General features: G+C 59.9%; 57 protein-coding genes, 2 tRNA genes and 1 pseudogene (1 of these 60 running past the window's edge). 28 read left to right on the top strand and 32 right to left on the bottom strand.

The window, feature by feature from the left end; genetic code table 11:
- The coding region (locus tag M3N55_RS05380; RefSeq protein ID WP_283163887.1) for a type I restriction-modification enzyme R subunit C-terminal domain-containing protein at positions 1-533 on the top strand (533 nt) is incomplete at its 5' end.
- Between the two features lie 368 nt (positions 534-901).
- Here the strand turns inward: M3N55_RS05380 and M3N55_RS05385 are convergent.
- The 4 genes from M3N55_RS05385 to M3N55_RS05400 all read right to left on the bottom strand — a co-directional run bounded on the left by M3N55_RS05385 (position 902) and on the right by M3N55_RS05400 (position 3,932).
- Positions 902-991 (bottom strand) — tRNA-Ser (locus M3N55_RS05385).
- 63 nt (positions 992-1,054) lie between these two features.
- Positions 1,055-1,936: a LysR family transcriptional regulator gene (locus M3N55_RS05390; protein WP_249057166.1), complete on the bottom strand. Its 882-nt coding sequence runs from the start codon at positions 1,934-1,936 to the stop codon at positions 1,055-1,057.
- A complete protein-coding gene (gene nagZ / locus M3N55_RS05395) occupies positions 1,933-2,940 on the bottom strand; it encodes a beta-N-acetylhexosaminidase (protein WP_249057168.1) in 1,008 nt (335 codons plus the stop codon). Before nagZ ends, M3N55_RS05390 begins: the two co-directional genes overlap by 4 nt.
- Positions 2,937-3,932, bottom strand: a complete 996-nt coding sequence (locus M3N55_RS05400; protein ID WP_249057170.1) for an SPOR domain-containing protein — start codon at positions 3,930-3,932, stop codon at positions 2,937-2,939. The genes nagZ and M3N55_RS05400 overlap by 4 nt, the downstream gene beginning before the upstream one ends.
- Before the next feature lie 95 nt (positions 3,933-4,027).
- On the opposite strand from M3N55_RS05400, the gene M3N55_RS05405 reads away from it, so the two are divergent.
- On the top strand, positions 4,028-4,363 hold the full coding sequence (locus M3N55_RS05405; protein WP_249057172.1) for a hypothetical protein: 336 nt from the start codon (positions 4,028-4,030) through the stop codon (positions 4,361-4,363).
- A 4-nt stretch (positions 4,364-4,367) separates the two neighbouring features.
- Here the strand turns inward: M3N55_RS05405 and argS are convergent, their stop codons facing one another.
- Positions 4,368-6,098, bottom strand: a complete 1,731-nt coding sequence (gene argS, locus M3N55_RS05410; protein WP_249057174.1) for an arginine--tRNA ligase — start codon at positions 6,096-6,098, stop codon at positions 4,368-4,370.
- 121 nt (positions 6,099-6,219) lie between these two features.
- Here argS and M3N55_RS05415 point away from each other — a divergent pair, with 121 nt between their 5' ends.
- The 3 genes from M3N55_RS05415 (at position 6,220) to clpX (ending at position 9,332) form a co-directional block, all read left to right on the top strand.
- Complete coding sequence (locus tag M3N55_RS05415; RefSeq protein ID WP_249057175.1) at positions 6,220-7,182, top strand: Gfo/Idh/MocA family protein; 963 nt, start codon at positions 6,220-6,222, stop codon at positions 7,180-7,182.
- 121 nt (positions 7,183-7,303) lie between these two features.
- Positions 7,304-7,927 (top strand): ATP-dependent Clp endopeptidase proteolytic subunit ClpP, encoded by a 624-nt coding sequence (gene clpP / locus M3N55_RS05420; protein WP_249057176.1) that lies wholly within the window; start codon positions 7,304-7,306, stop codon positions 7,925-7,927.
- A gap of 142 nt (positions 7,928-8,069) precedes the next feature.
- Positions 8,070-9,332 carry an ATP-dependent Clp protease ATP-binding subunit ClpX gene (gene clpX, locus M3N55_RS05425; protein ID WP_249057178.1) on the top strand — a complete coding sequence of 421 codons (1,263 nt, stop codon included), beginning with the start codon at positions 8,070-8,072 and terminating at the stop codon, positions 9,330-9,332.
- 73 nt (positions 9,333-9,405) lie between these two features.
- On the opposite strand, the gene M3N55_RS05430 is transcribed toward clpX, so the two are convergent.
- From M3N55_RS05430 to M3N55_RS05440, 3 genes are read right to left on the bottom strand one after another with little or no spacing between them, the layout of a single operon-like run.
- Positions 9,406-10,395 (bottom strand): methyltetrahydrofolate cobalamin methyltransferase, encoded by a 990-nt coding sequence (locus M3N55_RS05430; protein WP_249057181.1) that lies wholly within the window; start codon positions 10,393-10,395, stop codon positions 9,406-9,408.
- A 21-nt stretch (positions 10,396-10,416) separates the two neighbouring features.
- Positions 10,417-11,331 (bottom strand): methylenetetrahydrofolate reductase, encoded by a 915-nt coding sequence (locus tag M3N55_RS05435; RefSeq protein WP_249057183.1) that lies wholly within the window; start codon positions 11,329-11,331, stop codon positions 10,417-10,419.
- Between the two features lie 39 nt (positions 11,332-11,370).
- Positions 11,371-11,667, bottom strand: coding sequence for a virulence factor (locus M3N55_RS05440; RefSeq protein WP_249057185.1), 297 nt, complete (start codon positions 11,665-11,667; stop codon positions 11,371-11,373).
- A 162-nt stretch (positions 11,668-11,829) separates the two neighbouring features.
- On the opposite strand from M3N55_RS05440, the gene M3N55_RS05445 reads away from it, so the two are divergent.
- From M3N55_RS05445 to M3N55_RS05455, 3 genes are all read left to right on the top strand, one after another.
- A complete protein-coding gene (locus M3N55_RS05445; RefSeq protein ID WP_249057187.1) occupies positions 11,830-12,972 on the top strand; it encodes a Ppx/GppA phosphatase family protein in 1,143 nt (380 codons plus the stop codon).
- A 10-nt stretch (positions 12,973-12,982) separates the two neighbouring features.
- The gene (locus M3N55_RS05450) at positions 12,983-13,699 is read left to right on the top strand and encodes an RlmE family RNA methyltransferase (RefSeq protein WP_249057189.1); all 717 of its coding nucleotides are present in this window, start codon (positions 12,983-12,985) and stop codon (positions 13,697-13,699) included.
- 72 nt (positions 13,700-13,771) lie between these two features.
- On the top strand, positions 13,772-14,539 hold the full coding sequence (locus tag M3N55_RS05455; protein WP_249057191.1) for an alpha/beta hydrolase: 768 nt from the start codon (positions 13,772-13,774) through the stop codon (positions 14,537-14,539).
- Here the strand turns inward: M3N55_RS05455 and M3N55_RS05460 are convergent.
- Together M3N55_RS05460 and M3N55_RS05465 are read right to left on the bottom strand one after the other, a co-directional pair.
- The gene (locus M3N55_RS05460) at positions 14,531-14,917 is read right to left on the bottom strand and encodes a cell division protein ZapA (protein ID WP_249057193.1); all 387 of its coding nucleotides are present in this window, start codon (positions 14,915-14,917) and stop codon (positions 14,531-14,533) included. The genes M3N55_RS05455 and M3N55_RS05460 overlap by 9 nt on opposite strands.
- Entirely contained in the window at positions 14,910-15,410 is a 501-nt protein-coding gene (locus M3N55_RS05465) for a hypothetical protein (protein ID WP_249057195.1), read from the bottom strand. The genes M3N55_RS05460 and M3N55_RS05465 overlap by 8 nt, the downstream gene beginning before the upstream one ends.
- A 228-nt stretch (positions 15,411-15,638) precedes the next feature.
- Here M3N55_RS05465 and tkt point away from each other — a divergent pair, with 228 nt between their 5' ends.
- Complete coding sequence (gene tkt / locus M3N55_RS05470; protein WP_249057197.1) at positions 15,639-17,657, top strand: transketolase; 2,019 nt, start codon at positions 15,639-15,641, stop codon at positions 17,655-17,657.
- Positions 17,658-17,758: 101 nt separating this feature from the next.
- On the opposite strand, the gene ispG is transcribed toward tkt, so the two are convergent.
- The 4 genes from ispG to M3N55_RS05490 form a co-directional block, all read right to left on the bottom strand.
- Positions 17,759-18,886: a flavodoxin-dependent (E)-4-hydroxy-3-methylbut-2-enyl-diphosphate synthase gene (gene ispG / locus M3N55_RS05475; RefSeq protein ID WP_249057199.1), complete on the bottom strand. Its 1,128-nt coding sequence runs from the start codon at positions 18,884-18,886 to the stop codon at positions 17,759-17,761.
- Between the two features lie 102 nt (positions 18,887-18,988).
- Positions 18,989-20,200 (bottom strand): helix-turn-helix domain-containing protein, encoded by a 1,212-nt coding sequence (locus M3N55_RS05480; protein WP_249057201.1) that lies wholly within the window; start codon positions 20,198-20,200, stop codon positions 18,989-18,991.
- Positions 20,201-20,324: 124 nt separating this feature from the next.
- On the bottom strand, positions 20,325-21,548 hold the full coding sequence (gene hemA / locus M3N55_RS05485) for a 5-aminolevulinate synthase (protein ID WP_249057202.1): 1,224 nt from the start codon (positions 21,546-21,548) through the stop codon (positions 20,325-20,327).
- 171 nt (positions 21,549-21,719) lie between these two features.
- Positions 21,720-22,112, bottom strand: coding sequence for a hypothetical protein (locus tag M3N55_RS05490; RefSeq protein WP_249057204.1), 393 nt, complete (start codon positions 22,110-22,112; stop codon positions 21,720-21,722).
- 118 nt (positions 22,113-22,230) lie between these two features.
- Between M3N55_RS05490 and M3N55_RS05495 the strand changes: the two genes are divergently transcribed.
- The 6 genes from M3N55_RS05495 (at position 22,231) to M3N55_RS05520 (ending at position 27,802) form a co-directional block, all read left to right on the top strand.
- Complete coding sequence (locus M3N55_RS05495) at positions 22,231-23,616, top strand: dipeptidase (RefSeq protein WP_249057206.1); 1,386 nt, start codon at positions 22,231-22,233, stop codon at positions 23,614-23,616.
- A 17-nt stretch (positions 23,617-23,633) separates the two neighbouring features.
- Positions 23,634-24,812 carry a cytochrome P450 gene (locus M3N55_RS05500; RefSeq protein ID WP_249057570.1) on the top strand — a complete coding sequence of 393 codons (1,179 nt, stop codon included), beginning with the start codon at positions 23,634-23,636 and terminating at the stop codon, positions 24,810-24,812.
- Positions 24,813-24,884: 72 nt separating this feature from the next.
- A complete protein-coding gene (gene cobS, locus M3N55_RS05505; protein ID WP_249057209.1) occupies positions 24,885-25,856 on the top strand; it encodes a cobaltochelatase subunit CobS in 972 nt (323 codons plus the stop codon).
- On the top strand, positions 25,853-26,290 hold the full coding sequence (locus M3N55_RS05510; protein ID WP_249057211.1) for a thermonuclease family protein: 438 nt from the start codon (positions 25,853-25,855) through the stop codon (positions 26,288-26,290). The genes cobS and M3N55_RS05510 overlap by 4 nt, the downstream gene beginning before the upstream one ends.
- Positions 26,291-26,463: 173 nt before the next feature.
- Positions 26,464-26,778, top strand: a complete 315-nt coding sequence (locus M3N55_RS05515; protein WP_249057212.1) for a hypothetical protein — start codon at positions 26,464-26,466, stop codon at positions 26,776-26,778.
- A 109-nt stretch (positions 26,779-26,887) separates the two neighbouring features.
- Entirely contained in the window at positions 26,888-27,802 is a 915-nt protein-coding gene (locus tag M3N55_RS05520; protein WP_249057215.1) for a transferrin-binding protein-like solute binding protein, read from the top strand.
- Between the two features lie 57 nt (positions 27,803-27,859).
- On the opposite strand, the gene M3N55_RS05525 is transcribed toward M3N55_RS05520, so the two are convergent.
- Positions 27,860-28,468, bottom strand: a complete 609-nt coding sequence (locus tag M3N55_RS05525) for an NADPH-dependent FMN reductase (RefSeq protein ID WP_249057217.1) — start codon at positions 28,466-28,468, stop codon at positions 27,860-27,862.
- Positions 28,469-28,638: 170 nt separating this feature from the next.
- Between M3N55_RS05525 and cobT the strand changes: the two genes are divergently transcribed.
- From cobT to mobA, 3 genes are read left to right on the top strand one after another with little or no spacing between them, the layout of a single operon-like run.
- The gene (gene cobT, locus M3N55_RS05530) at positions 28,639-30,513 is read left to right on the top strand and encodes a cobaltochelatase subunit CobT (RefSeq protein ID WP_249057219.1); all 1,875 of its coding nucleotides are present in this window, start codon (positions 28,639-28,641) and stop codon (positions 30,511-30,513) included.
- Between the two features lie 35 nt (positions 30,514-30,548).
- Entirely contained in the window at positions 30,549-31,082 is a 534-nt protein-coding gene (locus M3N55_RS05535) for a DUF2478 domain-containing protein (protein ID WP_249057221.1), read from the top strand.
- The gene (mobA, locus tag M3N55_RS05540) at positions 31,079-31,702 is read left to right on the top strand and encodes a molybdenum cofactor guanylyltransferase MobA (RefSeq protein WP_249057223.1); all 624 of its coding nucleotides are present in this window, start codon (positions 31,079-31,081) and stop codon (positions 31,700-31,702) included. The genes M3N55_RS05535 and mobA overlap by 4 nt, the downstream gene beginning before the upstream one ends.
- A gap of 12 nt (positions 31,703-31,714) precedes the next feature.
- Here mobA and xth read toward each other — a convergent pair whose 3' ends face one another.
- The 7 genes from xth to M3N55_RS05575 form a co-directional block, all read right to left on the bottom strand.
- The gene (xth, locus tag M3N55_RS05545; protein WP_249057225.1) at positions 31,715-32,524 is read right to left on the bottom strand and encodes an exodeoxyribonuclease III; all 810 of its coding nucleotides are present in this window, start codon (positions 32,522-32,524) and stop codon (positions 31,715-31,717) included.
- A 59-nt stretch (positions 32,525-32,583) separates the two neighbouring features.
- Positions 32,584-34,563, bottom strand: a complete 1,980-nt coding sequence (locus tag M3N55_RS05550) for a protein meaA (RefSeq protein ID WP_249057227.1) — start codon at positions 34,561-34,563, stop codon at positions 32,584-32,586.
- A gap of 107 nt (positions 34,564-34,670) precedes the next feature.
- Positions 34,671-35,405 (bottom strand): SDR family NAD(P)-dependent oxidoreductase, encoded by a 735-nt coding sequence (locus tag M3N55_RS05555; RefSeq protein WP_249057228.1) that lies wholly within the window; start codon positions 35,403-35,405, stop codon positions 34,671-34,673.
- Positions 35,402-35,962 (bottom strand): DUF3833 domain-containing protein, encoded by a 561-nt coding sequence (locus tag M3N55_RS05560; protein ID WP_249057230.1) that lies wholly within the window; start codon positions 35,960-35,962, stop codon positions 35,402-35,404. Before M3N55_RS05560 ends, M3N55_RS05555 begins: the two co-directional genes overlap by 4 nt.
- 3 nt (positions 35,963-35,965) lie before the next feature.
- A complete protein-coding gene (locus M3N55_RS05565) occupies positions 35,966-37,219 on the bottom strand; it encodes an MFS transporter (protein ID WP_428982610.1) in 1,254 nt (417 codons plus the stop codon).
- Positions 37,216-37,986 carry a DUF1365 domain-containing protein gene (locus M3N55_RS05570; RefSeq protein WP_249057233.1) on the bottom strand — a complete coding sequence of 257 codons (771 nt, stop codon included), beginning with the start codon at positions 37,984-37,986 and terminating at the stop codon, positions 37,216-37,218. Before M3N55_RS05570 ends, M3N55_RS05565 begins: the two co-directional genes overlap by 4 nt.
- Positions 37,983-39,284 (bottom strand): NAD(P)/FAD-dependent oxidoreductase, encoded by a 1,302-nt coding sequence (locus M3N55_RS05575; RefSeq protein WP_249057234.1) that lies wholly within the window; start codon positions 39,282-39,284, stop codon positions 37,983-37,985. The genes M3N55_RS05570 and M3N55_RS05575 overlap by 4 nt, the downstream gene beginning before the upstream one ends.
- 147 nt (positions 39,285-39,431) lie before the next feature.
- Between M3N55_RS05575 and M3N55_RS05580 the strand changes: the two genes are divergently transcribed.
- The 3 genes from M3N55_RS05580 (at position 39,432) to M3N55_RS05590 (ending at position 41,141) form a co-directional block, all read left to right on the top strand.
- A complete protein-coding gene (locus tag M3N55_RS05580) occupies positions 39,432-40,082 on the top strand; it encodes a sigma-70 family RNA polymerase sigma factor (protein WP_428982611.1) in 651 nt (216 codons plus the stop codon).
- A gap of 6 nt (positions 40,083-40,088) precedes the next feature.
- Entirely contained in the window at positions 40,089-40,733 is a 645-nt protein-coding gene (locus M3N55_RS05585) for a ChrR family anti-sigma-E factor (protein WP_249057236.1), read from the top strand.
- 69 nt (positions 40,734-40,802) lie between these two features.
- Positions 40,803-41,141 (top strand): carboxymuconolactone decarboxylase family protein, encoded by a 339-nt coding sequence (locus M3N55_RS05590; protein WP_249057238.1) that lies wholly within the window; start codon positions 40,803-40,805, stop codon positions 41,139-41,141.
- A 107-nt stretch (positions 41,142-41,248) separates the two neighbouring features.
- Here the strand turns inward: M3N55_RS05590 and M3N55_RS05595 are convergent, their stop codons facing one another.
- From M3N55_RS05595 to M3N55_RS05610, 4 genes are all read right to left on the bottom strand, one after another.
- Entirely contained in the window at positions 41,249-42,823 is a 1,575-nt protein-coding gene (locus M3N55_RS05595; protein ID WP_249057240.1) for a gamma-glutamyltransferase family protein, read from the bottom strand.
- A gap of 120 nt (positions 42,824-42,943) precedes the next feature.
- The gene (locus tag M3N55_RS05600; protein WP_249057241.1) at positions 42,944-44,047 is read right to left on the bottom strand and encodes a site-specific DNA-methyltransferase; all 1,104 of its coding nucleotides are present in this window, start codon (positions 44,045-44,047) and stop codon (positions 42,944-42,946) included.
- Positions 44,048-44,153: 106 nt separating this feature from the next.
- Complete coding sequence (gene rnhB / locus M3N55_RS05605) at positions 44,154-44,789, bottom strand: ribonuclease HII (RefSeq protein WP_249057243.1); 636 nt, start codon at positions 44,787-44,789, stop codon at positions 44,154-44,156.
- Positions 44,790-44,827: 38 nt separating this feature from the next.
- On the bottom strand, positions 44,828-45,226 hold the full coding sequence (locus M3N55_RS05610) for a hypothetical protein (protein WP_249057244.1): 399 nt from the start codon (positions 45,224-45,226) through the stop codon (positions 44,828-44,830).
- A 145-nt stretch (positions 45,227-45,371) separates the two neighbouring features.
- On the opposite strand from M3N55_RS05610, the gene M3N55_RS05615 reads away from it, so the two are divergent.
- Entirely contained in the window at positions 45,372-45,665 is a 294-nt protein-coding gene (locus M3N55_RS05615) for a hypothetical protein (protein WP_249057246.1), read from the top strand.
- Positions 45,637-46,341 carry a winged helix-turn-helix domain-containing protein gene (locus M3N55_RS05620; protein ID WP_249057248.1) on the top strand — a complete coding sequence of 235 codons (705 nt, stop codon included), beginning with the start codon at positions 45,637-45,639 and terminating at the stop codon, positions 46,339-46,341. The genes M3N55_RS05615 and M3N55_RS05620 overlap by 29 nt, the downstream gene beginning before the upstream one ends.
- On the opposite strand, the gene M3N55_RS05625 is transcribed toward M3N55_RS05620, so the two are convergent.
- A complete protein-coding gene (locus tag M3N55_RS05625; protein ID WP_249057250.1) occupies positions 46,338-46,511 on the bottom strand; it encodes a thioredoxin domain-containing protein in 174 nt (57 codons plus the stop codon). The two genes, M3N55_RS05620 and M3N55_RS05625, sit on opposite strands and share 4 nt — an antisense overlap.
- 81 nt (positions 46,512-46,592) lie before the next feature.
- On the opposite strand from M3N55_RS05625, the gene M3N55_RS05630 reads away from it, so the two are divergent.
- The 3 genes from M3N55_RS05630 (at position 46,593) to M3N55_RS16840 (ending at position 50,124) form a co-directional block, all read left to right on the top strand.
- The gene (locus tag M3N55_RS05630; RefSeq protein ID WP_249057251.1) at positions 46,593-48,038 is read left to right on the top strand and encodes an aldehyde dehydrogenase family protein; all 1,446 of its coding nucleotides are present in this window, start codon (positions 46,593-46,595) and stop codon (positions 48,036-48,038) included.
- Positions 48,039-48,120: 82 nt separating this feature from the next.
- Positions 48,121-49,506, top strand: coding sequence for an MATE family efflux transporter (locus tag M3N55_RS05635; RefSeq protein ID WP_249057253.1), 1,386 nt, complete (start codon positions 48,121-48,123; stop codon positions 49,504-49,506).
- A gap of 327 nt (positions 49,507-49,833) precedes the next feature.
- Entirely contained in the window at positions 49,834-50,124 is a 291-nt protein-coding gene (locus M3N55_RS16840; protein ID WP_428982619.1) for a hypothetical protein, read from the top strand.
- A 16-nt stretch (positions 50,125-50,140) separates the two neighbouring features.
- On the opposite strand, the pseudogene M3N55_RS05640 reads toward M3N55_RS16840, so the two are convergent.
- Positions 50,141-50,394 (bottom strand): annotated as a pseudogene (locus M3N55_RS05640) (IS3 family transposase); the annotation flags it as partial.
- 376 nt (positions 50,395-50,770) lie between these two features.
- On the opposite strand from M3N55_RS05640, the gene M3N55_RS05645 reads away from it, so the two are divergent.
- Positions 50,771-51,397 (top strand): hypothetical protein, encoded by a 627-nt coding sequence (locus M3N55_RS05645; protein ID WP_249057256.1) that lies wholly within the window; start codon positions 50,771-50,773, stop codon positions 51,395-51,397.
- Between the two features lie 658 nt (positions 51,398-52,055).
- On the opposite strand, the gene M3N55_RS05650 is transcribed toward M3N55_RS05645, so the two are convergent.
- Positions 52,056-52,262, bottom strand: a complete 207-nt coding sequence (locus tag M3N55_RS05650) for a hypothetical protein (protein WP_249057258.1) — start codon at positions 52,260-52,262, stop codon at positions 52,056-52,058.
- Positions 52,263-52,626: 364 nt separating this feature from the next.
- Here M3N55_RS05650 and M3N55_RS05655 point away from each other — a divergent pair, with 364 nt between their 5' ends.
- Positions 52,627-53,196, top strand: a complete 570-nt coding sequence (locus M3N55_RS05655; RefSeq protein ID WP_249057260.1) for a hypothetical protein — start codon at positions 52,627-52,629, stop codon at positions 53,194-53,196.
- A gap of 526 nt (positions 53,197-53,722) precedes the next feature.
- Here the strand turns inward: M3N55_RS05655 and M3N55_RS05660 are convergent.
- The 3 genes from M3N55_RS05660 to M3N55_RS05670 form a co-directional block, all read right to left on the bottom strand.
- Positions 53,723-54,334 carry a response regulator gene (locus tag M3N55_RS05660; protein WP_249057261.1) on the bottom strand — a complete coding sequence of 204 codons (612 nt, stop codon included), beginning with the start codon at positions 54,332-54,334 and terminating at the stop codon, positions 53,723-53,725.
- A gap of 1,520 nt (positions 54,335-55,854) precedes the next feature.
- Positions 55,855-55,931: transfer RNA gene (locus M3N55_RS05665), tRNA-Arg, on the bottom strand.
- A gap of 46 nt (positions 55,932-55,977) precedes the next feature.
- Positions 55,978-55,994, bottom strand: partial view of a cysteine desulfurase gene (locus tag M3N55_RS05670; RefSeq protein WP_249057263.1) — the 3' portion only. It continues 1,204 nt past the right edge of the window; 17 of the gene's 1,221 nt are visible here — the last part of the coding sequence; the start codon falls outside the window, past its right edge; the stop codon is at positions 55,978-55,980.

Below are 55,994 nucleotides of genomic sequence, written 5' to 3' on the forward strand. Positions count from 1 at the left end.
CGAAATGTCCGGGAATGGTTTGCCGCCCGCAACCATTTCGCCATAATGTTCGAGGATCGCTTCAATGCGTAACCGTATCTGAAACCCGCATGGGCCAGACCAGATACACAAAGTTCATGACACTCCCTTGCGATCCCGACAGCCGAGAGACGTTCCTGAAACAGCTTTCAGACCGTGGCTATGACACTGACCGCCTGAACGACATTCGCAGACTGGTCGATGCACCCGACAGCGATCTCTTCGACGTGCTGGGTTATGTGATGTTCACAAACGATCCAAAGACACGCCATGACCGCGCGGATGCAGTCAAACACAGCGGACTGGCAAACTTGCAAGAGGATATGAAGGCGCTTCTGATCATCATCCTCGACGCATACGAGCGGCACGGCGAACACGAGCTAGCTTCAACAAAGCTAGGGCAGTTCTTAACTGCACGATATGGCAGCGTCGGCGAGGCGAAGAATCGACTAGGTGGCCTGCCCGAGATCAAGGACGCGTTTCATAGGATGCAGGCGCAGCTTTACTCAAGATGACAGCCCGATATTTCGACATGCAGCTTGCCGGAAGGCTCTGAGAAAGCCATGTTTTGGATCAATTTGGACAACACAGTATCGCTGCAATATCTTTTCCGGGAAACGTGCCATAGATTGACCTGTCAGCCTGTCTCAGCGTGCATGCCATAGCCTTAGAGATCAAATCGGTGCGCACTGAATAGGTAGATTTTTGCGCCAAGTGCTTTGAGACAATCAATTTGAACCCGGACGTGATGACGATAGGCGCTTTTTTTGACGGCATTCCCAAAGGTAAAAATTCAAGCCCGCCCAAGCGTTTTCAGGATGTGGGGCTTTATGTGGGGCAAGCCCAACAAAACCCAGATTTATCCAATGAAATCAATGGGCAATGGCGGAGACGAAGGGATTCGAACCCTCGAGACCCTTCCGGGCCTACTCCCTTAGCAGGGGAGCGCCTTCGACCACTCGGCCACATCTCCGTCGCTCCGTTTAAAGATACCGGTGCGGGGCCGCAACCGGAAAATCGGGGTTTTCGGGACTGGCTAGAGGCTTTCATCCGCAAGCGCAGCAAATCGTGCCTTCAGGGCGGTGGTTGCGGCTTGCACCTTGGGGCTGCGGTGCAGGTCCACATGGGTGACAAGCCACAGTTCAGCACTCCAGTCCGGGCGCGGCGGCATGACCTGTACCAGCGCATCGCTTTGCAGGCTGGCAGGCGCAAAGCCCAACCCCAGCCCGGCCCGCATCGCCGCCAGCAATGTCGTGCGGTCGTTGCTGTGCAGGCCGACATGGCGGGCATGCTGTTCCATCCAGCGATCGAACGGAGCGCGGGCATGGCCCGGCTCGACCGTGACGACATCATGATCGGCAAGATCAGCTTCGGTGCGTGGCATGCCCCGCCGTTCCAGATAGGCGGGCGCGGCAAACAAGGCCACGGGCAGCGCCCCCAGCGGCTGGACGACATTGTCGGGTTCGGTTGGTCGCGCACCAGCGCGCAAGGCCAGATGGGCCTCGCCATATTCCAGCCGAGCAAGCCGTTCTTCCACGCGCAAACACGGCACCAGTTGCGGGTTATCGGCGCGAAGCTGGCTAAGCACCGGCAGCACGATGTCGCAGAGTTCGGGCACGGTCGTGACGCATAAGTCACCTTCGATGCCGCTTTGCAGCATGTCCAGCCGCGCCGCGAGCTTGTCGAAACGGGCTTCGGCCTCTGCTGCACCGTCGGTCAGCATCCGCCCCGCTTCGGTCAGCGCGTAGCCTTTGGCGTGACGCTGGAACAGTTTCACGCCCAGCCGATCTTCCAGCCCGTCAATATGGCGGATGACCGTGGCGTGATGCACCCCAAGCCGTTGCGCCGCGCCGCTTACGGTGCCCGCGCGGGCGACCTGAAGAGCCGTGCGCAATTCGTCCCAGGGTTCAAGGCTCATGCCTGTGGCTCCATCAGAAGAGTGTCGTATTCAGCGGCCAGCTCGGAGAGGTCGACCGCCATGGCAGGGCCGCGTGACGCCAAGGCCCGATCGCAGCGGTCCCGCGCGGGGCCCGCCAGCACCGGGCAAGCCTCTGCGACCTGCTGCATCTGCTCCAGCACCCCATTGCAATGCAGAACCAAGTCGCAGCCAGCCGCAAGCGCGGCGCGCGCCCGTGTTGACAGGGTTCCCGATAACGCCTCCATCGAGAGATCGTCCGTCATAAGCGCACCATCAAAACCAATCTCATCGCGGATTACGCGGATCATTTTGGCCGATGTGGTGGCGGGTTGCGCGGGGTCGAACGCGGTGAACACGATATGCGCACTCATGGCCAAGGGCAGGTCAGACAGCGCCGCGAAGGCCGCGAAATCCTGCTGGCGCAGTGTTTCTGCGCAGGCTGTCACCATGGGTAGATCCTGATGGCTGTCCAGCGTCGCGCGTCCATGCCCTGGCATGTGTTTCAAAACCGGCAACACGCCACCATCGCACAGACCATCCGCCATGGCGCGGGCGAGGAGCACGACCTGTTCAAGTGTCTCTGCATAGCAGCGGTTTCGCAGGATCGCATGGGTTTCAGGCCGCGCGATATCCGCAAGCGGGGCGCAATTCACGTCAATACCAACGGCGCGCAAATCTGCGGCCATCAGCCGTCCGCGCAGATACATCGCGCGCGCCGGATCACGCGCCAACAGACTTTGGTCCAGCGCGGGCAGCCAGTCGCGCCAGTTCGGCGGCCCCATGCGTTGCACGCGCCCGCCTTCCTGGTCGATCAGGATTGGCAGATCACGCCCAAGGCACTCGCGCCAATCTGTCGTGAGCGCCCGAAGCTGCGCGGGTGTGTCGATATTGCGGGCAAACAGGATCGCGCCCCAAGGTTGCGCGTCAGACAGGAATCGTTTCTCTGCCGCAGTCAAACGCAGCCCCGCGCAACCGAAGATCACAGCGCGCGGGGCAGCGGTCATCGGATCATCACCGGAATACAATCCATCCTCTGGTCAATGAGCGCCGCACAGAAATGGCGCGCGTCACGCTCATCATTGAAGCCATGCGCCCGCAGCCGGTAGAACACGGACCCGCCGCTATGCGCGGCTTCGATCACCCGGCCCCGGTCATCCAGCAAAGGGTCGAACCTTTGCGACAGACGGTCCCAAGCGCTGCGCGCTTCATCCGCGCTGTCATAGGTGCCAAGCTGGACAAGCCGTGTCCCCGGACCAATGCTGGCAGGGTCGATATCGACACCGCCCCCTCGCGAGAGATCCGCAGCCACCGAATTCGCGATTACGGCGGCAAGGTCGGTATCTGCCGCCGTGGATGCGGTGGGCTGGCTTGGACGTTGCGCCGCAAACTGCACGCCACGCGGGTTCGGGCGGGGCGACCGGGTTACGGCCAGCCGGTTCGGACTGACAATTCCCAGCGGGGCCGCATCTGCCACATCCGGGGTTCCGGCCAGCGGCAGGCCAACCTCTATCAGTCGGTCTTCGCCACCCGATGGCATAGATTGGTTGCGTGCCGGACTGGTCACATCGCGGTCCAGATTAAGCGGTGGCGGCGCCAGAACGATCTCGTCAGGAAGTGTCGACGGCCCATCTGCGGCCAGTTCTGTAACCGACAAGCCCTGATGTGCCGCTTGTGACCCGCCCGGATTATCCGGGGTTACGCGCAGCGGCCCTTCAAGCGCGCGCACAACCGGCACGCCCGACACATCGCGCTGCATCATCTGAAAGGCCCAGACACCGCCGCTTACCAGCAATACAAGCGACAGAACCGCGCCCAAGCCTTGCGCCACGCCGGCGGCGGTGACGGGCTGTGCGACGGTGGCAGGGAATTGCGCATGTCCACCATGCGGGGGCGCAGCTGCAAAGCCAGAATAGTGGGTATCATGCGGTCGGGCCTGTTGGCGCTGGCCTAACCCATAAGGGTCAGGTTCGGCCAAGCTCTGCGCGCCCCCATACATGTGATGGGCTTCGTTATACGGGTCATGCGCGTCGTTGTGATAGCCAGCAGTCGCTCCAAAAGAAGCCTGAGCCCCCAGAGCCCCCAGAGCCCCTCGTGGCGCATAGCCTTGATAAGACACATCCCGCTCTTGCGGCCATTGATGTTGCGGCCAAGCGCCTTCCGCATTCGGTGGCGCCGGCGGATTTTCTCGATGACCCCAAGCATCCGGCGTCGGCCCATCATGGAACCGAGCGCCATGTGCAGGATAATATCTGCTTTCACCCATACCTGCCTCATGCAGGGCAAGGTTTCACCCATGCCCTTCCTGCTAAATCATGTTGGCAAGATGTCTGCTCGACATTGCCGGATTTCGCGCATTTTTGCGCTTATATGCTTTGCGTCCTTGCACGATACCATGCAAAGGCCGACACGTCCCGCGAAAAATACTGACTTTTCAGCGCATCTCATCCATCGCGGCAACCCCAAGGATAGCCAGACCGTTGGCAATGACAACACCTGTCGCCCGCACCAGTGCGGTTTTCGCGGCGGTTGTGGCCAGATCGCTCTCTTGCACGAAGCGCAGGTCGGGCGTGTCATTGCCACGATTCCACAAAGAGTGAAATTCAGCAGCCAGTTCCGACAGATAGCCTGCCACACGATGCGGCTCATACACACGGGCGGCCAGTTCCACGATGCGCGGCCATTCGGCCAGCTTGCGAATCAGGCCCAATTCGGCGTCATGGGTCAGGGTGGACAGGTCTGGCTTGGTCTGTGCCGCGCCCATATCCGCCGCTTTGCGCAACACCGACTGCACCCGTGCGCTGGCATATTGCACATACCAGACCGGGTTTTCGCGCGATTGCTCCAGAACCTTGGCAAAGTCAAAATCAAGGCTGGCGTCGTTTTTGCGGGTCAGCATCACGAAACGGGTCACATCAGCGCCCACTTCATCCACCACATCCCGCAGGGTCACGAAAGTGCCCGCGCGTTTCGACATCTTGAACGGCTCGCCGTTCTTATACAGTTTCACCAACTGGATCAGCCGAATTTCCAACGGCACGCGGTTATCCGACAGCGCCGCCACGGCAGCTTTCATGCGCTTCACATAACCGCCATGATCGGCCCCAAAAATGTCGATCAGCAGATCAAACCCGCGATCTACCTTGTTGGAATGATAAGCAATATCGGGCGCGAAATAGGTCCAGCCGCCATCCGATTTCATAATCGGGCGGTCCACGTCGTCGCCATGCGCGGTGGATTTGAACAGCACCTGCTCGCGCGGCTCCCAGTCTTCCGGCGTCTTGCCCTTGGGCGGTTCCAGCACGCCGCGATAGATCAGACCCTTCTCGCGCAGCCGGTCAATGGCGCGCTCAATCTCTCCTGTGCCGTAAAGCGCTTTCTCGGATGAATACACATCCATCCGCACGCCCAGCGCGGCCAGATCCTCGCGGATCATTCCCATCATCCGCTCGGTCGCAAAATTGCGGATGGTTTCCAGCCAGACGGATTCGGGCTGGTCCAGAAATTGCGCGCCGAATTCGGCTTTCAGCGCCTCGCCCACCTCGATCAGGTATTCACCGGGGTAAAGCCCCTCGGCAATCTCGGGCGAGCGGCCATGCGCTTCGCGGTAGCGTTCATAAGCAGATCGCGCCAGCACATCGACCTGCGCGCCACCGTCGTTGATGTAATATTCGCGCGTCACGTCATAGCCCGCAAAGGCCAGCAGGTTCGACAGCGCATCGCCCACCACCGCGCCGCGCGTGTGGCCCACATGCATGGGGCCGGTCGGGTTGGCCGAGACGAATTCCACGTTTACTTTGGTGCCCTGCCCCATGGATGAGCGCCCAAAGGCATCACCTTGGTCCAGCACATCGCCCAGCACGCTCGCCCAGACGGCATTCGCCAGCCGCAGGTTCAGGAACCCCGGCCCGGCCACCTCGGCGCTGGCAATGCGCGGATCGGTCAGCAGATGTGCGGCCAAACTTTCGGCAATGTCGCGCGGCTTCAGGCCCGCAGGCTTGGCCAGCACCATAGCGGCATTCGTCGCCATGTCGCCATGCGCGGGGTCGCGCGGGGGCTCTACCGTCACATTGGCGAAATCCAAGCCTTCAGGCAGCGTGCCTTGGGCGGTCAGGGCGTGCAAAGCGTCCAGAACACAAGCGCGAAATTCGGTGAACAGGTTCATCTGGGACCATCCTTCATATTGCGCCATGCCCTAGCCCCCGGCCGCGCAAGCGTCAATGGTCTGCGCCCTTGCACCCCCAAGGATGCCCGATATGGTAGCGCCAACAGCACGGGAGACACATATGCGTTGGGGAATACTGGGGGCCGCGAAAATTGCCCGGACCGATCTGGCACCGGCCATGCAACTGGCGCGGGGAACGGAACTGGTTGCCATAGCCACGCGCAATGCGGCCAAGGCTGCACCGTTTCAAGCGCTTACACCCGGTCTGCGCGTGCATGAAAACTATGACGCTTTGTTGGCCGACCCGGATGTGGACGCGGTTTATATCCCGCTGCCCAATGACCTGCATGTGGAATGGTCAATCCGCGCCGCCCAAGCTGGCAAACATGTGCTGTGCGAAAAACCCATTGCGTTGCAGGCAGACCAGATCGACAGCCTGATTGCAGCGCGCGACACGTCCGGGAAACTGATAGCAGAGGCTTTCATGGTCGCGCATCACCCGCAATGGGCCTTGGTGCGCGACCTGCTGGCGCAAGGTGTCATCGGGCGGCTGGAGCATATCGAGGGATGTTTTACCTACACCAATCGCGACCTTGGCAATATCCGCCATGACCCGGCCAAAGGCGGCGGTGGCCTGCGCGATGTCGGCGTTTACCCCTGCATCACTGCGCGCATGGCGACAGGGGCCGAACCCACGCGCCTGCGCTCGGACATCCGATATCAGAACGGAGTCGATATCTTTGCCCGCGTCTGGGCCGATTTCCCGGACTTCACGATGTCATTTTACTGCGGCATGATGCAACAACGCCGCCAGAACATGATTTTTCATGGCCAAGACGGATGGATAGAATTGACCGCTCCGTTCAACGGCCCGGTCTATGGCGATGCGCGCGTGGAATGGTTAAGCGACGGGCGGCTGCACATGGAGCGGTTCAACAACGTGAACCAATACGCGCTAATGCTTGAAAATTTCGCAGCCAGTGCAGAAACCGGCACCCCTTTCGCCTGCCCGCTGGAACTGTCGCGCGGCAATCAGGCAATGATTGACGCAATCTTCGCCGCAGCCGGGTCATCGACCTCGTGACAGGGTCCGGGCGGCAAACTTGCCCCCCGCCCCTTGCGGCCCTCCCGGCGCAGCACTAAGATTCAGTCAACCACTCTAGGGTATCACAGACCAAAGCAGGTCACGGATGAAAGCAGGCAGCATGAACGATCCTATCGAAACCTACATGAACCTCGTTCCCATGGTCGTGGAACAGACCAGCCGCGGCGAACGCGCCTACGACATTTTCTCGCGCCTGCTGAAAGAGCGGATCATTTTCGTGACCGGCCCGGTGCATGACGGCATGGCCAGCCTGATCGTCGCGCAGCTTCTGCACCTTGAGGCGGAAAACCCGTCCAAGGAAATTTCCATGTATATCAACAGCCCCGGCGGTGTCGTGACCTCTGGCCTGTCGATCTATGATACCATGCAATATATCAAACCCAAGGTGTCGACCCTTGTTGTCGGGCAGGCCGCCTCCATGGGGTCTCTGCTGCTTGCAGCGGGCGAAAAGGGGATGCGTTTCTCGCTGCCCAATTCGCGGATCATGGTTCACCAGCCCTCCGGCGGCTTTCAGGGCCAAGCGACGGATATTTCCATTCACGCGCGCGAAATTCTGGAACTGAAGGAACGTCTGAACAAGATTTATGTCCATCACACCGGCCAGACCTTGAAAAAGGTCGAGGATGCGCTGGAACGTGACAACTTCATGACAGCCGAAATGGCCAAGGATTGGGGCCTGATCGACGATATCGTAACCTCTCGTGCCGACACTGCCGGGGCTTGATGCAGCCAAGCCCAAACATCAGGGACGGTGCAGTTTTGCATTGTCCCTGCCGCCCGACTGACCTAGGCTTTGTCACAAGAAGGTCAGAGAATGGCTCCCCCGACGAGAGACCCTATCGCAGACAAGACCGCAAAGGTGAGTGATGCCGACATCCGACACTGACAGCAAGAACACGCTATACTGCTCCTTCTGTGGCAAAAGCCAGCATGAGGTGCGCAAACTGATCGCTGGTCCAACCGTGTTCATTTGCGATGAGTGCGTTGAACTCTGCATGGACATCATCCGCGAGGAGACGAAATCGGGCGGTTTGAAAACCACCGATGGCGTGCCAACTCCGCGCGAAATCTGCAATGTGCTGGACGATTATGTCATCGGACAGGAACAGGCCAAGCGCGTGTTGTCCGTTGCCGTTCACAACCATTACAAGCGCCTGAACCACGCCGGAAAATCGGGTGAGGTGGAACTGTCGAAATCCAATATCCTGCTGATCGGCCCGACCGGCTGCGGTAAGACACTGCTGGCGCAGACGCTGGCGCGTATTCTGGATGTGCCCTTCACCATGGCCGATGCGACCACGCTGACAGAAGCGGGGTATGTCGGTGAGGATGTCGAGAACATCATCCTCAAGCTGTTGCAGTCCAGCGAATACAATGTGGAGCGCGCGCAACGCGGTATCGTCTATATTGACGAGGTCGACAAGATCACCCGCAAGTCTGACAACCCGTCGATTACGCGTGACGTGTCGGGCGAAGGGGTGCAGCAGGCGCTGCTGAAACTGATGGAAGGCACCGTCGCCTCTGTGCCGCCGCAAGGCGGTCGCAAGCACCCCCAGCAGGAATTCCTGCAAGTGGACACGACGAATATTCTGTTCATCTGCGGCGGTGCCTTTGCGGGTCTGGACCGTATCATCGCGCAGCGTGGCAAAGGCTCTGCCATCGGCTTTGGTGCCGATGTGAAGGATGAAAGCCAGACCACCATCGGTGAGCGGTTGAAAAGCCTTGAACCGGAAGACCTGCTGAAATTCGGGTTGATCCCGGAATTCGTGGGCCGTCTGCCGGTCACCGCGACCCTGACCGATCTGGACGAAGACGCGCTTGTCACCATCCTGACCGAACCCAAGAACGCACTGGTCAAGCAATACCAGAAACTGTTCGACATCGAAGGCTCGGACCTGACCTTCACCGACGAGGCGCTGCGCGCCATTGCCAAACGTGCCATTGCCCGCAAAACAGGCGCGCGCGGCTTGCGCTCGATCATGGAAGATATCCTTCTGGATACCATGTTCGACCTTCCGGGGCTGGATAATGTCAGCGAGGTTGTCGTCAATGACGAGGCTGTCACATCAGAGGCGAAACCGCTTCTGATCTACGCCGAAGCAAAGAAAGGGGCGGCCAGCGCAAGCTGATCGCCCTACCCTGCCGCATAAAAAACCCGCCCGATTTGCTCGGGCGGGTTTTTTGCATTTAAGGTCGGACGGGTCAGCCGCGTGCGCGCCGTCCGCCACGCCGCCCGCCAGTGCGCGCGCCCGCATCCATCGCAGCGCGCGAGGCTTCGGCAAAGCTTACCCCGTCTTTCATCGCATCCATCACCTTGGTCAGCCCGATCCAGGCGCCGCCATTCGCGTCATGGTTCATCAACAGGTTCGCCGCGCGGATGGCTTCCATCTCTTGGGCGCGCACCGGGTTCATGATGGCACTGGTCATGCCCGCGCCAATCGCCATGGGCAGAAACGCCGCGTTCACGCCATGCCGGTTTGGCAGCCCAAAGCTGATATTTGACGCCCCGCAGGTCGTATTCACGCCCAATTCGTCGCGCAGCCGGCGCACCAAGGTAAACACCTGATGCCCTGCCGTCGCCATTGCGCCAATCGGCATGACCAGCGGGTCCACCACGATATCATGCGCGGGAATCCCGAAATCCGCCGCGCGCTCGACGATCTTTTTAGCCACAGCAAACCGCACGTCCGGGTCTTCTGAAATGCCAGTATCGTCGTTCGAAATGGCCACCACCGGCACATTGAATTTCTTGACCAGCGGCAGGATCGCTTCCAGCCGCTCTTCCTCGCCGGTGACAGAGTTCAGCAGCGGACGCCCGTTGCAAGCTTCCAACCCGGCCAACAGCGCCGCGGGCACGGACGAGTCGATGCATAAAGGCACATCGACCAGTGCCTGCACCCGCGCGCAGAGATCGCGCATCAACGGCGGCTCGACAAAGTTATTGTCCGCATAGCGCGGGTCTTCGGCCATTTTGTTGGAAAACACCGCGCCCGAATTGATATCCAGAACCGTGGCACCGCAGGCGACCTGCTCCAGCGCATCGCGCTCTACAGTGGTGAAGTCGCCTTGCTCCAGCTCTGCCGCCAGCTTCTTGCGGCCCGTGGGGTTGATGCGTTCACCAATGACGCAGAACGGTTCGTCAAAACCGATGATAACGGTCTTGGTGGCAGATTCGATGACAGTGCGGGTCATGGGCGTTCCAGATGCTAAAGGTTATTGGCCAGGGCGCGCGCTGGCGCCGCCATGCGTTGCGGTCCAGGTGGCATTGGTCTTGATGCCGCCCAAGGGGAAGAAATGCAGCTTGTCCACCGCGAAATCGGGATGCGCGGCTTTATGCGCGGCCAAAGCCTGCACCAACTCTGTCGGCTCGAACGGCAAAAGCAGCTTGGACACGTCCTTGGCACGCTTTTGCAGCACTTTCAGTGAAGGGCCGACCCCGCAAGCCACCGCGAATTTTATCAGCGTTTGCAGCTTGGCAGGACCGGCCACACCCAGATGCACCGGCAAGGTAATCCCTTCAGCGCGCAGACGGTCGCACCATGCAATGATCGGCGCAGCCTCGAACGCGAATTGCGTAACGATGGACATATCCACCCCGGTGCTGCGCGCAAAATCCTGCTTCCAGCGCAGGGCATGCATCACAATGCGCTCTTGCCCGGCAGGTTCAATGTCGCGGTTGCCCTCTGGATGCCCGGCGACATGCAGACGCTCGAACCCGTCAAACAGGCCGGTTTCCAGCAACTGCATGGAATCGGCATAGAAGCCTGCCGGGGTTGCGACACCGCCCCCCAGCATCAACGCTTCGCGAATATCCGCCTCTGACCTGTAGCGATCCACCCAATCAGCGGCTTCTGCCCGGTCACGGATAATGCGCGCCGGAAAATGCGGCATCGGCTCCATGCCTTGGGCGCGCAGCCGCGCGGCGGTTGCAACCATATCGGCAATCGGCGTGCCTTCGATATGGGCAATATAGACCCGTGTGCCCAAAGGCAGAAGCGTGCGGAAATCGTCGATCTTCTCGGCTGTGCGCGGCATCACCTCCAGCGAGAAGCCCTGCATCAACGCCTCGACCGCGCCATTTTGCGGCGGGGCCATTTCGACCGGACGACGAAAATTCAAAAGCGCCATTATGCTCTCCCCAAGCCAGAACTTTGCCACGACCTGCGCCTATGCCCAGCCGTCATTGCCGATCAGTGCGCGTAACCTGTCCGCGTCATACGCCGCTTCCAATTCGGCCGCCGTGGCGCTTGCGACCTGTTCATCGCTGCCAGCGACCTCGACAGGCGGCGCTTTGCGCCAATCGGCCAAGTAGGCATCGGCATCTTTGGCCCCCACTTTCATGGCGCAGCGGTCAATCGCTTGCTCGAAACGTTCGGACAGTTGCACTTTCTGTGCGCGCCGCCCCTTGCCGACAATGACCTGCGCGGGAATATCGCGCCAATATACGATGACAAGTTGCGCCATGTTCCATCCACCTTGTGCCGCCTTGCCCCGTCTTACCAAGCACCTGCACGATGCCCGGTGCGAAAACCGACCTTGGCCGCGCCACGCGCGACGCAACGCAAAGCCTTGCGCGGGGGGCAGCGCTGGACTACGTTACACGCAACATGAATTGGAGGGCGAAACATGACGCCCCAGCGTCCCGCAGGCGCGGGCACGCCCCTGACACCAGACCAAGGCCCGCCCGATGCGGTGGTCAGGACATCAGCAAAGGCTCCGCGCCACCCCGGATCCGAGCAGCTGTACGCAGCGCTGGATCTGGGGACGAATAGTTGTCGCATGCTCATTGCGCGCCCCAAGGGCGGGCAATTCGAAGTCGTGGACAGCTTTTCAAAAGCTGTCGAACTTGGCACCGGGCTGGAAAGCTCTGGCCTGCTATCGCATCGGCCCATGCAGCGCACGCTTCAGGCGTTGCGCATTTGTCGGTCAAAGCTGGAACGGCACAATGTGCGCAGTATGCGTCTGGTGGCAACCGAAGCCTGCCGCCGTGCCCGCAACAGCCGCGAATTCATTCGCCGCGCACAGCGTGAAACCGGGCTGAAGCTGGACATTATCACCGCCGAGGAAGAGGCGCGATTGGCCGTCGTCTCCTGCGCGTCACTGGTGGCGGCAGATACCGAACAACTGCTGGTCATCGATATTGGCGGCGGGTCTACCGAATTGGTCTGGATCGACATGTCGCGCGTGGCGCCCGAAGCGCGGCGCAATGCGATTCTGTCCATGTATCAAGGCGCGTTCAATCGCGACCCGTTGCCCGGCAAACCCCGCGTGGTGGACTGGATCAGCGTGCCCTTGGGCGTTGCAACGCTGAAAGACTATTTCGCCGATGTCGAGGACGATGCCGCCCGATTCGCGCTGATGAGCTGGTATTTCGAGGAACAACTCGAAGCCTTCACCCCCTATGCGGACCCGACGCAGCACAAGGCATTCCAGATCATTGGCACCTCTGGCACGATCACGACCGTCGCCGCCAGTTACCTGCGGCTCAAGCGCTATGATCGCAACAAGGTGGACGGTCTGGTGATGAATTCGACTCAGGTCGATAGCGTGATCCGTGAATATCTGGCGCTTGGCCCCATTGGTCGCCGCCAAGACCCGCGCATCGGGCGAGAGCGGCATACGCAGATTATGTCCGGCGCGGCCATCCTGACGGCGCTTATGCGCGTTTGGCCAACCGAACGCATGTCAGTTGCTGATCGCGGTCTGCGCGAAGGGCTGCTATATGCACAGATGAGCGGCGACGGCGCGCTGGACCTGGCACAGAATTGAAAGTTGCACGATGACAGGCAAGAACACATCCGGGCGCGGCCAGCGCGACCTTAAGGTGAAGGTCAAGACCGCGCGTGGGCGCAAGCTATCCTCTACGCTCTGGCTGGAACGGCAGTTGAATGACCCCTATGTGGCCGCGGCCCGGCGGGACGGCTACAGAGGGCGCGCGGCCTATAAGCTGCTGGAGTTGGACGACAAATATCGCTTCCTTGTGCCCGGCGCACGGGTGGTCGATCTGGGATGTGCGCCCGGTGGCTGGTTGCAGGTGGCAGTGGTGCGTGTGAACGCCTTGGGCGAGAAGAAGGGCAAACGCGTCGGCACCGTGCTGGGGGTGGATCTGCAAGAGGTCGAGCCGCTGGCAGGTGCCACCGCACATGTGCTGGATTTTCTGGACGAGGGTGCGGATGGCCAAGTTAAAGACTGGCTGGGCGGCTCTGCGGATGTGGTCATGTCGGACATGGCCGCATCGGCATCGGGTCACAAACAAACCGACCATATGCGCATCATGGCTTTGTGCGAGGCGGCGGCGCATTTCGCGTTCGACGTGCTGGACGAAAACGGCACCTTTGTCGCCAAAGTCTTGGCGGGCGGAGCCGAGGCGGAATTGCAGCAGCTTCTGAAACAGAACTTCCGCAAGGTCGCCAATGTGAAACCTCCGGCCAGCCGCTCTGACAGTTCGGAGAAATACGTCGTTGCAACCGGGTTCCGGGGGCAGGCCAAAGACTAGGGTTTTTGCAAATTTGCGACAATCTTCTGGCTGTGCTCGTTGTCTTCAATATTTGCCACTTTGGGGGGCACCTTGTCTTTATTGGTGAAAACCCTTTTGACAGGTGTCACGCTTTACGCCGCACTGGTCGCAGCACTTGCATTTTTTCAACATTCTTTGGTGTTTCCGCGCCACATGGTCAGCGCGCCCCCTAGCCTACCCGCGCAGGCGGAACGCTTAAGAATTTCAACGCCCGATGGTGCGGAACTTCATGGCGTTCGCATTCCCGGCAGCGACCCGTCCCGACCGATCCTTCTGGGCTTTCCCGGAAATGCCTGGAACGCCGAAGCCATGGCGCTGTTCCTGCATCAGGTGTCGCCCACGCAAACCGTGGTGGTCTTTCATTACCGAGGCTACGCGCCATCCACCGGCACGCCCTCGGCGCAGGCGCTGATGTCGGACGCCATCGCCATTCACGACACGCTGGGCGCGTCCGTTACGGCGTTGGGGTTCAGTATAGGCAGCGGTGTCGCCGCACATCTGGCGGCTATGCGCGATCTGGAACAGGTTGTCCTTGTCACGCCGTTCGACAGTTTGGCGCAAGTTGCGGCAGACAGCCTGCCTTATCTGCCGGTGCGTTGGCTGTTTCGGCACGAAATGGCCGCCGCCAAGGCACTGGCGCGCAATGGGTCTCCCGTCACACTCATCATCGCAGACCGGGACGAGGTGATCCCGGCAAAACGTTCGGACGCTTTGGCCTTGGCACTGCCGCAGGCACGGGTCATCCACCTGAATGCCGGGCATAACGACATCTACAACCAGCCGGAATTCGTCCCTGCCCTGCGCCGCGCCCTACGCTGAGCCGCGGCTTTCCATCTCTTCGGCCACCGCTTCGGCGCGCGCCGCCAATTCGGACAGACCGTCGGTCAGGTCTTGCGGCACAACCGGCACCTCGACCTTTTGCGCGGGGCGCGCGTGCAGCCGTGAAATTTCTTCACGCATGGATTCGATCTGCGCCTCCGCCTCTTTCAGCTTGTCCTCGACCGAAGCCGTCTTGTCGGCCAGCATCAGGCCAGACATAAGCAACATCTTCTCGGCAGGGACGCGACCAATCTGGTTGAGCAGCGTGCGCGCTTCGGCATCCAGCATCTCGGCGGCCGCAAGCAAAAACTTCTCTTCGCCCGGCTGGCAGGCGACTGCGAAGTCTTTATGACCAATGGTAATTGTCTGTTCAGGCATCACGCTCTCCCGTCCCCATAAGCGGCTTCAATTCGCCCAGGACATCTTCCATTTCGGCCAATTCCGACGCGCGCTCGGCGCGCAAGGCTTCCAGTTCTGCCACCAGCGACCGGTTGATCGCACTGGGTTCGATCACCTGCGCCTCGACCCCTTCGCGCAACTGGCGATTGGCTTCGATAAGTTTGGAATTGGCTTTCTTAAGGCGCAGCATTTCCAGGCTTTGCAGGTCAAGCTGCTCGGTCATCCGGGCCAACCGCCGCTCCATTGAGGCCACCGAACTGTCCTGCCGCTGGCGCACGGCATTGACCCGCTCGGTCAGTTGCGCAGTCTTGGCGCGCTCACCTTCCAATTCGGCCCGCAATCGCGCGGTATCGGCCTCCTCGGCGGGCGGAACGGGCGCAGCTGCTACCGGGGCCGCTAATTTGCCCGCCGCCGTCGAAATACGATCCAGCGCGCGCGACAGGCGCGTTTCCATTTCTTTTATATCCGTCATGCCTGCTCTTTCCAAATTGGCGCTTTCACATGGCCGAATCATTCCATGCAGGGTATGGCAACCCACGCCATAGCAGCCTACCCCCAATTTTTCGGCTTTCCAACCTTGGGGCGCGGCAGTGCATGGTACATGGACCAAGTTGCTTGCAGCACAGGCCCAAAGCCTTATGATCCCGGCGCGTTGCGCTACCGCTAACACCGCCTGTTCCCAGCCCAAGGAAGACCCGACGTGGATATTGCCGCTTTAAAGACCGCAAACCCCGACCACTGGATGAAAGCCACAGCCATTCGTGCCTTGGCCATGGATGCCGTGCAAGCTGCCAATTCTGGCCATCCGGGCATGCCAATGGGCATGGCAGATGTTGCGACCGTGTTGTTTGAGCGGCACCTGAAATTCGATGCCAGCGCGCCCAACTGGGCCGACCGTGACCGCTTCATCCTGTCGGCAGGGCATGGGTCCATGCTGATCTATGCACTGCTGTATCTGACCGGCTACAAGCAAATGACGCTGGAGCAGATCAAGAATTTCCGCCAATGGGGTGCGATCACGGCGGGCCATCCGGAATATGGCCATGTCGAGGGTGTGGAAACCACGACTGGCCCCTTGGGTCAGGGCATTTCCAACGCCGTCGGCTTTGCGATGGCCGAAGAAAAACTGCGCGCCGAATTCGGGGCCAAGGTGGTCGACCATCACACCTATGTCATCGCGGGCGACGGCTGCCTGATGGAAGGCATCAGCCACGAGGCGATCGGGCTGGCCGGCCATCAGAAACTGGGTCGCCTGATCGTGCTGTGGGACAATAACGACATTACCATTGACGGGTCGGTCAGTTTGTCGGACCGCACCGACCAGCGCGCGCGCTTTGCCGCGGCTGGCTGGAAAGTGCTGGCCTGCGACGGGCATGACGCCGCCGATATCGACCGCGCCCTGACAGAGGCGAAAGGGTCGGACCAGCCCGTGCTGATCGACTGCAAGACGGTCATCGGCTTTGGTAGCCCGGCCAAGGCGGGCACGTCTGGCGCGCATGGCTCGCCCTTGGGCGACGCCGAAATCGCGACAACCAAGGCCATTTATGGCTGGGAGTATGGCCCGTTCGAAATACCGGCGGATGTGCTGGACGCTTGGCGCGCGATCGGCGCGCGCGGGGCCACGGCGCATGAAGAGTGGAAAACTCGCTTTGAGGCATTGTCGGGCACCAAACAGGCCGAATTCACCCGCCGCATGGCAGGCGAAGCACCCAAGAAACTGGAAAGCGCCATCCGCGCCTTCAAAAAGCAGATCGCGGAAAGCGCCCCCAAAGTCGCAACGCGCAAATCTTCTGAAATGGTGCTTGAGGTGGTGAATACCGTCTGCCCCGAAACCATCGGCGGCTCTGCCGACCTGACCGGGTCAAACAATACCAAAACCGCCGGTCTGGGCGTGTTCAACGCCGAGGACCGCAAGGGCCGCTACGTCTATTACGGCATCCGCGAGCATGGCATGGCTGCCGCGATGAACGGTCTGGCGCTGCATGGGGGGCTGAAACCCTATGGCGGCACGTTCATGTGCTTTACCGATTATGCACGGGGCGCAATGCGGCTTTCGTCACTCATGGGCGTGCCGGTGACTTACGTCATGACGCATGATTCCATCGGTCTGGGCGAAGACGGGCCGACCCACCAGCCGGTCGAACATCTGGCCATGCTGCGAGCGACGCCAAATGTAAACGTGTTCCGCCCCTGTGACACCGTGGAAACCGCCGAGGCTTGGGAGCTCGCGCTGACGGCCAAGCGCACGCCCTCTGTGCTGGCGCTGACGCGGCAAGGGCTGCCCACCTACCGGACCGAGCATAAGGCCAAGAACCTGACTGCCCAAGGCGCTTATGTGCTGGCAGATGCGGACGGCAAGCGTCAGGCGATCCTGATGGCCACCGGGTCAGAAGTGGAAATAGCAATGGAAGCGCGCGACCTGTTGCAGGCCGAAGGAATCGGCACACGCGTTGTGTCTTTCCCCTGCTGGGAGCTCTTTGAAGACCAGCCCGAAGCCTATCGCCGCAAAGTTCTGCCCGCAGGCCCGGTGCGCGTGGCGGTTGAGGCCGCGATCCGCTTTGGCTGGGACCGCTGGCTGTTTGGTGAACGCGGCCGACGCGAAAAGTCGGGCTTTGTTGGCATGCATGATTTCGGCGCATCCGCACCCGCGCCAACGCTCTACAAGGAATTGGGCATCACGGCAGAAGCCGTCGCGGAAAAGGTTAAATCCCTTCTCTGATCCCTGCGGGGGCCGCGCGCCAGCGCGCCCCGCCTGAAGCATAGACTTAAAAGGGCGGCCCACAGGGCCGCCCTTTTTCAATTAGGTCAAACACGGTCAAGCTACTCTGCCGCCTCTGCCGCGCTCCGCGCTTCAATCTCGGCGGCCTTTTTCTCAACTTGCTCGACAATATGTTCGACCATCTGCTCATTGCTCAGCTTATGGCTTTGCTTGCCCGCCAGATACACCATACCGGACCCGGCCCCGCCGCCGGTAAAGCCAACGTCGGTCATCAGCGCCTCGCCCGGCCCGTTCACGACGCAGCCAATTATCGACAGGCTCATCGGGGTCTTGATATGCGCCAACCGTTCTTCAAGCACAGTCACGGTCTTGATCACGTCGAACCCCTGCCGCGCGCAGGACGGGCAAGAGATGATATTGACACCGCGATGCCGTAGACCCAGCGATTTCAGAATCTCATAGCCGATCTTGACCTCTTCTACCGGGTCGGCGGACAATGACACCCGGATCGTGTCGCCAATCCCCATCCACAGCAGGTTGCCCAGCCCGATGGCGGATTTCACCGTGCCAGAGATCATGCCTCCGGCTTCGGTGATCCCCAAGTGGATCGGCGCATCAGTCGCTTCTGCCAGCCCCATATAGGCCGCAGAGGCCAGGAACACGTCGGACGCTTTCACGCTGATCTTGAACTCGTGAAAATCATTGTCCTGCAAAATACGGATATGGTCGAGGCCGCTCTCGATCATCGCATCGGGGCAAGGCTCGCCGTATTTCTCCAGCAGATGCCGTTCCAGCGACCCGGCATTCACCCCGATGCGGATGGAACAGCCATGGTCGCGCGCGGCCTTTATCACCTCGCGGACGCGAGTGGCGTCGCCTATGTTGCCGGGGTTGATGCGCAGACAGGCCGCGCCCGCCTCTGCCGCCTCTATCGCGCGTTTGTAGTGAAAATGAATATCTGCCACGATGGGCACCGGGCTTTCGCGGCACACCTCGCGCAGCGCCGCGCTGGCATCGGTGTCGGGCACCGAAACGCGGACAATATCCGCCCCGGCCTCTGCACAAGCAACGACCTGTTTGATCGTCGCGGCAGCATCGCCAGAATCGGTGTTGGTCATGGTCTGCACCGAGATCGGCGCATCCCCCCCCACCGGCACGTTACCCACCATGATCTGGCGGGATTTGCGGCGCTCTATATTGCGCCACGGGCGGATATGGTTGTGGTCCATTGTGCAAGCCTTGTGCCGTGCGGATTTGCCTAAGACATAAACCAAGAGGGGCGCTGCGACAAGCAACGCCCCTCTCGTGAGTCATACGGTCAGCGAGGGCCCTTACGGCTGAACCTCTGCCACGTTGACAAAGCTGCGCAAATCCTGATCGCCTGACAGATCGGCAGTCGCAAAGCTCTCCACAACCGCACTTGGCGTCAACGCAATACTATCCACGACCTGCGCGCCCGGCGCAGTTGGGCCGAATGGCTGCCCGTCAACCAGCAAGTACACAGAGCCAGAGTTCCCCGCACGCAGCGTCGCAGCCTGCTCTGCCTGCGGCACCGCATAGCGTTCGCCCGCATCGAGCACTTTTTCGAACAGCACAGTGCCGTCCGCAGCTCTCACGCGAATCCAGCTTGGACGCACTGCCAAGACTTCAACTTGCGGCAGGCCCGTGCTGCGGACCTGCACCTCGGGCGCAGGCAATGTCGCTTCGTTCAGCGCCATCTGGATCGCAGAGCCGATATCGTCAGCTTCTGGCTCAGCTACAGGTTCGGGCCGGATCGCGCCGATGGGGCCGTCACGCGCCACCATAATCGGAGCTTCAAGTGCTTCAGGCCTATACGTGCGCACAACGCCCTGCGCAGTGTCGCGCTCGGTCGCCAGGATGTTGCTGTCATCACGCCCTTCCATCGCGGATAACGACACATCGCCCGCAGCACGTTGCGCGGCACCGGTTGCAATCGGGTCCAGATCGGCCATGACCTCTGGCGGTTGGTCAGCAGGGGCCAGTTGGACGCGCTGCACTTCTTTCAGGACAGTCCAGCCACCATACCCCAGACCGACGACCAGCGCCAAGACAACTGCCACAGAGCCGACGGCGCCAATGTCCAAACGGCGCCAGAATGGGTCGGGATCGTCAGCCAAGCGGGTGCGCGACAGCAATCCCTGCGACAACTCTCCCGCCATGACGGGTTCCGGGCGCGCCTTGTTTGGCTGGCTGCGGTCCAGGTCAGAATTGATTGCGAAATTCGTTTCCGCGCAGAACTGGCGATAGCACCAATCCGGGTCCAGCCCCAGATACCGCGCGTAAGAACGCACATACCCCGCCACGAAACTTGGCGCTTCAAAGGCAGACAGGTCGCCCGCCTCTATCGCCGCAATATAGGTTGCGCGAATGTGCAATTCGCGTTGCACATCCAGAAGCGACTTGCCCATCGTCGCCCGTTCGCCGCGGATGATGTCACCAAGACGCACCTCGAAATCATCGAAGCCCGTTGGCTGCACGTCATCTACCGGCGCTGCTTTGGGTTTACTGCCAAACCAATTCATTGCCCGCCCTTTGACCGCTTTCTTGCTCACCTGAGCCCCCACTCGAACACAAACTCGGCATCTGTGCACCGTTTCATGTGATCATTATACGGGAATTCATTGCGAATTGAAGCGTTATCAGTCGTTAGGCGGACATTTCGGCACGATTCAGCGCACAATGCGACCAAAGCCCATCCATAGCGCGCACCAAACGGTCAATCATCTTGGGATCATGCACCGGCGAGGGCGTAAAGCGCAGCCGTTCGGTTCCGCGTGGCACGGTCGGGAAGTTGATCGGTTGCACATAAATGCCGTGTTCGGTCAGCAACATATCCGAAATCGCCTTGCAATGCTTGGGATCACCGACATGCACCGGAACAATATGGCTGCCATGGTCAATGATCGGCAAACCCAGCCCGCGCAGCCGCATTTTCAGGATACTAGCGTTTTCCTGCTGCTTGTCACGCAGATATTGCGCCGTTTTGACATATTCGACAGAGGCCGCAGCGCCAGCCGCCACAGCTGGCGGCAGCGACGTGGTAAAGATGAAGCCCGGCGCGTAAGAGCGTATCGCGTCACACATTTTGGCCGATGCAGCAATATAGCCGCCCATCACGCCATAGGCTTTTGCCAGCGTGCCGTTGATAATGTCGATGCGGTGCATCAACCCGTCACGTTCAGCCACCCCAGCGCCACGCGGGCCATACATGCCAACCGCATGAACTTCGTCAATATAGGTCAGCGCGCCGAATTCATCGGCCACGTCGCAGATTTCCTTGATCGGGCCGAAATCCCCATCCATGGAGTAGATCGACTCGAACGCGATCAGCTTGGGCGCGGCGGGGTCATCTGCGGCCATCAATTCACGCAAATGCGCGACATCATTGTGCCGGAAAATCCGCTTGGCACCACCATTGCGCCGCACACCTTCGATCATGGAGGCGTGGTTCAGCGCATCAGAGTAGATAATCAAGCCCGGAAACAACTTTGGCAGCGTCGATAGGGTCGCATCATTAGCGATGTAGGCAGACGTAAAGAGAAGCGCGGCCTCTTTCCCGTGCAGATCGGCGAGCGACACTTCCAACCGTTTATGATACGCGGTGGTCCCCGAAATGTTGCGCGTCCCGCCAGACCCGGCACCGGTTGCGTCAAGCGCCTCGTGCATCGCCGCCAGCACGGCCGGGTTTTGCCCCATGCCAAGGTAGTCATTGCCGCACCACACCACGATGTCTTGCGTCTGACCGTCGGGGCGGTTCCACACAGCTTTGGGAAAATGATCCTTTTGCCGCTCGATATCGATGAAGGTTCGATAACGCCCTTCGATATGCAATTGGTTAAGGGCGGCATCGATTGCGGCGCTATAGTTCACTACCCACTCCCTGGCATCAGCTCGGTATATTCGCTTTTATAGATATTCTTGATTCTTGCAAACCAAATTACCCAAGTGCCTGTTTCTCACGCACATTGCGAATGCTCCTTGATCTAGATCAATTCCAACCGAAGGTGCAATAGCATCGGGCGCGCCCAAACGTCGCGCAGTTTATTCTGGCTGTATTTCCAAGGCTATAACACAGTCCGGGCCGGGACCTCGCGCCGCGTTGCAGCCCTCTAATGCGGCGCTGCGTGCGGTTTCAAGGTCGGGCAGGTCTGCCACGGCGACCGCCGATTCCGCCAATAACCCGTCTTTGACCAAACCCTCATCCGGGGACAAAGCCATCGCCGCAAAACGCGCGCCATCGGGCACGAAAAGCGACAGCGCGTCCTGATTCTGACCAACCAGACGCAGCATCGCGATGCCTTCTTCCGAAAGAAACTCGTGCAGGTGCAACGTCAGACGCACGCCGCCCAGATTATAGGTTTCAGTTTCGACTTGCTGCGCTTGTGCAGGCAGGACGGCCAGTGCAGCCCCAAAGGCCATACTCAGTTTCAACATGTGACACTCTCCACAATCACGATTCTTGGCTCGAGGCTGGTTATAGTCTTTGCGGCGGGTCTGGACACCCCCAAGGCAGGTGTTACCCTTCGTCAAATCCTTGCCAGCGGAGCTTAGCATGACCGATACGATCACCCCTGTCCTGTCCCGGATAGACGCCGATTTGCCGCAAGCCCTGGACCGGCTTGTGGACCTGCTGCGCATCCCGTCAATCTCGACAGATCCCGCGCACAAGGCAGATGTCGAATATGCCGCCGATTGGCTGGTCAAGGACCTGAGCGATATGGGCTTTTCCGCCCGCAAAGACCCCACAACAGGCCACCCGATGGTGGTTGCGACAGGCGGTGCCGATAATGGCCCGCACCTGTTGTTCTACGGCCATTATGACGTGCAGCCGGTGGACCCGCTGCACCTGTGGGACCGCGACCCGTTCGACCCGCAAGTGCAGGACACGCCGCGCGGAAAAGTGATCCGCGCGCGCGGTGCTTCCGACGACAAGGGCCAGTTGATGACCTTTCTGGAAGCCTGCCGCGCGTGGCTGGCGGTGCATGGCAGCCTGCCGGTGAAATTGACCTTCTTTCTGGAAGGCGAAGAGGAAAGCGGCTCGCCTTCACTTGTGCCCTATATGAAGGCGCATGCCGACGCGCTGAAAGCCGATATCGCGCTGATCTGCGACACCGGGATGTATGACGCGCAAACCCCCGCCATTACCACCATGCTGCGCGGCTTGCTGGGCGAGGAAGTGACAATCCACGCCGCCGACCGCGACCTGCATTCAGGCATGTTCGGAGGGGCGGCGATGAACCCCGCGCGGGTGCTGGCGCGCATTCTGGCCGACCTGCATGACGATCAGGGCCGCGTGACCGTGCCGGGCTTTTACGATGACGTGCCGGACCTGCCCGCCGATATTCGTGCGCAATGGGCGGGCTTGGGTTTTAATGCCGAAGCATTTTTGGGACAAGTTGGGTTGCGCCTGCCTGCGGGCGAGCAGGACCGCAGCGCGCTGGAGATGATCTGGGCACGCCCGACCTGCGAGATTAACGGCATGATTTCGGGCTATACCGGCGCGGGGTTCAAGACCGTGCTGCCCGCACAAGCCAGCGCCAAGATCAGCTTCCGGCTGGTCGGCGCGCAAGACCCGCACAAGATCCGGGCCGCGTTCCGTGATTTCGTGCAGGCCCGCCTGCCGGATGATTGCCGCGTGGAATTTGCCGATCACGGGGCCTCGCCCGCCTCGACCATGTCCACCGACCACCCAGCCTTTGAGGCCGCACGCCAAGCCCTAAGCGCGGAGTGGCCCAAACCCGCAGCCTTCGTGGGGTCTGGCGGGTCGATCCCGATCGCCGGGTATTTCAAGACCATCCTTGAAATGGATTCGATGCTGGTAGGCTTCGCCAAGGAGGATGACGCGATACACTCGCCAAATGAAAAGTATGACCTGGACAGCTTCCATCGCGGCATTCGCTCTTGGGCGCGCATTATCGACGCGGTGTCAAAGGCTTGAGCAGTTTTCCGGACAGCTTGCCAAAGTTTGCCCAAAACCCGACGGATGTTCGATTTGTGCAAGACCCCTACCCAGCCTATGACCGGATGCGCGCGCTTGGGCCACTGGTGTATTGGCAGGATTACGCCCTGCCCTGCACCACCAGCTTCGCGGCAACAAACGCGGTTCTGCGTGACCGGCGCTTTGGGCGGGTGCCGCTGGAACCGCCCACCATACCGCCGCATCTGGCCCCGTTCTATGCAATCGAAGCGCATTCCATGCTGGAACTGGAACCGCCGCGCCATACCCGCCTGCGCGGGTTGGTGCTGCGGGCTTTCACCTCGCGCCGGATCGCGGCGCTTGCACCGGAAATCGACGCGCTGGCGCATGGTCTGATCGACACGCTGCCGGGGGACGAATTTGATCTGCTGGAACATTTCGCACGACCGCTGCCCGTCATCATCATTGCCCGGCTTTTGGGTGTGCCAGAATCAATGACCGCCGACCTGTTGCGCTGGTCCAACGCCATGGTCGGAATGTATCAGGCCGGACGCAGCCGCGCGATGGAAGACGCGGCCGCTGTTGCCGCCACCGAATTCAGCGCCTTTCTGCGCGACTATATCGACGCAAGGCGCGCGCGCCCGGCGGATGACCTGGTAACCCATCTGATTGCGGCAGAAGAGGACGGGCAGACGCTATCTACCGAGGAAATGATCGCCACCTGCATCCTGCTGTTGAACGCCGGGCACGAGGCGACGGTGCACAGCTTGGGGTTGGCCGTGAAAACCTTGCTGCAGCATGGCCTGTGGCCTGCCCCGATCACAGACGCGCTGGTCGAGGAATGTCTGCGCTATGATCCGGCGCTGCACCTGTTCACCCGCTGGGCCTATGACGACATAGATGTGATGGGCGTGACAATTCCGCGCGGCGCGCAACTTGCCTGCCTGCTGGGTGCTGCGAACCGCTGCCCGCGCCAGTGGGACCAGCCCAATAAGTTTGACCCCACGCGCCCCGCCAAACCACATACCGGTTTCGGCGCGGGGCTGCATTTTTGCCTTGGTGCGCCACTGGCGCGGCTGGAATTGCAGCGGGCCTTGTCGGTGCTTGGCGCCCGCCTGCCCCGGCTGACACTTGCCGCGCCCCCACAACTTGCGGATATTTACCATTTCCACGGGCTAGAGCGGTTGATCGTCGCGCAAGGCACGCCTTCCCCTTGAACCTTTGCGGCATATGTTTCAAACACAAGCCAAACACGATGGCCCGGCCATTCCAAAGCAGGACGATACGGCATGACAGACCTCAACAGGCCCACCGAAGATATCTCTGTCCGCGATGTGTTCGGGATAGACAGCGACATGACCGTGAAGGGGTTTGCAGAGGCCGGCGACCGTGTGCCCGCGCTGGACCCGACCTACAAGTTCGACCCCGACACGACCTTGGCCATTCTGGCAGGCTTTGCCTATAATCGTCGCGTCATGATCCAAGGCTATCACGGCACCGGCAAATCCACCCATATCGAGCAGGTGGCAGCGCGGTTGAACTGGCCTTCGGTGCGGGTGAACCTGGACAGCCATATCAGCCGGATCGACCTCATCGGCAAAGATGCGATCAAACTGCGCGACGGCGTGCAGGTCACGGAATTCCAGGACGGCATTCTGCCTTGGGCCCTGCGCAACCCCGTGGCGATTGTGTTTGACGAATATGACGCTGGCCGTCCCGATGTGATGTTCGTCATCCAGCGTGTTCTGGAACATGACGGCAAGCTGACATTGTTGGACCAGAACGAAATCATTACGCCGCACCCCTCCTTCCGGCTGTTCGCGACTGCCAACACGGTGGGCTTGGGCGACACCACGGGTCTGTATCACGGCACACAGCAGATCAACCAGGCACAGATGGACCGCTGGTCGCTGGTCGCCACGTTGAACTACCTGAGCCATGATGCCGAAGTCGCCATCGTGCTGTCGAAGAACCCGACCTATAATACCGCCGCGGGCCGTAAAGAAATCAGCCAGATGGTCACGGTTGCGGATATGACGCGCACCGCCTTCATGAATGGCGACCTGTCGACTGTCATGAGCCCGCGAACGGTCATTAACTGGGCCGAGAATGCGCGGATTTTCCGGTCGGTCGGCTATGCGTTCCGGTTGTCCTTCATGAACAAATGCGACGAGTTGGAGCGCCAGACCGTGGCAGAGTTCTACCAACGCTGCTTTGACGAAGAACTGCCCGAATCGGCGGCCAGCATGAGCCTGGGATGAGGCTTTTCGCGGCGCTGGCAACCAGTGTTGTTGTGGCTTGCACAGCGCCCGAAACCCCGTCTGCCCCCGCAACCGGGAGGAGCACGTTTGAACAATCCGGCTGTCGTATAAGCCGGGTTGTGGATGGCGATACGATTACGATCACCTGCCCGGACACCGCGCGCCGAAATGTTCGCCTGACCGGTTTCGATACCCCGGAAACCTACAAACCGCAATGCGCAGGCGAAGAAAGGCTTGGGCAGGCCGCGACGCTGCACCTGAGACGCTTGATCGCACAAGCGAGCATGGTGGACCTGCGCACAAGTGGCACCGACCGATATGGGCGGTTGTTGGGACGATTGGCGCTGGATGGCGTGGATGTCGCGCGCGCGATGATCGCAGAGGGGCTGGCCGTGCCCTATTCCGGGGGCAAACGGCGCAACTGGTGTGTCTAGGGCTGGGTTCATCATCATATGTCGAGTTTAAACGGAAAATGTAAACGAACCGTTTATGTTGAGGTCACTCAACATAGTTATTCACAATAAGCTGACCCCCGACCCCGGGCGCATCGTGTTATCCAACTTCCATGAAAACGTATTTTGCTACAATTTTCTGGCTTCTTGCCATCATGCTACCTGTTCAGGGCGCGGATGTTGAGGCCGTGACGATCGCGCGGAATGCGGATGGCAGTTTTCATATTGCTGTCACCGTGTCCTCTGACGAGACAGGCTGGGACAAATACGCCGACAAATGGGAAGTTCTTGGCCCGGATGGCACGGTGCTGGGCACGCGCATTTTGCACCATCCGCATGTCCATGAACAACCTTTCACCCGCAGCCTGCCAGCTTTGGGTCTGCCGCCACAGATCACCACAATTCGGGTTCGGGCGCATGACAGCGTCGAAGGCTTTGTTGGGGCAGAGCAGGTCGTTCCAGTTCCGTAGATTGTAGCGTGAGCGCAGATAATTCCCCGGTTCAGCCTTAATTCCCCCCCAGCTTGGCCACAAAGACAGACAATACAGGGGGCAATCAGATCTTTCAGGATTGCCCACCATGCTTATTCGTGTCGCCTCTGCTCTTTCTGTCGTAACGTTGCTCTCGGCTTGTAGCGGTGGTGCGCTGTCACCGACCTCTGGCAGCGTATCCACCACTAGCGGCAATATGCCAAATGTTCTGGCGCAATCGGGGCAGGGCAATTCCGGCGGCGTGGTCGCAAACGGCCCACCGGCTTCGGGCATAGAGGCGACCATGCGCTACAATGGTGTTTCTGGACGGGGCAGCGGTGCGCGGATCGATTTTCATAATGGCGACCTTACGGGCGTGGCAATCACTTGCACGCGTGCCGGAGGCGGCGCGACGGTCCCGGAATGCGATGTTGTCAATGCGGACAGCGCATGGTTGGTGAATGAGTTGAGCGGGCGTTATGCCTATGCCGGGGGCTTCGCCGTTAACGGGCATGGACCTGACGCAGATCAAGACAGTTTCGTCACCATCCATTCCGGTCCGGGTCAGCAAGCGGATGAAAGCGTGGTGCTCCCCGGCGAAAGCGTGGAATATCGCGGCAGGTTTCAGGCCGGGGCTTCGCTCATCCAAGGAGGTGTGCAATATGACGGTCGCGCCACCGGGTCGGTCGATCTGACAGCGGATTTCACATCTGGCACCCTGTCGGCAGAGTTTCAGGGGCTATTGCGCGACGACACCGACAATTCTTACGCCGATCTGGCCGCAGGATTCGAGGGCGCGTTGATCGGACCGGACGGTCGATTCTACAATTCCGACGGCACGGTGCTGTCTTACAATGGTACGCAGGCTTGGGGGGAATTGGATGGTGCTTTTTACGGTCCTAATGCCGAGGAAGTCGCCGGCACCTTCGGCTTTGGCAACGCATCGGGCGGGATGACCGGCATTCTTCTGGGCTGTTCCGAATATACGCTGACGAATTGCGTTGCGCCCAGCCCCGGATTTTAACGGCAGCGCCGGTTGACCCGCGCCCGGTTGGGGGCGCGGGGTATCATATCTGAAGGTTCAGGCAGCTTTTGCCGCGTTTTCCCGGCGGGCGGCCATGGTAGCACGGGTCCACCAGTCCAGTTCGGACAGCATGGCATCGGCAGAGCCACCGATGCTGGCTTCAAGCGACTCGATCGGCTTGGGGTCGCCGCCCATCGGGTGCACACTAAAGAAATCGCCGCCGCCGATATGAACCGCAGACCGGGTGGACGCCATTTGCAGCTCTATCCCGATGGCGCGCAAATGTTCCGCCGCGCGCGCAGCCCCCACGCCGCCATAGCCGACAATACCAAACGCTTTGTGGTTCCATTCCAGATAGGCTTGGTCCAGGGCGTTTTTCAGCACCGCCGTGATCGAGTGGTTGTATTCTGGCGTCACGAAAATGAACCCGTCATACTGTGCGAGAGTCTGTTGCCATTTCACGGCGGCGGGGTCTTCGCTGGGCATCCACAGGTTGGACGCCATTTCGTTGAACAAGGGCAGCGGATGGTCTTTCAGGTCGATCAGGTCAACATCCCAATCGCCACGCGCCTTTGCGCGGGCCACGATCCATTCGGCCGGGGCCAGCCCGAAACGGCTGTCGCGGGTGCTGCCAAGGATTACGCCGATGCGGGGGGTCTGGGTCATTCTGAGTCTCCGGTGTGATAAGTTTCTGTGTCACATATCTGCGCGGATCAGCCGCTGCGAAAGCTTCGTTTCTGCACAGGCCCTGTGCGAAGCAGCAGAGTGTTTCCTTTTCTTTCGCAAGGCGCTGGTCTATCTGTGACGCAGACCCAAAGCACAGGCCCCGGTGACGCATGAGCAAGCCTTCCGACAACCCGGCAGACCCGTTCAAAAAGGCGCTGTCTGACACAGCCCGCACAATGGCAGACGCGCGTGACATGACCGTAACTTATTCGGTCGATCCCCCCGGCCTGTCGAATGATGCGATGCGTTTGCCGCAGGTCACGCGCCGCATGACCCGCGACGAGGTCTTGCTGGCACGCGGCACCGCTGACAGCCTTGCCCTGCGCCACCGCTATCACGACACAGGCACCCATGCGCGCTACATGCCGCAAGGAGAGATGGCGCGCGAATTGTATCAGGCCATGGAGGATGCGCGCTGCGAGGCCGTGGGCGCACGCCACATGCCCGGCACGGCAGGCAATATCGACGCGCGCATCGCGCATGACGCCAGCCGTAAAGGTTATGCTCAAATCCGTGACCGCAAGGATGCCCCCCTGCCCGTCGCCGCCAGTTACATGATCCGCGAAATGGCGACAGGGCGCGATCTGCCCAGTGGGGCCGATCATGTTCTGGACCTGTGGCGCGGCTTCATAGAGGAACGCGCGGGCGGCACGCTGGAAGGGCTTGAAAATGTGCTGGCCGATCAGAGCGCCTTTGCCCGCTTCACCCGCCGCATGATCGAGGATCTGGGCTTTGGCGACCAATTGGGCGACGACCCAGACGATACCGGAGACGAGGACGAAGGCACCGAGGACGACCAAGAAGACCAGTCCGAAGACCCCGACAACCCCGACAGCCAAGGCGAAGAAGACAGCGCCGACGATGACAGCTCGGACGAGGACGGCCAGTCGCAAGACGCAGCCCAAGCTGATCTGGCCATGGACGAAGACGCCGAGGACGAAATGTCCGACGAGGCCGAACTGCCTGAGGGCGAGGCTCCGATGGACCCGCCGCCACCGCCGCCCCATTCCGAGGCAAGCGCGGATTACAAAGTGTTTACCACCGCCAATGACGAAGAAATCCGCGCCGAGGACTTGGCCGAACCTGCCGAGTTGGAACGTCTGCGCGCCTATCTGGACCAGCAGTTGGAACCCTTGAAAGGGGCTGTGTCGCGGCTGGCCAACAAGTTGCAACGTCGTTTGCAGGCACAACAAAACCGGTCGTGGTTGTTCGATCTGGAAGAAGGCACGCTCGATGCCGGACGGCTGGCGCGCGTGGTCGCAAACCCCACAACCCCGCTATCCTTCAAGCAAGAAAAAGACACAGAGTTCCGCGATACGGTTGTCACGCTTCTGTTGGACAATTCCGGGTCCATGCGCGGGCGCCCCATCTCCATTGCCGCAATTTGCGCCGATGTGTTGGCCCGCACGCTGGAGCGGTGCAATGTTAAGGTGGAAATTCTTGGTTTCACCACCCGCGCCTGGAAGGGCGGGCTCTCGCGCGAGGCATGGCTGAATGATGGCCGCAGCCTGCAACCGGGCCGCCTGAACGATCTGCGCCACATCATCTACAAGCAGGCCGATGCGCCGTGGCGGCGTGTGCGCCCCAATTTGGGCCTGATGATGAAAGAGGGGCTGCTGAAGGAAAACATCGACGGCGAGGCGCTCGAATGGGCGCACCGGCGCATGTTGGCCAGGCCAGAGGCGCGCAAGATCCTCATGGTCATCTCTGATGGCGCGCCCGTCGATGACAGCACCCTGTCTGTGAACCCCGCCAACTACCTTGAACGCCACCTGCGCGACGTGATCGCCATGGTCGAAAAGCGCCGCGCGGTGGAATTGCTGGCCATCGGCATCGGGCATGACGTAACCCGTTATTACGACCGTGCCGTGACCATTACCGATGTGGAACAACTGGCCGGGGCCATGACCGAACAGCTTGCCGCGTTGTTCGACAAAGACCCGCGCGCCCGCGCCCGCTTTGTGGGCATCCGACGCGCCAGTTAAACCCCCTGCCCTGCACCAAGCCCGGAGAAGGCGCCATGTTCGCATATTTCATTGCCGAGGGGCGCGGGGCGGGCGACCGCGTGTTGCTGGATCTTGCACAGACCCTGATGGCGCGGGGGATGCGCCTGTGTGGCGCGGTGCAGGACAACATCGAAAACGACCCAAGCCGCCGGTGTCATATGGACCTGCAACTGCTTGGCAGCGACCGGATCGTGCGCATTTCGCAGGATCGCGGCCGCCATGCCACCGGGTGCCGACTGGACAGCCATGGTTTGGCAGAGGCCGTGTTTCTGGTTGAGTCCGCGTTGGAACACGGCAGACCTGACCTGCTGATCGTCAACAAGTTCGGCAAGCAGGAATGCGAAGGCGCGGGGTTTCGGCAGGCGATCGGGCAGGCACTTGCCGCAGAGATTCCGGTCCTGACCGGCTGCGCACCGGGCCACAGGGCCGGGCTGCTGGCATTCTCTGACGGGCTGGCCACCCAAGTGCCGCCCACGCCCCAAGCGCTGCTGGACTGGTGCCTTGCGACATGCGCCAACAAGGCGCCCCTTGCCGAGCGCGAGGCATGACCAGACCGCTGGGGATTATCCTTGCCGGGGGCCGCGCGACCCGTATGGGCGGCGGCGACAAGGGGCTGCGCAGCCTTGGTTCGGCGCGGATCCTTGACCATGTCATCGCGCGGTTGGAACCGCAATGCGCGGCGCTGGCGCTGAATGCAAATGGCGACCCCGCGCGCTTTGCGGAATTCGGCCTGCCGGTGCTGCCCGATAGCATCGGCGGGTATCAAGGCCCGCTGGTGGGTGTTCTGGCGGGGCTGGATTGGGCGGCGCAGCGCGGGGCGGATACCATCGTCACCGCCGCTGCGGATACGCCCTTCCTGCCGCTCGATCTTGTCGCAAGGCTGACGGCCTGCGCCGCGCCGAATGGCCTGTGCATTGCCGCCAGCCCCGATGAAACCGGCACCCTACGCCGCCACCCGACCTTTGGTCTGTGGCCGGTCGCATTACGCGACGACTTGCGCGCGGCGCTCGCGGACGGGCTGCGCAAAGTCTCGCTTTGGGCCGACCGCCACGGGGCCGGAACCGCCCGGTTCAGCAACGATCAAGGCGATCCGTTCTTCAACATCAACCGGCCTGAAGATATCGACACGGCCCTGCGCCAGATGGCCGACCCTGACGCTGCCCCCTGACCACGCCTGTTCTTACAGCGCCATCTCTGCCCAGATCGGCACATGGTCCGAGGGTTTCTCTTCGCCGCGCACCGCGCGGTCGATGCCGCAATCTTGCAACCAGTCAGCGGCATAGGGGCACAGCAAAATGTGGTCGATGCGGATACCATCATTGCGGTCCCACGCGCCGGCTTGGTAATCCCAGAACGTGTAGCTTTCCGGCGCTTGGGTCCGGGCGCGTAACGCATCCGTCAAGCCCAGATTGACGATCCGCCGGAACGCCGCCCGCGACGGCAGGCGAAACAGCGCGTCGTTTTCCCACGCTTTGGGGCGCGCGGCGTCCTCTGGCTGAGGAATAATGTTGTAATCGCCCAGCATGACGAACGGCGTCTCGGCGGCCAGAAGCTCTGCGGCGCGCGCGCGCAATCGGTCCATCCATGCCAGCTTATAGGCGTATTTCCCCCCCGGCAAAGGCGCGCCCGCCCCGTCCAGTTCCACCGGGTTGCCATTGGGCAGATACAATCCGCAAACACGCAAGGAATGCGTGGCGCCCTGCACGGTCGCCTCAATATAGCGCGACTGTGCGTCGTCATCATCGCCCGGCAAGCCGCGCGTTACATCCGACAGCGGCAAGACGCTGGCAATCGCGACCCCGTTGAAACCCTTTTGGCCGTGGGTTTCCAGATGATAGCCGCGTTCGGTGAATATCTCGCGCGGGAAGCCGTCATCGACCGATTTGATTTCCTGCATCACCAGCACATCGGGCTGGAACGCGTCCAGCCAGCGGGTCAGCGCAGGGCCGCGCGCCTTGATGCCATTGATGTTAAAGCTGACCAGTTTCATGCGGACCCCCTGAGTGTTGCGGCGCATGATTGCCCCGCCCTGACGGGCAGGGCAAGGGGTTACTCTGCTGCAACCGGGGTCTGGTCCACCAGTGCGACGATATCCATCATGATCTGGTTCAGGCGGAAATCCTTGGGCGTGTAGACCTGCGCCACGCCCATCGCGCGCAGGCGAACGGCGTCATCCTCGGGGATGATCCCGCCGACGATGACCGGCACATGCCCCAACCCTTCGGCGCGCATCAGCTCCATCAGGTCGCCCATCAGCGGAATATGGCTGCCCGACAGGATGGACAGACCCACCACATGCGCATCCTCGTCGCGCACAGCGGCGACAATCTCGGCGGGTGTGAGGCGAATGCCCTCATAGGCAATTTCCATCCCGCAATCGCGGGCACGGGCGGCGATCTGTTCCGCACCGTTGGAATGGCCGTCCAGCCCCGGCTTGCCGACCACGAATTTCAGCTTTCGGCCCAGCTTGGCACTGACAGCATCGACCGCTTCGCGCACATCCTCCAGCCCCTCGGTGCGGTTGGACGGCGCGCGCGCGACCCCGGTCGGGCCGCGATACTGCCCGAACGCCGCGCGGACGGTTTCGCCCCATTCGCCGGTCGTAGCACCGGCCTTGGCCGCGGCGATGGAAGGCGCCATGACATTGCGCCCGTCGCGCGCGGCGGCGCGCAGATCAGCCAACGCCGCTTGCACCGCAGCCTCATCGCGGGAGGCGCGCCATTCAGTCAGGCGACCGATCTGGTCGGCCTCTGCCTCTGGGTCCGACACCATGATCGCATCTTCGCCCGTGGTCAGCGGCGAGGGTTCGGTTGTGGTGAACTTGTTAACCCCGACCACAACAGTATTGCCGGTTTCAATACCCGAAATCCGCTCTGCATTCGCCTCTACCAGCCGCGATTTCATGTATTCGATGGCTTTGACAGCGCCGCCCATCTCGTCAATGCGGGCAAGTTCTTCGCGCGCGCCCTCGCTCAGCTCGGCCACCTTGCGGTCAATCGCGGGGTTATTGTCGAACAGGTCGTCATATTCCAAAAGGTCGGTTTCATAGGCCAGAACCTGTTGCAGGCGCAGCGACCATTGCTGGTCCCACGGGCGCGGCAGGCCCAGCGCCTCGTTCCACGCGGGCAATTGCAGCGCGCGGCAGCGGGCTTTTTTCGAGAGCGTGACCGCAAGCGCTTCGATCAGAATGCGGTAGACGTTGTTTTCGGGCTGCGGTTCGGTCAGGCCAAGCGAGTTCACCTGCACCCCATACCGGAACCGGCGGTATTTCGGGTCGTCAATGCCGTAGCGGTCGCGGCAGATTTCGTCCCACAGGTCCACGAAGGCGCGCATTTTGCACATCTCTGTCACGAAGCGGATACCCGCATTCACGAAGAACGAAATCCGCCCCACCATCTGCGGGAAATGTTCGGCCGGAACCTTGGATTTCAGGTCGTCCAGCACCGCGCAGGCGGTTGCCAGCGCGAAGGCCAGTTCCTGTTGCGGCGTCGCGCCGGCTTCTTGCAGGTGGTAGGAACACACATTCATCGGGTTCCATTTGGGCAGATGTTCGCGCGTGTAGGCGGCAACATCGGTAATCATCCGCATCGACGGCTCTGGCGGGCAAATATACGTCCCCCGCGACAGATATTCCTTGATAAGGTCGTTCTGCACGGTCCCGTTCAACTGAGACACATCCGCGCCCTGCTCTTCCGCCACCGCGATATAGAGCGCCAGCAACCACGGCGCGGTTGCGTTGATGGTCATCGAGGTGTTCATCTGCTCCAGCGGGATCTGGTCGAACAGTAGGCGCATATCGCCCAGGTGGCAAACCGGCACGCCGACCTTACCGACCTCGCCCTTAGATAGCTCATGGTCGCTGTCATAGCCCGTTTGCGTGGGCAGATCGAAGGCCACCGACAAGCCCGTCTGCCCCTTGGACAGGTTGTTGCGATAAAGCGCGTTCGACGCCCGCGCGGTCGAATGCCCGGCATAGGTGCGAAACAGCCAGGGCTTGTCCTTTTGCGGCGTGGCTTGGGGGTCGGTCATGCGGGCCTCCGGCAATACGTGCGAAACTTTGTTGCCTAAACACCTGCAAAAGGCGCAAGATAATGTCAAGCAATAATCGCTGCGTTGCGGCAATGCGCGCAGGCGCGCTACCGCCCGAAGACCCGGTAATACAGCCAGTCGGGCAGGAAGTTGCCGCCCCGGAACACCAGCGAGAACAGCTTGGGGAAGGCGCGGTGGAATTTGTCAGAGCGCATGAGCGTCATCATTTCATCCGCCGCTGCCTCTGGTTCCATAATGAATGGCATGGCGAAGTCGTTTTTCTCGGTCAGCCGCGTGCGGATGAAGCCCGGCACCGCCAATTGCACATCCACGCCTTTGCCCCGCAGATCGCAATGCATGGATTCCGCCAGATGCATCAGCCCCGCCTTGGAAGACGCATAGCCAATGGCACCCGGCAGGCCGCGATAGCCAGACAGCGACCCGGTGATGACCACATGCCCCGCGCCGCGCGCGACCATGGCAGGCACCACCTGCCCCAGCACGCGGGCCGCCCCGGTCAGGTTTACGTCGAACATGGCCTCGACCTGTTCGGCATCCCAGTCTTGCGCGGGCTGCGGCCAGTAGACGCCCGCCAGGAACACCGCTCCGTCCACCGCGCCGACCTGTTCCGCCGCTGCCACAACAGACGCGCGGTCCGACACATCGCAGGTCACAACACGGGCCGGGCCGGGCAGGCTGTCGGCCAAGGCTTGCAGCGCATCGGCACTGCGCGCGCTCAATACCAGCGACACCCCGGCTTTCGACAATTTCTCTGCCAGCGCGCGCCCCAACCCTTCAGAGGCCCCGACCAGCCAATAGGTTTTCCCGCTTAGCTTTCTCATGCGTCCACCTTTCGCATTGTGGCGACCAGTTCCGCGACCTTTATGCCATATTTGCGAAACTGGCTGCGGTTCACGATCGTCTTGTCATCTATCAGATACAGCCAATCGGTCACATCCAGCGCATGGCCGCCCGCACTTTCGGGCAAGCGGATGGTATAGCGCAACTGCAATGCCGCGCCCTTCTGATTGCCCTCGCCCCGGCCCACAAGGTCATCGGCTTCGGCCCGGATGCGCCCACCGCTTTGCAGCGTCAGCCGCCATTCGCGGTCTTGCGTGGTGCCGCTGTCATAGCGGAAATATTCGGCCAGCGTGCCGCTGTCGCCGTCCCATGTGCCGTGCATATCCGCGGTGAAACGCGAGGTGACACGCCCCATCGGCCCATAGATCACGCCCTCACAGGTCATCGGCCCCGACAGGTGCTTGCGGATATCGAAGGCGGGTTCCATCTTGGCATAATCTGCCGGGGTCTGGGCGGGAAAGCGCGCGAAACGCTGCACCGCCACGACCAGCGCCAGCATCAGCGCCATACCGGCCAGCAGGGTCAGAAACGTGGTCATCGGTCAACTCTCCTTCAAAGGGGTCAGCGCCAACAGGGCAAAGGCCCCCGCTTTCAACGCGGTTGGAAGGGCTGCATAAAGCAGCACCAGCGTGGACAGGGCTGTGTCGGAATTGTCGGTCCCCTGTTCGAACCCCGCCATGTCCAGCGTCGGGAACACGATCAGCGCGGCCAGTGCCAGGGTTGCTTTGGTGACAAAGGCCCAGAGGCCAAAACCCTGCGCGGCCTCTGGTGACAGATCCGCCATGCGGCGCGAGAAAATTGCAGGCAAAAGCGTCAGATCTGCGCCCATGCCAAAGCCCGACAGCACACAGATAACTGCGAAGGCGGTCAGGTCGCCCGGCCCCAATGTCAGCACGAAAGCGAAACTGGCCATGGCCAGCGCCATGCCAACCAGAAGCGCGGATTTAGCGCCAAAGCGTTTGGCAACCTGTGCCCAGACCGGCGCGCTTGCGGCAGCGGCAAGGAACAGCAAAATCAGCAGCGGCCCCTCTGCCCCATCGGTGCGCAGCACGGATTCGGCGTAGAACAGAAACAGGGTCGAGGTGATGGCGACCGGTGTGGCATTGACCAGCGCAATCGTCAGCAGGCGGCGCGCGGTCGGGTCGGCCAAGACCTCTCGGAAGGACGGGCCAACGACCGACAGATCGGGCCTGAAGCGCGGCCATTCCAGGCGCATGGCCCATGCGGCCACCAAAGCGACCAACACGAAGCCCAGCGCGAAACCGGTGAAGGGCGCAGGCATTACGGCTTCCAAGGCAACGGGTGCGGCGGCGGCGATACACACGCCCACCAGCGCCCCGCTTTCGCGCCATGCGGCAAGGCGCACATGCCCGCCCTGTCCCAGTGTTGCCCCGCGCGCAGCCCCCGTCGCGTAAAAGCAGATGGTCAGGAAGGAATAAGCTGTAAACAGCACCGTGATGGCGATAGCAAACCACGCAAGCGGCCAGAACATGGGGTCCACCGCAAACAGCATGACCATGGCCCCGGCCAGCGCAATCACCGCCAAGGCCGTCGCTTGCCCGCGCCACGCGCCTAAACGCGCGGCCAGCCAGCCAAGCGCCGGGTCTTGCACGAAATCTAGGCCGCGTAGCACAAACAGAACCGTGCCCAGCGCCGCAAGGGACACCGCGTATTCCTCGACATAAAAGAATGGCGCGTGGATGTAGATGGGCAACCCCGCCATGGCCAGCAACCCGCCATAAAGCGAGTAGCCCCAGAAGCGGGGCGCAGGCGCTATGCCCGCAGCGGTGGTCACTGGCTGATCTCTTCGACGGGAGGTGTTGGCCGACTGCGGAAGCGCGCGCCCTTCCACCACAATTTCAGCGCCTGCCAATGGATCAGCGCCAGCACGCGGCGCGACCCCATGCGCCGCACCATGGCCCACAGGACTGCACCATTGCCAAGCGGTTTGCGCGCACCCGTCAGCGTGGCCACCAACCCGGCATTTTCAGCCTCGGCATCCTGCCGGTAGCCGATGCGGATATTCACCTTCTCTGGCGTCATCTCGACATGAAAGCTGTAGTCGCCCTCGACCGGCTGAAACGGCGAGACATAGAAAATCTTGCGCGCCTGCAACTCGTCGCTGGGCAGAATGGCAGAGCGGTCGGGCTTGACGCATAGATAAGAATGCCGGTCGCCATAGGTGTTGTTCACCTCTGCGATCATGGCGCGCATGTCGCCCGCTTTATCATGACACAGCCAGAAACTGACCGGGTTGAACAAATGGCCCAGCACGCGCGGTTGGGTCAGCAGCATCAACTTGCCGTCGGTCACGCTCCCTAGCTGATGCGCCGCCAGCACCTCGCGCACCCAAGCGGCCCCGCGCCCCTGCCCGGGCATACCGCCATGGTCACGGTCCGACAGGCTGGCCACGTTGCTCCGGTTGCGCGACAACAGGGTCGGCGCTTGCAGCTCTGCTTCGGCATCGAACAGCACATAATCCACCGTGTAGGTAAACCGGTTAGATACCGGCCCGCGCCGCCCGTGAAAGGTCTGGCCTGCGATATGTTCAACCTTGCTCATGCAACCGCCGCTAGTTTCCGCGTGCGTTCTTCCATGGCGCGAGCGACATCGACCGCGCTCTTGAACCCGTCCTCGTGAAAGCCGCTATGCAGCCACGCGCCACTGAACCATGTGCGGTTCATGCCGTTCATGGCCCGCACCGCGCCCTGCGCGTCCAGCGCAGCTGCGTCATAGACCGGGTGGTCAAAGCTGTAAGTGTCGTAAATACAGTCTTCGCGCACCGGATGATTGGCATTCAACGTCACGAAAATCGGGTCATCCTGCGGGATGGGCTGAAGCGAATTCATCCAGTAGCTAAGCGATATGCGCGCACGATCTTCCGGCCCGCGCTCGGTATAGGCCCAGCTGGACCATGTCTTGCGCCGCTTTGGCATGAAATCTGCATCGCAATGCAACACGGCGTCATTGGTCTGGTACTTCACAGCCCCAAGCGCGCGGCGCTCGGCTTCGGTCGGGTCGGCCAGCAGACGCAACGTGATGTCGGAATGGGTTGCAAAGATCACCTCGTCAAAACGCTCGGCCTCTGCCCCGTGCGCCTTGATCTGCACACCATCGACCGCGCGCGTTACGCTTTCCACCGGGGTGCCGCTGCGCAGATTGACGCCCGCGCGCTCCAGATAGGCCGTCAGACGGTGCACATATTCAATAGAGCCGCCGCGGACCGTATGCCACTGGTGCTGCCCATTCGCACTCAGCAGTGCATGGTTGCGAAAGAATTCCATCATCGCCACGGCGGGAAAATCAAGGATTTTTGCGGTCGGCGTTGACCAGATCGCCCCGGAGAATGGCAAGATATACCGCTCACGAAACCAGGTGCCGGTGCCCAGTTGCTCTAGAAGCCCGCAGATGCTTAGTCCGGGATTGTCCAGCGCGACCCTGTGGCCATTCTTGTTAAAGTGCAGAATGTCACGCAGCATCCGCAGATGCCTTGGGTCCAGCGCCGCCCTGCGGGTCGCAAACACCTGATCGAGCGACCCTAACCCATATTCATAACGTCCGGCATCGAACGACGCACAAAAGCTCATATTCGAAGGCGCCGTCGGCACATCGAGCTTTTCAAACAGCGCGGTCAGGTTGGGATAGTTTACATGGTTGAACACGATAAAGCCTGTATCCACCGGCTGATCGCCACGCTTGCCCGCAAGCACGGTGCGCGCATGGCCGCCAAGGCGGGGTTCGGCTTCAAACAGCGTAACACGATGGCGCTGCGACATCAGGTAGGCGCCCGCCAGCCCCGAAATGCCGCCGCCGATTATCGCAATCCGCCGCGCGGGCATGTCAATCATTTCAAAGGGCATGGTGTCTCCGTTACTTGACAGTCTGGCAAGCCACTGGCCGCCGTTGAAGATGATACGCGGCGTAGGAAAACCCGGATCAAAGGTAATAACATCTCATCTCTGTGCATATTTTTTGATCCGACTGTGCGCATATAGCGTATGTCAGGTATGTTTGACAGTTTCCAGCCTGCGATGGCGTCTCGACACGCCCCTGCCTTGGCCGATATGGTGCGGCAAACGTGGCTGTTTTCGGCCACGGGAAAAGGGTTGAACCGTGTGAGCAGGGACACGACTCCAGATTGGGCGGCGCTGTTGCGCCGCGTGGCCGAGACGCAGGACAATGACGCTTTCGCGGCACTCTTTGCGCATTTTGGGCCTCGCGTGAAAGCTTACCTGATGAAATCGGGGGCGGATGCCGCCAGTGCCGAAGAATGCGCGCAAGATGTAATGGTGACTGTCTGGCGCAAGGCCGGGCAATTCGACCAAGGGCGTGCGTCTGCCGCAACATGGATTTTCACGATCGCGCGGAACCGACGCATCGACATGCTGCGGCGCGACAAGCGCCCCGACCCCGAAGACCTGCCCTGGGGGCCTGAAGCCGAACCCGACCAAGAGGATGCGCTGGCCCTGCAACAGGAAACCGCACAACTGACCAAGGCGCTGCGCGCCCTGCCCGAAGCCCAACGCAGCATGATCGAACGCGCCTATTTCGCGGACCTGTCGCATAGCGAAATTGCCGATGTGACCGGATTACCCCTTGGCACGATCAAATCGCGCATCAGATTGGCGTTGGAAAGGCTGCGCCACAGCTTGAACTAGAGAGACATGAGCATGATCACCCACCATTTAAGCGACAAATTGTTGATGGCCTATTCGGCAGGAACCCTGCCCGAAGCCTTCAACCTTGTGGTCGCGACACATATTTCCGTTTGCGACGCGTGCCGCGCGACCCTCGCCGGCTTTGATGCCGTGGGTGGCGCGCTGCTGGACGATGACTGCGCCACGATGGGCGCGGACTGTTTGGCCAATGTAATGGCGCGCATAAAGTCAGGCGCAGCAACGACAAAACCAGAGGCACGCCCAAGCGACGCCGTGTTGCCTGCACCGCTGGTCGATGCAATCGGCGGTGGGTTGGACCGCGTGCAATGGCGCGCTGTCGGTGGTGGTGTGCGTCAGGCGATCCTGAAAACCTCTGACAAGGCCAGTGCGCGCCTGTTGCACATTCCGGCAGGGGCCGCAGTGCCCGACCACGGCCATCACGGGTTGGAACTGACACTTGTGCTGCAAGGCGCGTTCCACGACGAAGACGCGCGTTTCGCGCGCGGCGATGTCGAGATTGCCACCCAAGACACACAGCACACGCCCATCGCAGAACCGGGGCAAGATTGCATCTGCCTTGCGGCAACCGATGCGCCCCTGAAATTCCGCGCGATCCTGCCAAGATTGGCACAGCCTTTCCTGCGCATTTGACGTAGGTCAAGGCCGCATGCGGAGGGCGGGGTTACGAACACGGGCACCCTGAAACACAAGGACAGCCCCATGAATTACCCCGATTTCATCAACGCGACCCGCGACCAAAGCCGGACGCTGTTCAAGACCATTCCTGACACGATGAAGGGGTTTGGTGCGCTGTCGAAAGCGGCCAAGGACAGCCCTGCCATTGGCGTGAAGGAAAAGGAATTTGTCGCACTTGGAATTGCCGTTGCGGTGCGCTGCGAACCCTGCATCGCGTTTCATGTCGAGGCGCTGATGAAAGCGGGGGCCACGCGCGAAGAACTGGGCGATGTGCTGGCCATGTGCATCCAGATGGGCGGTGGACCCGCCGTTATGTATGCTGGCAAGGCTTTGGATTGCTGGGACCAGTTGTCCGCCGCTTAATCTGTCCGCCCCTTAATCTGATTGTGCGGCTGCGCCGCAAGTCTATATGTCAGCCCCGGCCCTTTGGGCCGGGGCTTCCGGTTTTGAGTATTTGGGGCAAGATGAAATCAGCACCCCAGCGCGCAGCCATCCTTGCGCGGGTCTGATGCCCCTTCCAGCACGCCGTCAGCATGAATTCTGATCGCCTGCGCGCCGCCGCGCGGACCGGGCGACAATATGACCTGATGCCCCAAATCAGTCAGCGCCTGAGCCGTCGCGATCGGATAGCCGGTTTCCAGCGCCAGCGTGCCGTTTTCCACAAAAGCGCGCGGAGCGTCGATTGCCGATTGCAGCTCCATCCCATGATCGCGCAGGTTGGTGACAAGGCGCGCATGGCCCACAGGCTGATACGCCCCACCCATAACGCCGAAAGGCATGGTGATGCGCCCGTTTTCACCCAACATCGCGGGGATAATGGTGTGCATGGGCCGTTTGCCGCCCGCCATCTCGTTGGGGTGGCCCTTGGTCAGGGTGAAGCCCGCGCCCCGGTTCTGGAACAGGATGCCGAACTTGTCCGAGGCCAGCCCCGACCCGAAGCTGTGAAAGATGGAGTAGATCAGCGATACCGCCATGCGGTCGCGGTCCACCACGGTTATGTAGACCGTGTCGCGATGGATCGCCTCTGTCAGCGGTGCGACATCGGGAAGCACGCGCGTGGGATCGATCAGGCTGGCCAGTTGCGCCGCCGTTTCGGGCGCGAGCAGATGCGCAAGGCGCGTGGTATGGTCCGGGTCCGCGATGAAGCGGTTGCGGGCGTCATAGGCCAGCTTCGTGGCCTCTGCTTCCAGATGTGCGCGTTCAGGGCCAAGCGGGTCCAGACTGGCCATATCAAAATGTTGCAAAATGTTCAGGATCAGGCTTGCAACCGCGCCGGTTCCATTGGGCGCATGTTCGAAAAGATCAAGGTTGCGATAAGCGCTGTGGATCGGATCACCATAGGTACAGGTGGTTGCGGCAAGGTCATCAAGGGTGTGGCACCCGCCCATCTCTCGCAAGCTGTCGATGAGGTCTTGGGCAACCTCGCCTTCGTAGAAACCTGCGCGTCCCTCTCGGGCAATTCGGCGCAAGACCTCTGCCTGAGAGGGCGCGCGGAAGATTTGCCCGCTGCGCAAAGGCACGTTGCCGTTCAGGTAATGGCGACGCGCTGCCCCTTGCAGATGGGTGGGCTCTGCCCAGTCATACGCGACACGCGGGGCCACTGGGACCCCAATTTCGGCGTAGCGGATGGCGGGCGCAAGCGTATCGGCCAAACCAAGGCGTCCCCAATCGGCACTGACCTGGCAGAACGCATCCACGGCACCGGGCAAGGTGACGGACTCGACCCCGTAAACCGGCACAGCATCCAGCCCGCGGGCGCGCAATGCGCCTGCATCGGCCCCGGCGGGCGCGCAACCAGAGCCATTGACCGTGACGATCCGCTCGGAACCCGCCGGTTTCAGCAGCATGAAGCAATCGCCGCCCAAGCCAGTCATCTGCGGCTCGCACAGGCCCAGTAGCACGCCCGCGCCGATGGCGGCATCGACCGCGTTGCCGCCCTGTTGAAGCAAGTCCAACGCGACCTTGGCGGCCAATGGATGCGACGTGGCGCACATGCCTTCGGTTGCGAACACGGCCGAACGGCCGGGTGCTTGAAAATCGCGCATGGTTCCTCCGATAGTTTTTCCGGATGTAGCGTGTGACATCGCACAAAAAAACCCCGCCATTGCTGGCGGGGTAAAGTGGGCGCCCCGGCGGGTAACACAGGGCACCGGCGGTAACTGGGGTCAATCGTGCATCTCGGCCCGGATTTGCTGGCGCAGGATGTCGATGGGAATGAGTTTGCCGTCGCGCTTGAATTGCCAATAGGTCCAACCATTGCAAGACGGTGCGCCCTCTAGCGCGGCGCCGACCTGATGAATGGAACCGCGATGTTCGGCGCTGACAAGCGAGCCGTCGACGCGCAGCTTTGCCGCCTGCCCGCGTGCGTTGATAAGCACTTCTCCGGGGCGCAGCAAGCCACGTTCGACCAGGCTGCCAAACGCCACGCGCGGCAGAGCGCGCTTTGACAGCGTTGTTTCCAAAGACGCGCCGTCCAACGGGCGCACCTGGCCCAAGCGTTTCGCGGCGACCTTGCGGTAGCTTTCCTCGCGTTCGATGCCGATGTAATGACGGCCCAGCAGCTTGGCGACAGCACCGGTCGTGCCGGTGCCAAAGAACGGGTCAAGCACCACGTCGCCCGGATTGGTCGTGCCGACCAGCACGCGGTGCAGCAGCGACTCGGGCTTTTGCGTGGGGTGGGCCTTGTCGCCCTTGTCATCTTTCAGCCGTTCATGGCCGGAACAAATGGGCAGCACCCAATCCGAACGCATCTGGACGCCTTCGTTCAGCTCTTTGAGCGCCTCGTAGTTGAACGTGTATTTCGCACCTTCAGACTTCGAGGCCCAGATCATCGTTTCATGCGCGTTGGTCAGGCGCTTTCCGCGAAAATTGGGCATGGGGTTGGATTTGCGCCAAACCACGTCATTCAGCAACCAGAAGCCCTGATCCTGCAACGCGGCGCCCACACGAAAGATGTTATGATACGATCCGATCACCCAGATTGCGCCGTTGGGTTTCAGCAAGCGCCGCGCGGCGGCAAGCCATGCACGGGTAAACTGATCATAGACCTTGAAACTGTCGAACTGGTCCCAAGCGTCATCAACGGCATCGACCTTGCTGTTGTCGGGGCGATGCAGATCGCCACGCAGTTGCAGGTTGTAGGGCGGGTCTGCAAAGATCAGATCGACGCTCGCCGCTGGCAACGCGTTCATCCGTTCTATGCAATCGCCATCCAGAATTTGGTCCAGTGGGAGCATTGCCGCACCCTTCGCAACGTCTTTGACTGCCATTTTGCCTCTGTCTCCACGCATTGGTGCGTGTGTTCTTGAGGACAAGATGAGTCATGCGATTCGTTTCGTCAATTTACAATCGAATCAGCGATTTAAAAAACTTTCTTCAAGTAGATTCTGGACACAAGATTTTGCGTATCGGCTTGAACGAGCGTCTATGTTCTGCGGTTGGACCAAGCTGCGCTATGGCATTTAAGTGACACTTGGTCGGATATCCCGCGTTTCGCTCCCAGCCATAGCCGGGGTAACGTTTCGCCAAATCGGCCATGATCGCGTCGCGTGCGGTCTTGGCGATGATGGATGCCGCGGCAATGGACATGCTGCGCCCATCCCCTTTCACGATCGCCTCTGCCGGGCAGGAAAGACCCTTGGGCAACCGATTTCCGTCGATCAATAAATGGCAGGGCGGCACGGCCAAAGCGGCAATGGCGCGCTGCATGGCCAGAAAGGTTGCTTGCAATATGTTGAGCTCGTCAATCTCGGCCGGGCTGCAATGTCCGATCCCGATATCGGCATGGGTGCGGATCTGGTCGCACAGGGCAAGCCGTGCCTTGGCACTCAATCGCTTGGAATCGTTCAGGCCCTGCGGCAGATATGTCGGGTCAAGCCAGACGGCAGCCGCGGTTACCGGCCCGCAAAGCGGTCCCCGGCCCACCTCGTCTACGCCGACAACGCGACAAGCGCCTTGCGACATGGCAAGGCGCTCATGGCTGAAATCTGGGATTTGTTGGACGAGCGACATAACTCCTTATGCCAATGCCATCCCCAAAAAGGCAAGCATCAGCCCGCGATATAGCCGTTCCGGCGCAGGCAGCGCGCGCCATAGACCGCGCCGCGCCATTCCCCAACCACACAACGGTTCGGCAACCCCCGCAGGCCCGCTTGGTGCAAACAGTGTCCGCTATAGGCGTGATGCCGTTTGCCCTGCATGCGCACGGTAATCTCGCAGCGCTGGGGCAGAATATACGCACGATGAGACCGCTTGGGACGCGGGTCGTAATGGCGGCGATTGTCTCGCTCGGCATGAACGGCACCGGCGATGATCGCAAGGGCTGCGGCCCCAAAAAGCAGTTTCGCCGCGTCATCAGAGGCGCGGGCAGGCGCTGCACTACTGGCGAAAAGCCCAAGGGCAAGGGCGACAGCCGCAAGGGCAGAGGTCAACCGGGGTGGCAGGGTCATGGCAGTGCTCCGTGTTGGAAATCATGCCGCAACCCTGCTCCTTCCCTGCCCGGACAGGCAATAACCGCGCAATGTTATCCAATGACAGCCACACCCCGCGCCACGGATATTGCATATCAGGGGGCTTGGTGTCAGCGTTTCAGCCATGAGACATATCCTTGCACAGGGCGCGTTCCTGATTGCGATGGCGCTTGCAACGCAAGCCTCGGCGCAGTGTTACGCGGATTACAAAGCCAAGCAGGACAACCCGTTGCGCTTGCAATACGGGTTGATCGAATTGCCGGCCTCTGCCTGCGGGTCGGTGGCCGAAGCAACGCGATACGCCGCCCCCGTCATCGCACGGTCGGGCTGGACCTTGTTGCAGATCGAATCCATCCTGACCCAAGCTCAGTTCGATGCAAGGAGAGCCAATGCAGGCGCCATCCATCTCCGCCGCTGATTTGACGCGGCATGGCAGCCGCGCGCTGGTGCTGGGCATTGGCGGGATTGTGGGCGTTTTGGCCCTGACCGCTGTGCTGTTATTCCTGAACCTTCCCGACGCCAACGCCTTCAATGCGCGGGTGGAACGGGTATTCGTGGAAAACGCCGACCTGACCACGGGCGCGGAAATCAAGCTGTTGGAAATTCTGGCGCAATCCGGCACGGCATTCTCCGAAACGCTAGTCAGCTACCGAATCGTGATTTTCGTGCTGCTGGTCTTTGCCACGGGTCTGCTGGTCACGTCGCTTTTCATGGTGGTCACGCTTGTTGTCTTGAACCGGCGTTTGGCAATGGTCGAGAAACAGGGATTGCAGGTGTCATCGCTGTTGATTGACCGCGCGACGAATACCGTGGGCATCAACGATATGGAGTTTCGCCTGACCCCTGCGGCCGTCGAAACGCTGGCAGTGCTGGCCGAGGCGCGGCTGGATGATGACATGTTGACGGGTGCCGCAATCGAGGCCGTTATCTCTGGCCGTGCAGAAGCCGATTGTGACGAAGCGGCAGGGGCCACGCGCATCAAACGCCTGCGTGACAGTCTTGGCAACCAGTTGGTCAGCGAAGTTCTGGTCAAGAATGTCGCGCGCCAAGGCTATATGCTGGCCATTGACGCGCGGGTGATTGATCTGCGTTAAGCGACGGGTGCCTTGACCTTGCGCTGATAGGGTAGAACAGTCTCGACCTCGCCGAATTTTGCGCGCGCGGCGTCGGTGGCCAGCGCAAGCCCCACGATCATGTTGTCACCGGCTTCCCAGTTGGCAGGCGTTGCCAGCGGCTGGCCTTTGGTGGCAATGATCCCAAACATCGCATTTTGCGTTCCGCATTTCGACCTGCCTTGCAGCGGGTTAGCCCCAATGCGACACTGCACCAAATACAGGAGGATCACATGCTGGACAAACGGCAATTCTACATCGATGGCGCTTGGACCGCCCCCATAGCAGGCACAGAGATGGACGTGATTGACCCTTCGACCGAAGAGGTCTGCGCCGCTATCACGCTGGGTGGGCAAGCCGATACCGATGCAGCCGTGGCCGCGGCGAAAGCCGCCCTGCCCGGCTGGATGCACTGCGCGCCCGACACCCGGCTGGCAGCGGTAAAGCGTATCCTTGCGCTTTACAAAGACCATGCCGAGGAGCTTGCTCAAGCCATGAGCCTTGAGATGGGCGCGCCGATTGATCTGGCCCGCAGTTCGCAATATGGCGCGGGCGAGTTCCATATCCGCAACTTCATCCGCGCGTATGAGCAGGTGGAATTCGACGCCCCCTTGGGCAACCACGCCCCCGACACCCGCATCATCCGCGAGGCCGTGGGCGTCTGCGCATTGATTACGCCTTGGAACTGGCCGATGAACCAGATCACGCTGAAGGTCATTCCAGCGCTTCTGGCAGGCTGCACAATGGTTCTGAAACCGTCGGAAATCGCACCCCTCTCCGCGCATATCTGGGCCGAGATCATGCACCAAGCCGAGTTGCCGCCGGGCGTGTTCAATATGGTGCATGGCGATGGGCCGGGCGTGGGCACGCAGCTTTCCGGCCACAAAGATGTGGACATGGTCAGCTTTACCGGGTCCACCCGCGCCGGGATCGCCATTTCCAAGAATGCCGCCGAAACATTGAAGCGCGTGCATCTGGAACTGGGTGGCAAAGGCGCGAATATCATCTTTGCCGATGCCGATGAAAAAGCGGTTAAGCGTGGCGTGCTGCATTGCTTCCAGAACACAGGCCAATCCTGCAACGCGCCGACGCGAATGCTGGTCGAGCGCAGCATTTACGACCAAACCGTCGAACAGGCAGCCATGATCGCGACTACCACGCAGGTTGGTGCCGCGCGCGACCCGGGCCGTCATATCGGCCCATTGGTAAGTGCCGCGCAATTCGACAAGGTGCAGGGGTTGATCGAAACCGGGATCAAAGAGGGCGCGCGGCTGGTCGCAGGCGGGCTGGGCCGCCCCGAGGGTGTGAACCGTGGCTATTTCGTGCGCCCCACGGTCTTTGCCGATGTCACCCCCGACATGACCATCGCGCAAGAGGAAATCTTCGGGCCGGTCCTGTCGATCATGCCATTCGACAGCGAGGATGACGCGATCACCATCGCCAATGACACCCCCTACGGGTTGACCAATTACGTCCAAAGCACCGACGGCGCGCGGCGCAACCGTATGGCGCGGCATCTGCGGTCGGGCATGGTCGAAATGAATGGCAAATCGCGCGGCGCGGGCGCACCGTTTGGCGGCATGAAGCAGTCGGGCAACGGGCGCGAGGGCGGCATTTGGGGGATAGAGGATTTCCTGGAGGTCAAGGCCGTGTCGGGCTGGGATGTCGAGGCCAGTTAAACCGCGTCCTTGACCACCCGCTGAACCGGCGCATATGCCAAACAAGGCCGCGATCTCGCCGCCCAATCCGATTGGACACAACATGAGCACGCCGCGCACGCGCAACTTGCGGCAGGGGTCTATCCCCGGCCATTTCCGCGCGCTGGCAGTGCCTGCGGCTATCGGAATGGTGTTCTCCACGCTCTATAACGTGGTGGACCTGTGGTATGCGGGGCTGCTTGGCACAGACGCGCAAGCTGGGCTGGCGATTACATTTCAGGTTTTCATGCTGCTGATCGCCTTTGGGGTTGGCCTTGGCAGTGCCATGTCGGCGCTGGTGGGCAATGCGCTGGGGGAAGATGACACAGCCGGGGCGAAACAGATCGCAACACAAGGCCTTGTCTTTGGCTTACTGACGGCGCTTGCGCTTGGCGTGTCGGGGATATGGGGCTCTCCTGCGCTATTGGCGCTGGTGTCGGAACCGGGCGCTTATCGCGACGCCGCCAATGCCTATATGAACGTGATCCTGCTGGCCACCGCGCCCTTCCTGCTGGCCTTTGGGGGCAATGGAATTCTGACTGCGCAAGGCGACACGGATTCGATGAAACGGGCGCAGATCGCGGCATTTTTTGCCAATCTGGGGCTGAACCCGCTGTTCATATTCGGGGTGCCCGGGCTGATCGCGGAGATCGGGTTCAACGGCATCGCCCTGGCCACGCTGGTCAGCCAAACCGGGGTAATGGCCTATATCCTGTGGCGCGTCATGCAGTCAGAGGTGATGGACGGCGCGCGGTCATGGCGCCCCGACCCGGTTCGTGCCAAAGAGATCGCGGCCCAAGCCCTGCCGTCGACCTTTGCCATGATGATCTTGCTGGTTGCGGGCTTTTTCGTGCAGATGTTCCTCAAAAGCTTTGGCCCGGAAGCCTTGGCCGCCTATGGCATCGGGCTGCGGATAGAGCAGTTGATCCTGCTGCCGGGGTTTGGCTTGACCGGCGCACTTTTGCCCATCGTCGCGCAGAATTTCGGCGCGGGGCAGCATGACCGCGTGCGCGACGCATGGTGGTTCTGCCTGAAGGTTGGCACCGGGGTCATGCTTGTCGGGTCTGCGTTGCTATGGTTCGCGGCGGCACCCATGGTCGCGCTATTCAACGACGACCCGAATGTGATCCGCCTTGGCACCGATTACCTGCATGTCGATGGGTTCATCTTGCCGCTTTACCTGGCGCTCTTCGCGGTCAACGCCATGTTGCAGGCGTTCAAGCGCCCCATGGCCACCGTCTGGATCGGCATCTGGCGTCAGGGAATCGCAGTCGGCCTGTTTTGTTGGCTGTATGTGACAGTGTTCGACTGGGGCACATGGGGCGTGTGGTTCGGGATCGCAACCGCAGTCATCAGCGGCCTTGCCCTGTCGCTTTGGGTCTTGGAACACATCGCACGCACCAAGATCGGCGGTCTGCTTGCCACCTCACAGCGATTGCCGGCCGCGTGACACGTCCTTGGTGCGGGGCCAGTGTTGCACCGATGCAATTCGCTGTCACGGCGTTTGTCCAGACGATCAGCCTGACGCAGCAGCGCTCTGTTGCCGCTGAAGAAAAACGGCGCACCCAAGAGGATGCAGGATTAACCTGCTGCCCGTTCGTCCCCCAGTCTTAACGCAAGCCCTTGGGGTTAATGATCTTCGCTTTGGGCTCGGCGCGCTTCAGCGGATATTTTGTTGCCAAGCGATGAGTGCGGCCTGCCATTGTTGTCCATCAGAACACCCTACGTTATCGATCGGCACAAGGTTATGGATCGATGGCACCCATGGTTCGGCCAATTGGCTTATCTTCATGAGCTGATCGGCAAACCTGATGTGTCGGAGTTTCGCTGCAACCTCACAGGCGGTCGGTCTAACCGGTCTTTGAAACCGCCTGTCTGGATGTTTGATCGCGTCGTATCTGCCATCTGTCGCGCTGTCGATACGGCACATGTTGGTCTGGACACCCTGACGGCGCTTCCGGAGTTGCTCCGCGAAGCGCAATCCATCGACCGGGTCACATTGGGCGCATCCGGCACCGCCAGAACATCAGGTTTCAGCCGCATGCGCAGCGTGCGTCATTGGACTTGAGCCAATGACCTCTCAATGGCGCACTGCACAGGTTGAGTTCCAGCGGGCAGTAGATCCGATAGACCCGTTTGTGGTTCCGCGGGTGCGCCTTCACATTGAACAGGGCAAGAAACACAGGCCAAACCGCCAAGTCTTGCGCGCATCCGTCCGCCCTGTCAGCAGAGCGGCGATCACTTCGTTCGCGGCGTTGGGATAGTTCCGTCACTTTTTTCCAAGGGCTTCCTTCAGCACGTCATTCTGCATGCTCAGGTCGGCATACATGCGCTTGAGGTGGCACCGCGATAGTTCCAGACGGCGCGTGGCTGGACCACAAAAGCGCGCCATACCAGATCGGGCATCCAAAGACAGGGCAGCATCGCTGGCGAAACCGGTTGCAGAGGCGGCACTTGGCACAGGTGGAGGCCAACTGCGGCACCGCATTTACTACATTGCCGTGTGATCCTGTTCACAGCGGAGGTCTCTCAAATCAGCTAGCGTCAAGCAATCGCTTACATCAGGTGACGCGTGTGACCTGAAAAACAGGAAAAGATTACGCCATGACCTACCGCGGCATAATGCAGACTATCGAAGCCGCAACGAAGCTCCGCGTTGCAAGGACCTCATCTGTCGAGGGAAAAATAGACACGATCCGATGCACAGTAGCGTAATGCAAGATCGTCCCGTAGATATCTATGCACTGCGCGCGCTGTTGGCCCTTGCGATTGGGGGGCTGTCCATTGTGGGTGTCGGCATTGCGCGCACCGAGGCACTTCCAGAAACGTATCATTTACCACCCCCACCCCCGCCACAATACGATCTGACAATCAGTGATGATGGGCAGGCTTTCGAATTCAGCGGTCGGGTAGATTTCGGCTTGACCGAAGCGTTGCGCGGGCTGGTCGCCTCAAATCCAAAGATCAAAAGGATAACACTGGAGAGCAAGGGCGGATACATTGCCGAAGCGCGTGGCGTCGTCACCGTTTTGCGTTCGAATGAGATTGCGACGCATGTCCATGGGTATTGCGCATCGGCCTGTGCGTTGATTTGTGCTGGCGGAGCTATGCGTTCGCTGTCGTCCGAAGGACAGATCGGGTTCCACCGCTATGCACTGGGGCATGGGCAAAATTTCGGCATGATCGATCCTGAAGTTGAAATGCAGCGCGATCTGGCGATTTACCGCGCACAATCGGTTGACGAGCAGTTTGTCCAGCGGCTGGCGACGCTGCCCAAAACGCCGATGTGGTATCCCGATCATGCAAAACTTCGGGCCGTCGGGTTGGTGACACTCCCTTGAGCACTCGACCTCGATGTCCCGCTGCTCAAGCATGATCGTCAAGAGCGCATCACACAGGATCGGGCCTCCAGAGAAATAACAGCATCACTGGCAAACCCGATTGCAGATCAGACATCTGGCCGAAATGAGCGCAAGCGCTTTATCGGCGCATTGCCGCCTGATCCACTCCAAACACCTTCCAACAGTCGGTGTCATGGTCGCCAATGTCAAACAGCCGCCAGATCATGCCTCACCAATTTCAGCACATATCTCATCAATCGCGCCCCAATTGCTCCAACCGACCGCCGAACCGCCGAAATGCAGATCGGCGTCGCCCTGATGAACCGCGTCTCAACCCTTGGCGCAGCCGCGATCATCCGCGTGGCATGACGTCAGCGCGGTAAGGGGCAGTCACGCCTCAGGCGTGGGTAATGCAACAACGCCATGCTGCGCGCCAAAATGGGCCAATTGCTTTTCGCAAGAGCCTAACTTTGGGCCAGCCAGTGCTGTTCACTTGCTTGGCATTCCAAGTGCTTTATCGTCTTGAAAGACTGCACGATGACACATGATTAGGGGCTCGAATTCAAAACGTTCGACTTTCAGTCTGCTTGATCGCATCATCCGGTCACCAAGATTAGGTAAAGTGTAAGGCACGAAACACGCAATCTCAAATGCCACCTTATGTCCCGCAGTTGCGCATTATGACGTTTCGTGCTGTTTTCAAAACCAGGTCTACTTGTTCATTTGTTCCTTGCACCCCCTCTAGCGCATCCACAAGATCTGGTACAAGAAGCGCCAAATCTGCCAATGTCTCCGGGTCTTCAACAAGAATTCCCTCATCAATTTGCTGCTTGAGAAACATGAAGTCGAAACCGGTCTGTTCCATTCCTTAATCCCTATTGCGACTTGTAAACGTCTCTTCGATTCGAGAAAGCCCGCACAGGGGATTGCCCAAAGTGTGGTTCGCGTCAAAAGACGTAGCGCTGCTGCAACTCCGTAGCGTGATCACATTCTGATCCTCTTTGTTCATGCCTACGATACGGCATAAGAGCCTCGGACCATATGGGTCGGCAGAATGATGCGGCCACATCGGATACCCAGTGTCTGTAAGCGTCCTTGCAGCTTTATTACAAAAGCATTCTCCGTAGAAAAGTTGACAAGTTTGAACATGTTCACTTTGAACATGGCGCACATTGTCATCTTGGGAATTTCCCGATAAGAGTTCCGTGTTAAAAAACTGGGTACTCTCCATGATTACAACCGATCCACGAACGATGAACCTTGTGGCTCTTGGCATGGCCAAAGTAACGTATGGAGCGCTCCAGATACTTAGGCGGCATCTGGGAAATGACTTAGAGTTAGCACTAATCGGTTTTGCAGTCGTGATGCGTACAAGGCGTGACTTGTTTCAGATTGTGGAAAAGCACGGACTGAACGATGACACAATTGCCGAGATTAGTAGCGAGCAGGGCTTTTACACCTCAATCAATGAAATTCACAGATACACTGGCATCAACCGTGCAACAGTGCGACGCAAGCTGGACAGGCTTCAGACCCTAAATATCGTCGAAAAAATTGAAGGCGACAAATGGCATTTGGTGGACTTCTCGCATGGCGAGAAGGCTCGCCCAGCAATAATGCTGCGCGATCTTCTACAAAACTACATGGCAATTACTAACAAGCTTGAATCTTTGTTACCGGAGGAAATGCATCCAATAATGGGGACGACATTGGAAGAGCTAGGGTCACTCGAAGCCAAAGCACTCCTGGATGACGAAGTAGCAAGCAAAATTACGCGCAAGCTAGAGGTCAAACACTGAGGCTGGAACGCCTGATAAACCATGTATGCCTTGTCCGACCCTTGGTCTTACCTATTTAACACTGCGAAGTGAGATTAGGCGCTACCGAGGCATTTGCTAGATGCAGACGCCATCTGCAAAGAAGATCGCGCCCTTTTTGAAGCACAGAGGCAGCAACTCAAACGGTCAAGCTCTCGTTCGAGGTGGTGTAGAGGTATCTTCAAAGCAAGAGGTTTAATGCGCGGTAGTGTAGGCAAAAAAATTGACGGTCACAATCCGCGCCAACACTTAATTTGGATATTGCCGATCTTAACATCCAGTTAACATTATTAACCAACCGCCACTCGCAACATAGCGGCCTTCATCTGAATTAACACAACAAGACACGCAGTTGCTACAGCGCAGTTGAAACGCAGAGATCAAAGGCATGGGAACGCCCGAAAATTTACTGCGCCTATAGGCGTTTAATTTTTTTACACAGTCATAATGATTGCAACGAAGCAATATGATGCTCTCTCAAGACATCGCCCCCAATCAACAAAGAATCTTAGATCAACATGCGTTCTCGAGAGACAACGCAGGCATGGGCACGATTGCGTGCTCCAAGCTTTTGGCATACTTGGCGCATAATCATCTTTACCTGTGCCTCACTGATCCCGAGGTCACGCGCTATTTCTTTGTTGATCATGCCGTCGGCAGCCAAGCGTAAAACAAAGAGCTCGCGCTCTACAAGCGGCTCCGAAGTTAGGTTGCTTGCGTTTAATTGGCTTTCCTGAGGCTGATGATGTGGGATAAACGTTTGCCCCGAATAAATAAGCCTTAGGGAGACATCTAAAGATTTCAGAGGCATGGATTTTGGGATATAGCCCTTCACACCCAACTTCACCGCATCGTCTAGAAATCTTCTGTCTATCTGCCCGCTAAACAAAACAACATTGACGCCGGGCGCGCGCTTGAGGACACTATCCACACTCGACAAACCCATCATCCCAGGCATCCGGAGATCCAGTAAAACAATATCATACTCGTTAGATGAAAGTTCATCCATGGTGCCGGCCAACGAAGTTGCAACAACAGCAGAGAGCCCCTCATTTCTTGAAAGCGACTGCGCAACTGCCTCTGCAAGCAACTCATGGTCGTCAGCTATCAGAACGTTCATAGGTGGCCTCTATAACAAAAGTTCGCAGGTATTTTATCGAACGATTCGATAGTAGCTCTTCTGCTGAAGAAAGCGAGCCCTTCCATCACGAAAGAACTTTATATCTATAATTTAAACTAAAGTTAAAAATTTTTCACCTATCCAGCACTCATCTTTTTCAAACATGGCGCATTAATGTAAAGAAATCTGCGTATTCGTCAGATTTAGGGTCTATTTATTTCCACTTTGAGGGATATTGCATGCCTCTGCAAGGAAATCAATCAGTTAGCAATCGTTCCTGACTGATTGACTGATGCGTAGATGGGGCGGCTAAGCCACGTCCTTCCAAAAAGCCATGGCATGCCGCGTGATCGATTGGCGAGGACGCCACGCTGCCGCTCGATGAAGGGTGTGGAGCCTGCGCGAAACAAAGATAGATTCGCGGTCTGATCAGTCGCGGCATCATCTCATTCAACTGGGAGTTAAGTCAGCAACTACACAGGCGCGGCCGTTTTTCCCACGGAGCAGGCATTGGCTTGTTTCAGCTCGCGGTTACGACGCCGACTGGTTCAGAGGCACATTATGAGACAAGCAGATGAAGCTCTGCTTATCCGGTTGCAGCACGCGAAAGACCTTGGTGAAAGGCGCAAAAAATTTCGCAACCGGATGAAAATCATGCGAGGTTGGCTAAAGTGGTGGCGAAGGATTACAACGCGCTACGGCCGGTGCAGGATAGTGTTCCCTTTCGCAATTATACTTGCATCAACCGTCCGTTCACGGTTCGAATAACTACAGGTCTTGCACTTGGGATAAAGTGAGCAACAAGCAGGATATAACAATCATTCAACCTTGCTTTATGCATCACAGCCACTAAACAGAGTAAAGGTCTTCTACGGCGTTTAACACACAATAGAGCACCAAGATAAAAGCAACCCAAGCATAATAAACCAATATGGCCGCAACAAAGTTTTTTGATATTATAAAAGAGATGATTGCCAAAAATGCGCCCATAAGAGCGGCTATCACAATAACACCAAGGAAATTTGTCCCATTGCCACTACAATGATAATCAGGACTACTTTGTTGATATTTGCTTTCCATCATGCGTCCAACGAATAAATACAGCTGCGCGGGCTTCTTTGGCGATGTAAATTGAGAACATGTTGTATGATAATTTCATAGCTATCTTTAGACGCGAACAGCCAATCAAAGGTGATACACGGTGTTTGTGGGATAGCCGCCTGCGTCGAGACTGTGCAGAGTTTTGTGGCCTGGCGCATTTTGTCACGCCACAGGGAAGCGGCGTTTGAACATTATTGCGAACTGGTTTTTGAAACCGCCTGCCATTCGCGCATTGAGCACTTCCACAGGCGACGCGTTACTTTTTCAAACGCGCAGGCGCGGGAGGCATGAAGCGAAACCAGCTTAGCTTACGCCAATCTATCGCCTAAGTTAACCGATAGTATAAAGGCAACCGGAGCTATATCCGCTTCTGATCCCAGAAAGCGAAAACACGTAAAAACAAACACTAAGGAAAAATATGGCGCACCCAAGAGGATTCGAACCTCTGACCTCTGCCTTCGGAGGGCAGCGCTCTATCCAGCTGAGCTATGGGTGCCGCATTTGGTCGTATAAGCGCGCCGCTTCCGCGATGCAACAAGGTTTCACGCGAAAAGATCAT

This window comes from Roseinatronobacter domitianus, assembly GCF_023336755.1.
Classification (GTDB): Bacteria; Pseudomonadota; Alphaproteobacteria; order Rhodobacterales; family Rhodobacteraceae; genus Roseinatronobacter; species Roseinatronobacter domitianus.

Excerpts from the sequence above, each read along its gene's own strand:
- M3N55_RS05390 (WP_249057166.1), bottom strand. The coding sequence starts at position 1,936 with ATGAGCCTTGAACCCTGGGACGAATTGCGCACGGCTCTTCAGGTCGCC.
- nagZ (WP_249057168.1), bottom strand. The coding sequence starts at position 2,940 with ATGACCGCTGCCCCGCGCGCTGTGATCTTCGGTTGCGCGGGGCTGCGT.
- M3N55_RS05400 (WP_249057170.1), bottom strand. The coding sequence starts at position 3,932 with ATGTATGGGGGCGCGCAGAGCTTGGCCGAACCTGACCCTTATGGGTTA.
- argS (WP_249057174.1), bottom strand. The coding sequence starts at position 6,098 with ATGAACCTGTTCACCGAATTTCGCGCTTGTGTTCTGGACGCTTTGCAC.
- M3N55_RS05415 (WP_249057175.1), top strand. The coding sequence starts at position 6,220 with ATGCGTTGGGGAATACTGGGGGCCGCGAAAATTGCCCGGACCGATCTG.
- clpP (WP_249057176.1), top strand. The coding sequence starts at position 7,304 with ATGAACGATCCTATCGAAACCTACATGAACCTCGTTCCCATGGTCGTG.
- clpX (WP_249057178.1), top strand. The coding sequence starts at position 8,070 with ATGCCGACATCCGACACTGACAGCAAGAACACGCTATACTGCTCCTTC.
- M3N55_RS05430 (WP_249057181.1), bottom strand. The coding sequence starts at position 10,395 with ATGACCCGCACTGTCATCGAATCTGCCACCAAGACCGTTATCATCGGT.
- M3N55_RS05435 (WP_249057183.1), bottom strand. The coding sequence starts at position 11,331 with ATGGCGCTTTTGAATTTTCGTCGTCCGGTCGAAATGGCCCCGCCGCAA.
- M3N55_RS05440 (WP_249057185.1), bottom strand. The coding sequence starts at position 11,667 with ATGGCGCAACTTGTCATCGTATATTGGCGCGATATTCCCGCGCAGGTC.
- M3N55_RS05445 (WP_249057187.1), top strand. The coding sequence starts at position 11,830 with ATGACGCCCCAGCGTCCCGCAGGCGCGGGCACGCCCCTGACACCAGAC.
- M3N55_RS05450 (WP_249057189.1), top strand. The coding sequence starts at position 12,983 with ATGACAGGCAAGAACACATCCGGGCGCGGCCAGCGCGACCTTAAGGTG.
- M3N55_RS05460 (WP_249057193.1), bottom strand. The coding sequence starts at position 14,917 with ATGCCTGAACAGACAATTACCATTGGTCATAAAGACTTCGCAGTCGCC.
- M3N55_RS05465 (WP_249057195.1), bottom strand. The coding sequence starts at position 15,410 with ATGACGGATATAAAAGAAATGGAAACGCGCCTGTCGCGCGCGCTGGAT.
- ispG (WP_249057199.1), bottom strand. The coding sequence starts at position 18,886 with ATGGACCACAACCATATCCGCCCGTGGCGCAATATAGAGCGCCGCAAA.
- M3N55_RS05480 (WP_249057201.1), bottom strand. The coding sequence starts at position 20,200 with ATGAATTGGTTTGGCAGTAAACCCAAAGCAGCGCCGGTAGATGACGTG.
- M3N55_RS05490 (WP_249057204.1), bottom strand. The coding sequence starts at position 22,112 with ATGTTGAAACTGAGTATGGCCTTTGGGGCTGCACTGGCCGTCCTGCCT.
- M3N55_RS05495 (WP_249057206.1), top strand. The coding sequence starts at position 22,231 with ATGACCGATACGATCACCCCTGTCCTGTCCCGGATAGACGCCGATTTG.
- cobS (WP_249057209.1), top strand. The coding sequence starts at position 24,885 with ATGACAGACCTCAACAGGCCCACCGAAGATATCTCTGTCCGCGATGTG.
- M3N55_RS05510 (WP_249057211.1), top strand. The coding sequence starts at position 25,853 with ATGAGGCTTTTCGCGGCGCTGGCAACCAGTGTTGTTGTGGCTTGCACA.
- M3N55_RS05515 (WP_249057212.1), top strand. The coding sequence starts at position 26,464 with ATGCTACCTGTTCAGGGCGCGGATGTTGAGGCCGTGACGATCGCGCGG.
- M3N55_RS05520 (WP_249057215.1), top strand. The coding sequence starts at position 26,888 with ATGCTTATTCGTGTCGCCTCTGCTCTTTCTGTCGTAACGTTGCTCTCG.
- M3N55_RS05525 (WP_249057217.1), bottom strand. The coding sequence starts at position 28,468 with ATGACCCAGACCCCCCGCATCGGCGTAATCCTTGGCAGCACCCGCGAC.
- cobT (WP_249057219.1), top strand. The coding sequence starts at position 28,639 with ATGAGCAAGCCTTCCGACAACCCGGCAGACCCGTTCAAAAAGGCGCTG.
- M3N55_RS05535 (WP_249057221.1), top strand. The coding sequence starts at position 30,549 with ATGTTCGCATATTTCATTGCCGAGGGGCGCGGGGCGGGCGACCGCGTG.
- mobA (WP_249057223.1), top strand. The coding sequence starts at position 31,079 with ATGACCAGACCGCTGGGGATTATCCTTGCCGGGGGCCGCGCGACCCGT.
- xth (WP_249057225.1), bottom strand. The coding sequence starts at position 32,524 with ATGAAACTGGTCAGCTTTAACATCAATGGCATCAAGGCGCGCGGCCCT.
- M3N55_RS05550 (WP_249057227.1), bottom strand. The coding sequence starts at position 34,563 with ATGACCGACCCCCAAGCCACGCCGCAAAAGGACAAGCCCTGGCTGTTT.
- M3N55_RS05555 (WP_249057228.1), bottom strand. The coding sequence starts at position 35,405 with ATGAGAAAGCTAAGCGGGAAAACCTATTGGCTGGTCGGGGCCTCTGAA.
- M3N55_RS05560 (WP_249057230.1), bottom strand. The coding sequence starts at position 35,962 with ATGACCACGTTTCTGACCCTGCTGGCCGGTATGGCGCTGATGCTGGCG.
- M3N55_RS05570 (WP_249057233.1), bottom strand. The coding sequence starts at position 37,986 with ATGAGCAAGGTTGAACATATCGCAGGCCAGACCTTTCACGGGCGGCGC.
- M3N55_RS05575 (WP_249057234.1), bottom strand. The coding sequence starts at position 39,284 with ATGCCCTTTGAAATGATTGACATGCCCGCGCGGCGGATTGCGATAATC.
- M3N55_RS05580 (WP_428982611.1), top strand. The coding sequence starts at position 39,432 with ATGTTTGACAGTTTCCAGCCTGCGATGGCGTCTCGACACGCCCCTGCC.
- M3N55_RS05585 (WP_249057236.1), top strand. The coding sequence starts at position 40,089 with ATGAGCATGATCACCCACCATTTAAGCGACAAATTGTTGATGGCCTAT.
- M3N55_RS05590 (WP_249057238.1), top strand. The coding sequence starts at position 40,803 with ATGAATTACCCCGATTTCATCAACGCGACCCGCGACCAAAGCCGGACG.
- M3N55_RS05595 (WP_249057240.1), bottom strand. The coding sequence starts at position 42,823 with ATGCGCGATTTTCAAGCACCCGGCCGTTCGGCCGTGTTCGCAACCGAA.
- M3N55_RS05600 (WP_249057241.1), bottom strand. The coding sequence starts at position 44,047 with ATGGCAGTCAAAGACGTTGCGAAGGGTGCGGCAATGCTCCCACTGGAC.
- rnhB (WP_249057243.1), bottom strand. The coding sequence starts at position 44,789 with ATGTCGCTCGTCCAACAAATCCCAGATTTCAGCCATGAGCGCCTTGCC.
- M3N55_RS05610 (WP_249057244.1), bottom strand. The coding sequence starts at position 45,226 with ATGACCCTGCCACCCCGGTTGACCTCTGCCCTTGCGGCTGTCGCCCTT.
- M3N55_RS05615 (WP_249057246.1), top strand. The coding sequence starts at position 45,372 with ATGAGACATATCCTTGCACAGGGCGCGTTCCTGATTGCGATGGCGCTT.
- M3N55_RS05620 (WP_249057248.1), top strand. The coding sequence starts at position 45,637 with ATGCAGGCGCCATCCATCTCCGCCGCTGATTTGACGCGGCATGGCAGC.
- M3N55_RS05625 (WP_249057250.1), bottom strand. The coding sequence starts at position 46,511 with ATGTTTGGGATCATTGCCACCAAAGGCCAGCCGCTGGCAACGCCTGCC.
- M3N55_RS05630 (WP_249057251.1), top strand. The coding sequence starts at position 46,593 with ATGCTGGACAAACGGCAATTCTACATCGATGGCGCTTGGACCGCCCCC.
- M3N55_RS05635 (WP_249057253.1), top strand. The coding sequence starts at position 48,121 with ATGAGCACGCCGCGCACGCGCAACTTGCGGCAGGGGTCTATCCCCGGC.
- M3N55_RS05645 (WP_249057256.1), top strand. The coding sequence starts at position 50,771 with ATGCAAGATCGTCCCGTAGATATCTATGCACTGCGCGCGCTGTTGGCC.
- M3N55_RS05650 (WP_249057258.1), bottom strand. The coding sequence starts at position 52,262 with ATGGAACAGACCGGTTTCGACTTCATGTTTCTCAAGCAGCAAATTGAT.
- M3N55_RS05655 (WP_249057260.1), top strand. The coding sequence starts at position 52,627 with ATGATTACAACCGATCCACGAACGATGAACCTTGTGGCTCTTGGCATG.
- M3N55_RS05660 (WP_249057261.1), bottom strand. The coding sequence starts at position 54,334 with ATGAACGTTCTGATAGCTGACGACCATGAGTTGCTTGCAGAGGCAGTT.